Here is a 57,386-nt window from a genome sequence, read left to right as displayed (position 1 = left end):
CGCGTATTTATTGAAGCAACTGCTCCCACTGATCCTGCACAACCCGGATGAAACAGCAGACATTGAGCTGGAAACCGGAGTCCGCCTACCAGGTGGCTCCAGCAACATAGACATATTAGTCACCGGAGTCTCAGCGAAAGGCAGCATCAAGATCGCTATCGAGATGAAATGCTATCGCAACATCAGTTCCTCTGGAGGCCCTCGTGGGGCCCAAGATATTTTTCAGAAGGACGTGTATGAGGATCTGCAAATTCTTGAGCATTACATCGACGCCGGTGTCGCACACCGGGGCGTAGCGCTTGTGATGAATGACATGCCGTCTATCACTGAGCCAAAGGTGAAAAACGGAAAGTACTGGGCGTATGACATTTCAAATGGCTTTACCTTCCCAGGCGGGACTATTAGCGTTCCTATTGGAGGGAAAGAGGTCTGCCTGACGTTGAAGCACTCTTACTCGTTCGAGTGGTCAAAATTTGGCAAGATTTGGTTTACCGAGATCGAGGGCATTGCTCATTCAGATGCAGATCGAGACTTTAGCGGTGCCAATTCAGAATCGGCTGGTATTAAAATAGACGCCTAGCAGGTGCAGTAGAGATCACCGTGTATCCCTCTCTGTATCCCTGACCGTACAATCCGGCCGCAAGCCACGGATTATATAGAACGCACGAGTCTCCCTCGGGCACCAAAATTAAGAAAGGTCTTGCTTAGCAAGGCCTTTTTTTTCGTCTGCTGGAAAGTGCCAACCGAGGTATGCAAGGTGCTGGATGCCGAATGTAGGTGCGCATGCTCTCTGGCCAGCCACGCCAGCGCGTGCCTCGGCAATTCGAGGCACTCGCTATTTTCGAAGACGCGAGAGCAGCACCCAAGGCGTTCGGAGCAACCGCCGCCAACGACTACGCCAATCCTCTACCGCTTCCAGCTATTTGAAAATCAGAAATCTTCATCTGAGACAGGGTCCAACCGGGCCCCTATGCGTTGATCATGTCACACCAAAAGATCAAGCTTTCTAACTCGGAACTCATAGCCTGGTGGCGATTTCCTTCCAGATATATCCGTAGTTGTATTCCAGCCAACGGACGAGCAATTTGTCGAACTGCCTGCGTAACCAATTGTTTTGCCTTGCCGCTCGCCTTTCCTCAATCATGGCGTTGAGGGAATCAGGATCAAAGCCTGTCCATACCGTTGGTAGGGCAGCTGCAATATTGCTGTAGCACACCGGTGCGACTTCGGAATAAAGGATCTCGTAGAGAATGTGGGGATCAACACCTCTGACTTCGCTGGCTATGTAGTCGTAATCAACCGGAAAATCGTTAAAGGGGTCCGAAAGCGCGACTCTAACCTTTGTCAGTTCAGGCTGACTCAAAGTATGTCCCAATGGGAGAACTCCTCTAATTCCTCATCGAGCGATTCTGCAACGGCACCGCCTGCTACACCTCCGACGATGGTTCCGACAATCACTACGGCAAATGCACAGATCGGAGCGCCCGGCCCACAGAGCGCACTGACCCCCAGCCCGGCCAGAATGCCACCCGCCGCACCGCCTCCCACGATGAGGCCCTGACGCGCTGTTTCTTTTACTTTGTTTTCGGCATTAAGTATTTGATAGGTAGCGAGGGCAGCGGTAATCAAAATGCCAAGCTTGCCCATAAGCTGCATTTTTTTGGTCCCATTCGAAAAACTGGTGTCGTCGCGGCCCGCTGCTTCCAATATCGTGTAATGGACCTTGCTCTGCTCCGCGGAAGTCAAAAGATTGTAATCTTTCTTGAAAAGCTGCTTCGAATATTTATCCAGGAGATCTTGAAGCACCCTGCCTTCTGGCTTCTTTTTTTGCACGACAGCCAGACCCTGCGCTGAGGTCACCTTGCGGTGTTCCATCAAGATTTTGTTGCGCATTTCGTTGCTGAATAGCACGCCCTCTCGCGCCGTAATCTTTCCGGCCCTTACATCATCAAGCGTCTGCTGCGACATCCGTTTTATGTTTTTTATATAGTTTGCTCGTATTTTTTCGTCAGAGATCGCGTCCAAAGAAAACCTCAGCGCGGTCCCCTCCATGAGCTCTAAAGCCCTTTCTAGCGGAGAATCCTGTAGAGCGTGCTCACGCTGAACAACGTAGCTGCCAGTGACGAGGTAAGGCTCAGTCATAGGATGTTCCTTATCCTAAAATCTTGTTCAAAAAGCTCTCTGTCAGAGACGAAGAAGCGGTCTGCACCTCATCTTCGAATTTGAGCATCAAGCATGTCTTTCCGGACGTATTCGCAAATTTCACTGCGTTGTCCTTATCGAATACCCCAGATAACGATGAGCCATCCTCAAAGTGCGCTATGCACGATAAGCCCTCATAGCTTTCTTCAGCAGGGATTCGGAAGCCGATCCATCGAGCATGACCGGCTAACGGTTCAGGAGGGACAAATTCGCAGGGCGTATGGCTATCGCCGATAATCACTGTCCCCGATCCGCCAACTACGATGCCGCCGTGGGCGCCGCCGGTGTCGATGGTTGCGGCATTCTTGCCGTTGATAAAAACGGTAGAAGACAATCCTGATGAAAGCGCGCTGCCGCAGGTGCAGGCGTCGCCTTGGCGCGCTGCCGGCAGGCCGTCAAAAAAAACGTCAGAAGAGCCCACCGCAATGGGATTGGTACCGTGTCCAGGTAGCGGACAACTATATGGATCACTCTTACGCGCTGCTGGCTTAGCCACTATGACCTCCTGTCAAAATTCCTCGTAAGCCTCATAACCTACCAGAACAACCAACAGATCAGGAACCGCGGGACGGTATACTGGCGCGAACCCTGCGGTCATTCGTCTATCGGGAAATACCAATAGCTGCCCGGTAAAACTTCACAAAGGTCACCCCATGGAAACCTCTCTGGAAACAGTCGCCCTCTTCTCCCTCAAACTCGCTTACGAGGAAGAAGGCCTGAGCCCGATTCTGCGGGACGACATGGTCATGGGTGATTATCAGAAAGACATTTTCGAGCTGTTGGTGAAACGTGGGGATGTCGCGACCATTCAGTTCAAAATGAATGAATGCCTGGGCTTGGCGATGAATGCCTTGGGCGGTGTCGAGAAGCCGCTGGGACGGGAGTTACACAAGTTGTCAGCCGACTTCCGCCAGGCGCAGTCGCTGGAGCAGCTGGATCAGCCGCTCCTCGCGCTCAAGGGTTATTTGAAAGACATCCTGTGATGAGCTGATCCGTTACAGCAGATGCTTGGAGATATATTTGGAAATCTCCACCATCGATGTCTTTCCGGTGAATTCGAATTTCACTTTCCCCAGCGACGAAAAGTAGATCTCCAGCTCTGAGTCCAGATCGAACGTTCCCGAGGTTTCCACGGAGTACGCGACGATGTTCTTGTATGGCAGCGAGGTGAAATCCTTCTTGCTGCCGGTAATGCCCTGAACGTTGACTGCGATGATCCGTTTGTTGGTAAACACCACGCCGTCACGCATGGCCTTGTAGGCGTCGATCACTTCTTCACCTTCCAGCAACAGGGCGGTCACGCGCTCGGCGTATTCATTGTTTTGCTTGAGTTTGAAGAAGCCTTTGTTGTTGAAGTCGATCATCTGTCCATCCTCTGGTTGAATAAAAAACCCCGCCGATCACTTGCGCACTCTCACCACTCGAATGTTGATCGGAAACCCACCCGCGCCAGTCAGTTGCTCCGATAGCGTGGGCATGCGTAATCCGTTACACAGTGGAAGAAAGTGGCGCGAAGCTACTATTTTGCTATCTTGCCGTCCACCGCCGATGAAGAGGTTCAGAGCACCTCGACGGACATCGTTTTTTTAAAGGAAGTACACCATGCTGGCTCTGTTTTACCTGTTCACCTGGACTGCGGTTTGGCTTTGGGTGGTTTCTGAACGCGGCACCTGGAACTTGATCCTCGCCAACCTGGCGGGTGCCGCCAGCGGTTTCATGGTTGCGCTGACGGTCTCGGAGATTGGCTCAAGCTTTTTCCCGTCCGATATCTCCTCGGCACAGAAATACCACGCTGGCACTCTCCTTCACATGCTCACAACGGCAGGCGCGCTGGCGGGTGTCTGGATGTGGATGGTCAGACGTCCCACCCCGCAGCATCCGGTCGTACGCCATCTGTTGGCAGGCATCTGCGCAATAGCCGCCGGTGTGGCGACAATGATATTTTTAACGGTCATTTTTCGCTGAGCACTGACGTCAGATGCCGGTTTTGTTAGCTTGCCGCCCCATCGTCAACGCTCGCCACGGGCTACGTTGATGTTCGGCTTTTGAAGGGTTAAGGAAAGGATCGAATGGATTTTCTGCGTTTACTGGCATTTGTCGCCACCTGGGGTTTCATGTGGCGCTGGGTCGTGAAGAACCGCGGTAGCTGGAATATTTTCTACGGCAATATCGTTGGCGTAGCAGGCGGCCTCATCGTCGGTTTAGTGGTGCTGTCGATCACGTTCTCGTTGTTTCCGTCGGCGCACACGCCCGAAGCGGCGCAGACGCAAAGCGCAGCGACACAAACCGTCGAGCCGACTTCGTTGTTGCCGGAATCCGAATCAGCGTCGACCGCCGTCGCCCTCGAAAACGCCCCGGCCTTTGCGGCTATCGAACCGGACACCACGCCCTCGCCTGCCGACTCCGCGCTGCTGCCGAACTACGCCAGCCGGGCGCCGAAGTCGATGTCGGAAAAAACCGTGTTCGAGCAAAGCGATGAGCAAGGTCGCAAAGCCCTGACCGCGCTGAGCAAAAAACTCGGACACGACGCTGACAGCGACAAATCGATGCTCGCCTATGTCATGTGCAGCCCGTTTGTCACCAGCACCCTGCGTTTCCCGGCGTCGGCACAATTTGCCGACAGCAAGTCGCTCACCACCCAGCGTTTCAAGGATCAGGTTTACACCTTCAGCAATACCCTGACCGCGCGGAACATGAATGGCGACGATGTCCGCTACCGTTTCGATTGCTCCGTGCAGGAGCAAGCGTCGTCGTCCGAATGGACGCTGTTGAGTCTGAAATTGCAGAAAACCGACTCTTAAGCCTCGCTTAAGGGATCAAGGCGCCGGCTGCGCTATCATCGCCGGCCTGTGCGCCTTGAGTTTTACCCGCCGATGTCTCGACACTTCGCTGATCCCTCCCTGTTGCCTGATGTCTTGGCCGGCCCACTGCTGCGCCGGCTAGAGCCAACGCGCGTGGTTGCGTGGCTGGTCGGCACACGGGCACTGGCGCTGACCTTGCGCCTGCAAGGTGTAGGAGACATTCCCCTCGACGCTGGGAAATGCACGGTGATTCCCGTAGGCCGTCACGGGTTTGTCCATCTGATCGATGTGGCTCTCGACAGCGCCCTGCCCTGCGACACGCGGATCGACTATGACCTGCGGATCGACAACACCGCCGGCATCGCCGATTGGGCGCCGCATCTGCTGTACGGCGAGGCGACGAGCCCGAACTTCGTTCTGCGTTCGCGGATTGATCAACTGCTGCATGGCTCCTGCCGCAAACCCCATCACCCGGCGGTGGACGGTCTGCTCTGCGTCGATCAACTGTTAGCGACGGAAACCGACCCGCAACAACGCCCCGCCCTGTTGATGATGAGCGGTGATCAAGTCTACGCCGACGATGTCGCCGGCCCGATGCTGCGGGCGATTCACGCCTTGATCGAGCGACTCGGCCTGTTCGACGAACACCTCGAAGGTGCCGTGGTCAGCGACAGCGCCAAGCTCTACGAACACCCGGCCAGTTACTACCATCGTGCGGATTTGTTACCGGCGCTGGAGAGCAACGAGACATTGCGCGAGCGATTTTTCGGCGGTGCGCGTAAGCCGATTTTCACCAGCAGCAGCGCCGACAATCACCTGGTGACTTTCGCCGAGGTGATGGCGATGTACCTGCTGGTGTGGTCACCGACAGCCTGGTCATTGATCACTCCGCAAGCTCCCGAACTGACGCCTGAACGCCTCAAGCGCTACACCCTCGAACAGACGCGCATCGACGCTTTCAAGGCTGGCCTGGGCAACGTTGCCCGCGCGCTCGCGCATCTGCCGAGCCTGATGATTTTCGATGATCACGACATCACCGATGACTGGAACCTGTCCGCGCAGTGGGAGGAAACGGCCTACGGTCATCCGTTTTCCAAGCGCATCATCGGCAATGCGCTGATCGCTTATATGTTGTGTCAGGGCTGGGGCAATAATCCCGACGCCTTCAACGATGTCTTGGAGAAAACCCTCGCGCTGAGCGCCAGTGGCGATGATCAGTATCTCGATAGCCCGGTGCAGGATGATCTGATCGATGATCTGCTGCGCTTTCAACAATGGCATTTCGTGCTGCCGACCCGTCCGGCGCTGGTGGTCATCGATACGCGCACCCGGCGCTGGCGCAGCGAAATGGCACTCAAACAACCTTCTGGCCTATTGGATTGGGAGGCTTTGAGCGAACTGCAACAGGAGCTGCTTGATCACCCGTCGGCGATCATCGTTTCCCCGGCACCGATTTTCGGCGTGAAGCTGATTGAGACCGTACAAAAAGTGTTCAGCTGGTGCGGTTTCCCGCTGCTGGTCGACGCGGAAAACTGGATGGCCCATCGTGGCGCCGCCCAAGTGATCCTGAATATTTTCCGACACTCGCGGACACCGGGTAACTACGTGGTGCTGTCCGGCGATGTGCATTATTCCTTCGTCTACGAAGTGCTTATCCGACACCGCAAGGCTGGCCCGAGAATCTGGCAGATCACCAGCAGCGGCATCAAAAACGAATTTCCGAAAACCCTGCTGGAGTGGTTCGACCGCCTCAACCGCTGGCTCTATTCGCCACGCTCACCGTTGAACTGGTTTACCAAACGCCGCCGCATGCGCATCGTGCCGTATATACCTGAGCATGCTGAGGCAGGTGAACGGTTGTGGAATTCGGCGGGGATCGGTCAGGTGTTTTTCAATGAGCAGGGGCAGCCGCGCGAGATCATTCAGCACAATTCGAATGGCAAGGCGAAGACGCGGATGCTGGCGCCGGATCTGGCGGACTATCCGGACTAAGGCCCTACACCGCACATGTGGGAGCGAGCCTGCTCGCGAATGCGGTCGATCATCCGGCACAGATGTCGACTGATGCTCCGCCTTCGCGAGCAGGCTCGCTCCCAAAGGGTTAATCACCAGCAATCAGTGCGTTGTCAGTACCCGTCCCACACCTCTGACAATCATCTCCACCTCCCGCTCATCAATCGTCAACGGTGGCAGCAGCCGTATCGTCTTGCCACGGGTGACGTTGATCAACAGTCCATGATCCCGCGCGGCGATCAGCGTCAGATCACGCACCGGTTGTTTCAACTCGATGCCGATCATCAAGCCCTGACCCCGAATCGCCAGGACGTTAGGATTGTCTGCCAGCTCTGCTCGCAGGCGAGTCAACAGGCGTTCGCCCTGAACCCGGGCGTTATCCAACAACCCCTGCTCTTCGATGATATCCAGCACCGTACAACCGACCCGGCAGGCCAGCGGGTTGCCGCCGAAGGTGCTGCCATGGCTGCCGGGCGTGAACAGATCCGCCGCTCTGCCCCGCGCCAGACAAGCGCCGATCGGCACGCCGTTGCCCAGCCCTTTTGCCAGGGTCATGACATCCGGAACGATGCCTTCATGCTGGAATGCAAACCAACGCCCCGTACGACCTATGCCGGTCTGGATTTCATCGAGCATCAGCAGCCACGCATGACGATTGCACAGTTCGCGCAGGGCTTTCAGGTAACCGGGCGGCGCCAGTTGCACGCCACTTTCGCCCTGGATGGGCTCGACCAGAATCGCCACGATGCGCTCGCCGTGCTTTTGCTGTAGTTGCTCCAGTGCAGCGAGATCGCCGAACGGCACTTTGACGAAATCCCCCGGCAGCTCATTGAAACCCAGCCGCACCGCCGGGCCATCGCTGGCCGACAATGTGCCGAGTGTGCGGCCATGAAAGGCATTGGCCATGACCACCACCAGCGGCTGTCCGACGCCCTTGCGCCAGCCGTACAAACGCGCGAGTTTCAACGCTGTTTCATTGGCCTCGGCACCGGAGTTGTTGAAGAACGCCCGCTGCATACCCGACAGTTCAGTCAGCCGTTCAGCCAGTTGTTGCTGCCAGTCGATGCTGTACAGATTGGAGGTGTGCAACAGCAATCCCGCCTGTTCGCTGATCGCCGAAACGATCCGCGGGTGCGAGTGGCCGACGTTGGTCACCGCCACACCGGCCACCGCATCCAGATACTCGCGACCGGCCTGATCCCACAGGCGAGTGCCCAGGCCCTTGGTGAAACTCAGGGCCAGCGGTTGGTAGGTGTTCATCAGGGCGGCGGTCATGACTTCAAACTCCAGTGAAGGTCGGTGTGCTGGCAGTATGGTTAGCCACCGAAACTGGATAAACTCGGAAAAACTTCATTCATTTAAAAGCAGGACTTGATAATGGACCTGTTCCAGTCGATGAGCGTTTACGTCAAAGTCGTCGAGGGCGGGAGCATGACGGCGGCCGCGTTGCAGTGCGACATGTCGACGACCATGGTCGGCAATCACCTGCGAGCGCTGGAGCAACGGCTCGGTGTGCAGCTGCTGCAGCGCACCACCCGACGGCAGCGGCTCACCGAATTCGGCAGCGTGTATTACCAGCGTTGTCTGGATGTATTGGGGTTGGTGGCGGACTCGGAACGTCTGGCCGAACAAGCTCTCGATGAGCCACGCGGTCTGCTGCGCATCACCGCGCCGCTGACCTTCGGCGTAGAGCGTCTGGCACCGGCCCTCAGCGAATTTTCCCTGCAATACCCGCAGGTGAAAATGGATGTGGTGCTGACCAACAGCCGTCCGGATCTGTTGGAAACCGGCCTTGATGTAGCGTTTCGACTCGGCCACTTCGAAGAGTCCAACCTGATCGCCCGGCCCCTCATCGACTACACCTTGACCATGTGCGCCTCGCCGGAATATGTCGCCCGTCGCGGCATGCCCCACACTCCGGAGGATCTGCAACAACACGACTGCCTGTCGTTCGCCTACCCCGCCGGCGACGATTGGCAATCGGTGGAGAAACGCTGGCGCCTCAGTGGCCCGGACGGAGAAATTCTCGTCGATGTCAGCGGGCCGATGCTGATGAACACTTCTGCTGGTTTGCATCAGGCTGCACGCACCGGCATGGGTATCGTCATGCTGCCGGATGCGCTGGTGGAAGAGGACCTGCGCAGCGGCAAACTGGTGACCGTGGTCCCCGACTTTCAACCGCCCAGCCGCCCTCTGCACTTGCTGTACGCGCCGGATCGCTATCGCTTGCCGAAGCTGCGCCGGTTTGTCGAATTTGCGATGCAGTCGTGGGGCAGATCTTGATGCCGCTTGAAATGCCCGCGCCTGAAATAGCGCACTGCGGGAAAAAACTCGACCGGCAGACCGTTGCTCCGTGACAACGCCGCCCCGCTCCCCTAAATTAGGCGGCCTGAAAAAGTCCTTGGGCTTTCTCACCTCAACTCAAGTTAAAAGTAGTGAAATTTCAATGTCCGATTTCAACACCGCTGAATCCGTAGTCACAGAATCGTCCAAAGCGGAATACGAAAACTCCATCAATCTTTCACAACACCTTCCACAAGCCAAAATCATCAGCGAGATGGTCCTGGATGCCTTCCAGTCGACCCGCGAAAGCGACCAGATCCGCGAGCTGCGCGCCGCGATCCGTCAGGCTCACGACAGCTTCGATGACGACAAGGCTTACGAGCTGATGGGCGAACTCAAGGCGCTGAAAGACGCCGAAGCCGCCGATCTCGCCGCGCTGGAAGACCTGAGCAGCAAGTTCTCCATCGGCCGCATCCTGTCCAGCTTCAAGGACGATCCGGCGTTCCAGGAAATCGTTTACGGCCTGGCCCTCAAAGTGCTGAACCAGACCCATCAGGCGATCAGCAACCCGAGCGGCGGCAAGAGCAAGGCTGCGAAGAAGAAAGAAGTCGAAATCTTCACCATCAGCAAGGACGGCATCAGCGTGACCCTGCCGCTGCGCACCCCGCGTTCGCGCTTGAACGTTGACCGTGAAGCGCTGGAGTTCCTCGGCTTTACCTTCGTCGGGGAAGGCGAAGAAGCAGAACTGGAAAGCGAAGTGTTCGTTGATAACGACGGCACCGAGCAAGCGGTGAACCGCAAGAACATCATCACCGCCCTGCAAAAGCAGACCGCGTTTGACGGCTACAGCATCGCCGCGCAATAACAGCGCAGCATTGAACGAAAAAGCCCCGCACTGGGTTTCAGTGCGGGGCTTTTTGGTTTTCGGCGTCCGGCGGTTACCCGCCTGAATGCAGAGCCGCAATCATGTCGACTTCGATCGCCGCATTCTTTGGCAACTGATACACACCAATGGTGGTGCGGGTGTGTCGACCAGCATCACCTAGCACATGGCTGAACACGTCCGAAGCACCATTGGCCACTTCACTCAAATCGACAAAATCAGGCGTCGACTTCACGTACACGGTCACCCGCAACAACGCCTTGATCTTGTCCAGCGAACCGACCGCATCGACGATCAGCGCCAGGCAACGCATCGCACTGATGCTCGCAGCAGCCTGCGCATCCTTGAGGGTCAACTCCAGCCCAACCCGGCCGGGATACTGAATCTTGCCGTGGATGCGCGGCACCATGCCGCTGATATACAACTCATCGTGATGACGGATCAGCGGCGCGTAATTGCCGCCGGCGGTGTTCTCACCATAAATGTCGTAGTTCAGCTCTTGGGCCAGGGCAATGAAACGCTCGTCGCAGCTCATCCTCTCAGTCATTTCGCCCAGCCTTCTGATCAGTGCATTAAGAAACGCCGGTGGCCAGTTCAGCACCGCTGGAGGCTGGCGCTCTAACCGACATTGTTGGATCCAAATCTAGGTCTTTTAACCAGCATCCGCAACCAGGGATGACAGAAACAAAAAACCCCGCACATCTCTCAATGTGCGGGGTTTTTCTTCAAGCCTGCGAGCCTTACGGCGCGTACGTCAGCAGCAGCTCCGATGGCACCTTGAAGTCCAGGGACATCATGACGCTCAACGCAGTGATGGTGAAGATCGAGAACACGAACAGCTTGCGTGCCCAGACCGTGTCATCCACCGCTTTGTAGCCGGTCCAGGCCATGTACAACCAGTACATGCCCATGGCCGCGGCAACCGCGAGGTAGCTCATGCCAGCGTAACCGCTGAAGGTCAGCATCAAGGTCGCCACGAGGAACGCCAGGATGTAGAGCAGGATGTGCTTCTTGGCCACTTGAATCCCGCGCTTCACTGGCAACACCGGAATCGATGCGGCCAGGTAATCGTTGAAGCGGAAGATCGCGATGGCATAGGAATGCGGCATCTGCCACAGGCTGAACATCACCAGCAACGTCAGCGCGGCCATGTCGAAGCTATTGGTTACGGCAACGTAACCGATCACTGGCGGCATGGCGCCCGACAGACTGCCCACCAGCGTGCCGTGAACCGACTTGCGCTTGAGGTACAGGCTGTAGAAGCCGACGTAGATGATGAAGCCGATTACCGCGAACAGGGCGGCCAACGGGTTGGCCACTTTGTACAACAGTGCCACGCCGAGAACACCAAGGATGGTCGCGTAGACCAGGGCCAGTTTCAGGGAGATCAAGCCCTGCACCAGCACCCGGTTCTTGGTGCGTTCCATCTTCAGGTCGATGTCGCGGTCGATGCAGTTGTTGAACACGCAACCGGAGGCGACAACCAGGGATGTACCGATCATGGCAGCCAGAAACACCGCCAGATCCACATGCCCTTTCGAGGCCAGGAAGAACCCGCCTGCCACAGAAAGCACGTTACCGAAAATGATCCCCGGTTTGGTGATTTGGATAAAGTGCTTGAGCGACATCGGGTCTACCTCACTTCGCCATCATGTACGTGTGGATGCTGAACATGATCCACAACGACAGACCGACCAGCAGCACGATCACGATCGCCGTAAAGACGAAGGCAATCACGTTGTTGCGCTGAGCAATGGAACGGTCCAGGTGCAGGAAGTAATACAGGTGAACGATCACCTGGATTACCGCGAACAGCAGGACGATTGCCAGCGTCGTGGACTTCGGCAAGGTCGGGAACATCACCAGGCCGAACGGGATAACAGTCAGGATCACCGACAGGATGAAGCCAATGGCGTACGACTTGGCGCTGCCGTGGCCAGCATCATGGCTGTCATGGGATTGTACGTTAGCCATTACAGGGTCCCCATCAGGTAAACAACGGTGAATACGCAGATCCACACCACGTCCAGGAAGTGCCAGAACAGGCTCAGGCAGCTCAGACGGGTCTTGTTGGTCGCCGTCAGGCCGTGCTTGTTGACCTGGTACATCATGATGCCCATCCAGATCAGACCCGCAGATACGTGCAGACCGTGGGTACCGACCAGGGTGAAGAACGCGGACAGGAAGCCCGAACGGCTAGGACCGAAGCCCTCGGAGATCAGCAGGTGGAACTCGTTGATCTCCATGGCGATGAAGCCTGCGCCGAGCAGGAAGGTCATGAACAACCAGCCCAGAACCTGCTGCTTTTTACCTTTGTACAACGCCAGCATGGCGAAGCCGTAGGTGATCGAACTGAACAACAGCAGAGCGGTTTCGCCCAGCACGTATGGCAGTTCGAAGATGTCGTGGCCCGACGGGCCACCGGCGACGTTGTTTACCAGTACTGCATACACCGCGAAGATCGACGCAAACAGAATGCAGTCGGTCATCAGGTAGAGCCAGAAACCGTATACGGTCATCTCGCCCGAGTCGTGGTGATGGTCATCGTGCCCATGGTCACCATGGGCGTGTCCAACATTGGTCACTAAATTCGACATGGTTTAAGCCTGTTCCAACGAGGTTTCAACACGGGTGGCACCGGCCGGGATTTTCCCTGCCGCGACCAGACGCTTGTGCTGCTCGGCTTCGATACGCTCGATCGTTTCAACCGGAACCATATAGCCCTGGTCGTCACGTGCAGCGTGGATCACGAAGTAGATGACAGTACCGGCCAGGCTCGCGATTGCCAGCCACCAGATGTGCCAGATCATTGCGAAACCGAAGACGGTCAACAGTGCGCCCATCACTACGCCAGTGGCGGTGTTGTTCGGCATGTGGATCGGCTCGTACTTGGCCGGTTGCTGGTACGCAGTACCGTTTTCCTTGGCTTCAGTGAACGGGTCGATGCAGTCAGCCTTAGGCAGCACGGCAAAGTTGTAGAACGGCGGTGGCGACGAGGTCGACCATTCCAGGGTGTGTGCATTCCACGGGTCACCGTGATCGCAAACGTTCTCTGGCTTGTTGCGGTCACGCACACTGACGTACAGCTGAATCAGTTGGCAGGCGATACCGACAGCGATCATCACCGCACCGAACATGGCAACGTACAGGTACGGTACCCACTCAGGGTTGGTGGTGGCGTTCAGACGACGGGTCATGCCCATGAAGCCCAGTGCATAGAGCGGCATGAACGCGACGAAGAAGCCCGAGATCCAGAACCAGAACGCTGCTTTACCCCAGCCTTCGTGCAGCTTGAAGCCGAACGCTTTCGGGAAGTAGAACGCGAAACCAGCGATGTAACCGAATACCGCACCGCCGATGATCACGTTGTGGAAGTGCGCGATCACGAACAGGCTGTTGTGCAGAACGAAGTCAGCACCCGGGATGGCCAGCAGTACGCCGGTCATGCCGCCGATGGCGAAAGTCACCATGAAGCCCAGAGTCCACAGAACCTGGCTGGTGAAGCGCAGACGGCCCTGGTAGATGGTGAACAGCCAGTTGAATAGCTTCACACCCGTCGGGATGGAAATCAGCATCGTCGCCAGACCGAAGAAGGCGTTGACGCTGGCACCCGAACCCATGGTGAAGAAGTGGTGCAGCCAAACCATGAAGCCCAGTACCGAGATCGCGCCCGAGGCGTAGATCATCGAGTGGTGGCCGAACAGTTTCTTGCCGGTGAACGCCGAGATCACTTCCGAGAAGATGCCGAATGCCGGCAGGATCAGGATGTAAACCTCAGGGTGGCCCCACGCCCAGAACAGGTTGACGTACATCATTGGATTGCCACCAAGTTCATTGGTGAAAATGTGGAAATCCATGTAACGGTCAAGGGTCAGCAGTGCCAGGGTTGCGGTCAGGATCGGGAACGAAGCCACGATCAGAACGTTTGCCCAGGTGCAGGTCCAGGTGAAGATCGGCATGTCCATCAGTTTCATGCCAGGGGTACGCATTTTCAGTACGGTCGCGAGGAAGTTAACCCCCGTTAGCGTCGTACCTAACCCGGATAACTGTAGCGCCCAGATGTAGTAGTCCATACCCACGCCAGGGCTGTATTGCAGACCCGACAGCGGTGGATAGGCAACCCAACCGGTCTTGGCGAATTCGCCGACGCCCAGGGACAGGTTGATCAGCACAACGCCGGACACCAGCAGCCAGAAGCTCAGGGAGTTCAGGAACGGGAACGCAACGTCACGCGCGCCGATCTGCAGCGGCACTGCAAGGTTCATCAGGCCGGTGAAGAATGGCATCGCCATGAAGATGATCATGATCACACCGTGAGCGGTGAAGATCTGGTCATAGTGTTCAGGTGGCAGGTAGCCAGGCGAACCCTCGGTGGCCATGGCCAACTGGGTACGCATCATGATCGCGTCGGCAAAACCGCGCAGCAGCATGACCATGGCAACGATGATGTACATCACGCCGATTTTCTTGTGGTCGACCGAAGTCAGCCACTCGGTCCACAAGTAGGTCCACTTCTTGAAGTAGGTGATTGCAGCGAACAGCGCCAGACCACCGAGGGCGATCATGGCGATGGTCACCATCACGATCGGCTCGTGGAATGGGACTGCTTCCCAACTTAATTTACCAAACATCGTTTACTCCTCTGCCCCGGCAGCTGAATGCGAACTCGAGTCAATTTCCGTGGCCGCCACTTCTTTCTCTTTCTTCTCGTGCTTCAGCGGCTTGCCCGGCTTCATACCTTCGTACTTGTCGACGATGATCTGGAACTGGTTCGGCGTGACCGAGGAGTAGAGCTCGACTGGGTTGTTCTGGCTCGGCTTGGCAAGGGCTGCGTATTCAGCCTGATCAAGCTGTTTAGGTGACTTCTTGACTTCACTTACCCAGGCGTCGAAATCTTCCTGAGTGGTGGAGATAGCTTTGAACTTCATGCCGGTGAAACCCGCGCCGCTGTAGTTGGCGGAGATACCGTCCATTTCAGCGTTACGGTCAGCGATCAGGTGCAGCTTGGTCTGCATGCCCGCCATCGCGTAGATCTGGCCGCCCAGACCCGGGATGAAGAACGAGTTCATCACAGCGTCAGAGGTGATCTTGAAGTTGATTGGCGTGTGCGCCGGGAACACGATCTTGTTGACCGTGGCAATGCCTTGTTCCGGGTAGATGAACAGCCACTTCCAGTCCAGCGCGACCACTTCGATGGTCACAGGCTTGACGTCGGACTGGATCGGACGATACGGGTCCAGTTCGTGGGTCGAAATGTAAGTGATGTAACCCAGGGCAATGATGATCAGGACCGGGATGGTCCAGACTGCCACTTCGATTTTGGTCGAGTGCGACCATTTCGGGGTGTAGACGGCGTTCTTGTTCGACGCGCGGTACTTCCAGGCGAACAGGAAGGTCATGACGATAACCGGCACGACGACCAACAGCATCAGCAGGGTCGCGGTGATGATCAGGTTTCGCTGTTCCAGGCCAACCTGGCCCGTTGGATTGAGCAAGGTCATGTTGCAGCCTCCCAGCAACAACGTGCCGAGCAGCGGCACTAGGCCTAGTAATCTGGGGTACCTGTTTTTACTCATCTCACGACCTCTAAAGCAGCTTGCGCAATGCAGTTGGGTTTTGATCGCCAACACTTCACCCTGCCAAGGGTTGGCATTTTCTTTGGATTGAATAAGGGCCGCCCGTCGCGCGTCAGACGCTCGACAAATCCTGGGACAGCGGTCAGTTCTTATTCGAATTCGTGGTCAAAGGCCTTGTTACAGACCAATTCCATTTGGTGCGGAAAGTTGGAAGGCACCGACACCTGGGTGTCTTGGAAGCCTCACGACTCACTCGACACCCGACTTTCTGCGCAGCGCCTTATTAATGTGTTCCTTAATAAAGGCTGAACAGTGCCGGGAATTCAGTGCGGGCGATTGTAGATAGGTAGCGCCCTATACACCATGTCTTATCCCGAAATAATTTTTATCCGTTCGAGCAACAATCCATCGCCATTTTTGCAAAAGTTCCGCATGTTATCGAAATCGATTCTCAACAAAAACACCAAAAATTGTAGGTGTACCCGCCTCAGTTCAGACAGCTCTGAAGGCCTTTTCCGAGCCCCGGAATAGCGCAAAGCCCGATAACCCAAGGCTTTTGGCCATATGCCGGCGCTTGTTAAAACTGCCTGTTCTGGCACTTGTGTGCAGAAAGCGAAAAACACCGAAACAGACCAATGTTTTTATGTAACAAGAGACCAATCCGGCCCTTCACGGCCCCCTGCGACACGGCGCGTGTGACAACATGTCGCACACTTGCCGCACCCTCCATTGCCGTTCGTCACGGTGTTTTCACAAACGATCTGAAAATGCAAAACGCCCCGATTTGCTGATCCGCAAATCGGGGCGCTTTCTGTATCGGCCAGTCCGCCGAATAGTTGACTCAGTGCAGGGCTTTTCGGTTACGCGAGGTCAGCAGCGGTACCAGGATCACCACCAGCACGAACGCCACGAGCGCCCATTGCGCCAGCGACAGACCGAGGATCGGTGGGTACGGCGTCGAGCAAAACCCATCGACCTGGAAGCCCAGCGGGAAGATCTTCGCCAGTGGCAGATCATCGACAATCGGCTGCAGCACATCGATGCCACAGCTCACCGCCGGGTAGAACTGCGTGTACACGTGATGCCCGGCAACAGCAGCCCCGGCCAGCGCGCAAATCACCACCAGCACTTCAAACACGGTGATGCTGCGGCGGGTGCGCATGGCCGCGCCGATGAACGCGAACAGCGCAATCAACAGCAACGCATAGCGCTGCAGAATGCACAGCGGGCACGGCGCCTCACCCAGCACGATTTGCATATACAGCGCGCCACCGATCAGCGCCAGACAGATGATCCCCAACAGCACCAGAAAGCGCCGCTCACGGCCCAACCGAATCGTTTCCTCGCTCATCGCCTTTCCCTTGTTTGTCCATGGTTCAGCCGGCGTGCGGCTGAAAGTTGTCGCAAGTCTACACCGGGGGAATAAACGATAAAGCGGTTAAGGAACCATTAACCTTTAAACACAATTCCAGATTTCAGACCGCATAACGGCCTTCGCGAGCAGGCTCGCTCCCACATTGGATCTGCGTCGAACACAAATCCTGTGGGAGCGAGCCTGCTCGCGAAGCAGACGATTCGGTCTAAAGGGTTACTCCAAAGCCGAGGCCGGCCCGAAGAACTCATAACGGCTTTGCTTCTCCGGCACGCCCAAGGCTTTCAGATGACGCTTGATCGCGCCCATGAAACCCTTCGGCCCAAGGAAGTACGCATCGACATCACGCTGCGCCGGCAACCATTCGCCCAATTGCTCCACGCTCAGCAGGCCTACCTTGTCCGCCGCCGGGCTGACGCCATCGTCTTCGGCGTAGCAATAGAAACGCTTGAGTTGCGGATGACGCGCCGCCAGTCCATCGACCCAATCGCGGAACGCATGGACGCTGCCATTGCGTGCGCAATGGATAAAGTGCACCGGGCGCTCGGTTTCCAGCGCCGCTTCGAGCATCGCCAACGTTGGGGTGATGCCGACGCCGCCACTGATCAGCACCAGCGGTTTGTCGCTGGCGGTCAGAGTGAACTCGCCCGATGGCGGAAACAGTTGAATGCTCGCACCGACATGCAGTTGATCGTGCAAATGGTTCGAGGCACGACCACCCGGCTCGCGTTTGACGCTGATGCGGTATTGACCTTTATTCGCCAGTGCCGACAGCGAGTAGTTACGGCGGATCTCTTCGCCGTCGAGGATCAGCTTCATGCCGATGTACTGACCCGGCTCAGCGGCCAGAATCGGGCCTTTGTCGGCAGGTTCGAAGTAGAAGGAGATGATTTCCGCGCTCTCCTCGACCTTGGCCGCAACGATGAATTCACGGGCTCCGCGCCAGCCGCCGACGGCCTGCTCTTTATGGTCGTAAATCGCGCTTTCGGCACCGATGAGGATGTCAGCCAGTTGGCCGTACGCCGCGCCCCATGCGCTCATCACCTCCGGCGTGGCGATCTCTTCGCCGAGCACTTCGGAGATGGCGCGCAGCAGGCACGCACCGACGATCGGGTAATGCTCCGGCAGAATCTGCAGGGCCACGTGCTTGTTGATGATCTTCGCCACCAGATCGCCCAACTGATCGAGCTGATCGATGTGCCGCGCATACATCAATACACCGTTGGCCAAGGCACGCGGCTGGTCGCCGCTGGCCTGGTGCGCCTGGTTGAACAACGGACGCACTTCTGGATATTCAGAGAGCATCATGCGGTAGAAGTGCGTGATCAGCGCCTCACCGCCGCTTTCCAGCAGAGGCACGGTGGATTTGACGATGGCACGATCCTGGACGCTAAGCATAAGATTGACTCCTGAGCTTTTTTGAAAAGTTGCCTTAGGGATATCAGTTTCCGTGCCAACTTATTTATCGTTCTAAATCAGTAAGTTGAAAACAATGTAGTCATAACGACTCAAACAGTTCTATAGTCATACCGACTACATCGAGTCCCTTTGACTACCGGATCATGACCGCCAAATCCCTGCTCACCGCCCTGCTGCCCTTGGTTTCCGACCTCTCCCGCGAGTTGCCCGAGGGTGAGCGTTATCGGCGCCTGCTCGAAGCCATGCGCGCACTGTTGCCCTGCGATGCCGCCGCGTTGTTGCGCCTCGATGGCGAATGGCTGGTGCCATTGGCCGTGGACGGTTTGAGCACCGACACCTTGGGCCGGCGCTTCAAAGTCAGCGAACACCCGCGCTTCGAAATTCTCCTGGCCGGCGCCGGGCCGACCCGCTTCGCCGCTGACAGCGATTTGCCCGATCCTTACGACGGCCTGGTCGATGGTCTCGATGAGCATCTTGAAGTGCACGACTGCTTGGGCTGTCCTTTATTTGTCGATGAAAAACTCTGGGGGCTGATCACCCTCGATGCACTCGATCCCGAACGCTTCGAACCGATCGAACTCGACGCTCTGCAAGCCTTCGCCAGCCTTGCGGCGGCCACGGTGAACGCCGCCGAGCGCATCGAACGCTTGGCCACTCGTGCCGAAGACGAACATCAACGCGCAGAGGTTTACCGTCAGGCCAGCGGTCAGCAAAACCGCGAAATGATCGGCCAAAGCAAATCGCTTAAACGCTTGGTGGAAGAAATCAATCTGGTCGGTGGCAGTGATCTCACCGTGTTGATCACCGGTGAAACCGGGGTCGGTAAGGAGCTGGTGGCGCAAGCGATCCACGCTGCTTCACCGCGCGCCGACAAACCGATCATCAGCCTCAACTGCGCCGCGCTGCCGGACACTCTGGTGGAAAGCGAACTGTTCGGCCACGTGCGCGGCGCGTTCACCGGCGCCACCAGCGACCGTCGCGGCAAGTTCGAACTGGCCAATGGCGGCACGCTGTTTCTCGACGAAGTCGGCGAATTGTCGCTGACGGTGCAGGCCAAGTTGCTGCGGGTTTTGCAGAGCGGACAGTTGCAGCGGCTGGGCTCGGACAAGGAACATCAAGTCGATGTGCGCTTGATCGCCGCGACCAACCGCGACCTCGCCGAAGAGGTGCGCAGTGGTCGTTATCGCGCCGACTTTTACCATCGCCTCAGCGTTTACCCGCTGCGCGTGCCGGCGCTGCGTGATCGCGGTCGCGATGTGTTGCTGCTCAGCGGTTTCTTTCTCGAGCAGAACCGCTCGCGCATGGGCCTCAATAGCCTGCGTCTGAACAGCGATGCTCAGGAAGCCCTGCTCGCGTACCCGTGGCCGGGCAACGTGCGCGAGCTGGAACACTTGATCGGGCGCAGCGCGTTGAAGGCGCTGGGCAACTGCAAGGTGCGGCCGAAGATTCTCAGCTTGAGTGCGGCGGATCTTGATTTGCCCCGTGAGGTTGTGGATAACCCGGCTGAACCAATGGCCGGCGCGGTCGCTGCTGCGCCGCTGATTACGGGTGATTTGCGCAGCGCGACCGAGGAATATCAGCGCCGCTTGATCAGCGCCGCGCTGGAACGCAATCAGGATAACTGGGCCAGTGCCGCAAGGGAGTTGGGGCTGGACCGGGCGAACCTTGGGCGGATGGCCAAGCGTTTGGGGATGAAATAAACCATCCGCCGTCGGATTGGCGCCGGAATCCCTAAAGCCTGCCCGCAAGACGTCGATAACCCGGCATCGATACCTGCTGGCGATCCTCGAGATCGCCGCTCACCTTTTTCCACAGAAGGTTTATATGTCTTCCACCAAAGCCCGCGCAGATTCACTTTCGCTTCTGCTGTTTACTTTGCGCAGCGGCAAGTTGATGGCGATCAACCTGCTGAAAGTCAGTGAAATCATTCCCTGCCCGCCGCTGACCAAACTGCCGGAGTCGCACCCGCACGTCAAAGGCATCGCCACGTTGCGCGGGGCTTCGTTGTCGGTGATCGACCTCAGCCGCGCGATCGGCGAACGTCCGCTGGAAGACCCCAACGGCGGCTGCCTGATCGTCACTGACGTCAGCCGTTCCAAACAGGGTCTGCACGTTCAAGCGGTGAGCAAAATCGTCCACTGCCTGACCACCGACATCAAACCACCGCCGTTCGGCTCGGGCGGTTCACGCGCTTACATCACCGGCGTAACCTCGGTGGACGGCACGCTGGTGCAGGTGCTGGATATCGAAAAGGTTATCCACAGCATCGCCCCGGCGCAGATCGAAATGGCCCCCACCGACCTGTCCATGGAAGACGCTGACGTGCTCGGCAACGCACGGATTCTGGTGGTCGATGACAGTCAGGTGGCGCTGCAGCAATCGGTGCACACCCTGCGCAATCTCGGCCTGCAATGCCACACCGCGCGCAGCGCCAAGGAAGCCATCGACTGCCTGCTCGACCTGCAAGGCACCGCGCAGCAGATCAACCTGATCGTCTCCGACATCGAAATGTCCGAGATGGACGGCTATGCCTTCACTCGCACCTTGCGCGAGACCCCGGACTTCGCCCATCTCTACGTGCTGCTGCACACTTCGCTCGACAGCGCGATGAACAGCGAGAAAGCGCGGCTGGCCGGAGCGAATGCGGTGTTGACCAAGTTCTCCTCGCCGGAGCTGACCCAACGTTTGATCGAAGCGGCCAAGCACGTCGCCGCGCACGGGCACTGAGTCTTGGGCGAGACGTACTGCTTTTTGATGCGGCGCGATTTGCTTGGAGTCGTGCCGGATGTGCAATGGCCGTCAGGTATCGCAACCACCATTTACCGCGCAGACCTGGCGCCAGCCGTGCATCAGTTGATGCAACTGGGCCAGCGCGAAGGGGGCGGTCGTGTGCCGTCATTGGAAGACTGGCAGCGGCGCTTTGAAAGCGATCCTGAGTACGATCCGACGCTGTGTTTCATCGCCAGCGATGCCGAGGGGGTGGTCGGCGTGGCGCAGTGCTGGACCAGTGCTTACATCAAGAATCTGGTGGTGCATCCACGCATGCAGGGCCGTGGATTAGGTCGGGCATTGCTGCTCAATGCGTTCAAGGTGTTTCAGCAAAGGCGCGAAGGCTTTGTCGATCTGAAGGTGCTGGAAGACAACCTGCGGGCGCAGCGCCTGTATGAAAGTGCCGGGATGTATGTGGTCCGCCGTGAGATTGTGCCTGACTGATCCGCCGCTTTTCGCGAGCAGGCTAGATCCCACAATTGGAATGCATTTCAAATTGTGGGATCTAGCCTGCTCGCGAAGGGGCCGGCACTGGCAACTTCCCTCCAAGGGCAGACTCCAACCTTGGCCCCCCAAAAACCAAGGATGCCCTACCATGAAAGCCATCACCCTCAGCCTGCTCTGCCTCACCGCCCTCGCCTCCCAAGCCCAAGCCTCCAGCCCCGACGCCTGGGCCGCTTACGACAAAACCGTACTCGCCAGTTGCACAAAAGCCAGCGGCCTGAAAAACGCCAAACCCGTCGGCACACCCGCGCAATTCGATGATCGCGTTGGCTACACCGCCGTTCTGCTGCAAGGCCAATACCCGCAAAAACACATGAAGGGCCAGCAGGGCAGCGAGCTGTGCCTGTACAACAAACAATCGAAAACTGCCTTCGTCACCGAGTGGGACTCGATCCGCCCGACCGCCAAACCTCAGTGAATGGCGCATAACTTGCTTCGACCCGGGCCTGTGCGGTGGTTTTCCGCCACCGGTTCATACCCTGATTGAAGAAAGATCGTTCAATGAATACGACGTTTTCCTGCGTAGGCTGCGGCAAGTGCTGCACCGACCACCATGTCCCGCTGACACTCGCCGAAGCCCGCATGTGGGCGGCGGATGGCGGACAAGTGGTCGTGCTGGTCGAAGCCTTTCTGGGCAACGGTCTGGGCCTGCCGGCGCAGCAACGGGAACATGCCGAACGGCGTTCGGCGGTGGTCCGCAGCGGCCAGACCGATGCTCACGTGGCAATCACCTTCGCGGCTTATAACGTCGGCCCTTGCCGGAATCTTGACGAAGACAAGCTGTGCCGAATCTACGAGCGACGGCCGCTGGTGTGCAGGATTTATCCCGCTGAAATCAATCCGCACATCCCGCTCAATCCCGGCGCCAAGGACTGCCCGCCGGAGTCGTGGGAACAGGGGCCGCTGCTGATTGCCGGTGGCAAACTGGTCGATCAGGAACTGGTTGAGTTGATCCAGCGTTCGCGCCAGGCGGATCGTGATGACATTCAGACCAAGGATGCGATTTGCGCAATGCTCGGGATTCGCACCACAGCGCTCAAGGGTGACGGCTTCACCGCCTATTTGCCGAACATGAGCGCTTTTGCTTCGGTGATCGATCAGGTGACCGCACAACCACTGACCACTGCGCCGAGTGAATGGCTGTTTCACTTGTCCGGCGATGACGTCGCCGGACAAGTGCTGGCAGCTGGAGCGCAGGTGGTGACCGAGCCGGCGCAGACGTACGCGTTTATCTCGCTGCGGGCGGCTTGATCCAAGCTCTCGCGGTGGCTGAAGGCCCTTTCGCGAGCAAGCTCGCTCCCACAGGGGATCGCATTTCAACAGTGGGAGCGAGCCTGCTCGCGAAGAGGCCGGCGCAAGTCGCATCAATCCCGAGTTGCAGCCACCGCCGGGCACTCCAGCTCTACTGTCTCAGATAACGCTCAGTGATCGCCTGATACTGGCCGCTCTGCTTCAACCGTTCGAGGGCCGCATTGAGTTCATCACGCAGTGTGCTATCGGTTTTGCGCAGCGCCATGGCCACGCCTGTGCCCAGCATCGAGTCCTTGAGCGCCGGGCCTGCAAAACCGTAGGCCTCACCCTCGGGTTGACTCAACAAGGCGTAGGTTATTTCGATGGAATCCTGCAGGGTCGCATCGATCTCACCGTTCTGCAGGCTGGTAATCAGTTGCGTGTTGAACTGAAAGCTGCGAATCGTCACACCTGACTCGGCCCAATGCGCTTTGGCGAACGCCTCGCGGCTGGTGCCGGCCAAGACCCCGACCCGCTTGCCTTTGAGCGACAGAGCATTGGGCTGCAGGTTCGTGCCCTTGCGCGCTACCAACCGGCTGCTCAGCGGGTAGAGATTGTCGGTGAAGTCGATGCGTTCCCGGCGCGCCGGGGTGGCCGTCATCGGCATGATCACATCGAAACGATTGTCCTCAAGCGCGCCGACGTTGGTCGCGTAATCCTGATCGACCCAGACACAACGTTTTTGCATTTCGGCGCACAGTGCGTTGCCCAACTCGATGTTCAGACCGACCAGCTCGCCTTTATCGTTGCGACTTTCAAAAGGGGGAACCTGCGGTTCAACGCCAAACCGCAGCGTCGGCTCGACCGCCGACGACACACAACCGGTGGTCAGGGCCAACAACGACAAGGCGGAGAGGATTTTTGTCAGAGACATGGAAGCGACCTTCGTCAAAGCATTCACGGGGCATGAATCTTTGACGAAAGGTCACTTGGATTCCCAGAGGACGGATCGGCTATCTCTGTGGGAATAATCTGCTTCTTGCTGCGACTACTTCAAACAGATCAGCGCTTGCCCATCGAACGACGGGTGCCCGGCGGCGCCATGCCCGGGGTCTTGGTGTGGCCATTCTTGGCGCCGTTCTTGTACCAAGGCTGGTTCGAGCCTTTGGCCGAAGCCAGCTCGCCCGGTTTGAACGGGAATTTGAAAGACGGGATTTCGGCTTTGGTATCGCTGGTGTCGGCCAGTTCAGCCGGGACATCGCTCACGGCGTCGTCAACCGGCGGCAGGGTCGGGGAAGTCATAAAAGCTCCGGAAAGCAAAAAGTCGGGCCCGATCAGTGAGCCGCGAAGGCGCGCAGTATACCTGTGCGCCATGGCTCGGCACCTGAAGATTTGCAGTGCGCGCCGAACGGCTTGCAGAGCAGTCAGTCCATTTCTGGGACTGATCGGTCCCTTTTTGGGACTGATTAACAACGCTGACCGGTAGAGATGTGTTGCCCGATCCGACGTCTTCGCGAGCAGGCTCGCTCCCACAGGTCGGACGCCTTTCAAGGTGGGAGCGAGCCTGCTCGCGAAGAACGATGACGCGGTATCAGGACGAGTTACATTTGCGGATCAACCCGATCCAGCGCCCGGTTCACCGCCAGTTCGGCGAGCATGACAATCTGCTGAATCGCCAGCGCCGTACTGCGTTGCGGGCGGTTGAGCTGATCCGCCAGATCACCGGCCATGACATGGGCTGAAGAGAGGGACTCGCAAGCATGGGCGAGCAGGCTTTCGGTGTCGATGTTCGGGTGGATGAGGAACATCGTGCTGGGTTGGCGCGGTTTTGCGGATTCGGGACGCAGGTAGAAATCGAGGGCGCGATTGATGGCTTCGCGGGTTTTGATCTGATCTTCGGCGCGGAGGGCGTCTTCGAGTGGGGTGGTGGGATCGATGGGTGGATCTGGAACTGGCTTAGTCATTGGAAACCCTATTTTGCAAATGGGAGCCATCCCTTGCCGTTTCTCACGCGGCGAAGTGGGTGGCAGCTATGTGCGGGGTGAGAAACCGGAAAAATAGGAAACCGGCCAGACCGAAGTCTGCCCGCACACAGCTGCCATGGAGCATTTGCAGCAGCGGACAAGCCGCCGGCAATTATGCGGACTGATGGACTGAATCACTAATTTTTCAGGGTTCTCACACCCGATCGCCGAGTTTTCGGCGACAACCCAAGACTAGAGAGCGCACGTCCGACGGACAACCTGAAAACCTTGTGGGAAGGTTCTGGTTATTTGACACAAATTTAAACAGCCAAAAGCCAACCCTCACCCTAGCCCTCTCCCAGAGGGAGAGGGGACTGACCGAGGTGTTTGGGAGAGGTACGCCGACGTGCGATACCGCGTTGAACGCAACAAACGCACAAAACCAAAGCCGAACACCCGCTCTTCACCACTCAATAGGCCGAGTGTCAGCTCGCCTGCTCTTGATCTTGATCTTGATCCACGGGCGACATCGGAAGGCTGAGTGGAGGGATTGATCCGGGCGTGGGAGCGCAGCGACCGTTTGGCGCAGCCAAACACAGCGAGAGGAGGTGCAGCGAAGCAAACCGTAGGCGCTGCGCCCGGATCGATCCCGCAGCGAAGGAACCCCGAGCCCCAGCGAGCGGGCCGCACGTAGGAGCAAGCGTTTTTTTGCTTACTTTTTTTAGGCGTTTGTAAAAAAAGTGAGTCGCCGTCAGGGCGAAACCCTAAGCCGCCGTTACCGCAGCAACGGATATGTACGCAGCGAAACTGACAGCGCTGACAGCTAGCCGTCACCCTACTGACCCGCTGACAGGTTTATAAAGAGAACAACCCTGCCCAAACTCCGTCCGGCGCCCACCCCGCATGCGAATCCAAAAGAACAAAGCCCTGCTCGCCACCCTATTGATCGTCCTCGCAGGCGCAGGTCTGTGGTACGCCCTGAAACCCGCCCCGACCAAACTCGCCACCCCCACCGCCATCCCCGTGCGAGTCATAGCGGTCAGCGCAAAAGACGTCCCCCGCTACACCAGCGGCATCGGCTCCGTACTCTCATTACACAGCGTGGTCGTGCGCCCACAAATCGACGGCATCCTCACCAAAATCCTCGTCAAAGAAGGCCAACTGGTCAAAGCAGGCGACCTGCTGGCCACCATCGACGACCGCTCCATCCGTGCCAGCCTCGACCAGACCCGCGCGCAACTGGGCGAAAGCCAGGCGCAACTGCAAGTCGCTCTGGTCAACCTCAAGCGCTACAAACTGCTCACCGTCGACGACGGCATCTCGAAACAGACCTACGACCAGCAGCAAGCTCTGGTCAACCAACTGAAAGCCACCGCCCAAGGCAACCAGGCCTCGATTGATGCGGCGCAGGTACAACTTTCCTACACGCAGATTCGCTCCCCGGTCACCGGTCGCGTCGGTATTCGCACAGTCGACGAGGGCAACTTCCTGCGCATGACCGACACCGCCGGCCTGTTCACCGTCACTCAGATCGACCCGATCGCCGTCGAGTTCTCGCTGCCGCAGCAAATGCTGCCGACCCTGCAAGGCCTGATCAACGATCCGCAACGCGCACCGGTCAAGGCCTACATCGGCGCCGACACCGACGGCGAAACCGGCAACCTGCTCGGCGAAGGTCACCTGACCCTGATCGACAACCAGATCAACGCCAACACCGGCACCATCCGCGCCAAAGCCGAATTCGCCAACGCCAGCCAGAAGCTCTGGCCCGGCCTGCTGGTCACGGTGAAAATTCAGACGGCCCTCGACAAAGATGCGCTAGTGGTTCCGCCCACCGTCGTACAACGTGGCCTCGATCAGCACTTCGTTTACCGCGTGAACGGCGACAAGGTCGAAGCCGTGCAAGTGCAGATGGTTTACCAAGGCAGCGGCCAGGACATCATCAAAGGCGTGAACGCCGGTGACGTGCTGGTCACCGACGGCCAGTCGCGGCTCAAACCCGGTTCAACGGTGCAGGTCATGACCGAGCCGGCGCAGGTGGTGCAAGCGGAGCCGAAACCATGAAGGCGCACAAAGGCGTCTCGACGTGGTGCATCGATCATCCGGTGGCGACCATTCTGCTGACCATCGCTTTGGTGCTGGTCGGTTTGATTGCCTTCCCGCGTTTACCGATTGCCCCACTGCCGGAAGCGGAATTTCCTACGATCCAGGTCTCCGCGCAGTTGCCCGGCGCCAGCCCCGACACCATGGCTTCATCCGTGGCCACGCCGCTGGAAGTGCAATTCAGCGCCATCCCCGGCATGACCCAGATGACCTCGAGCAGTGCGCTGGGCTCAAGCCTGCTGACCCTGCAATTCACCCTCGATAAAAGCATCGACACCGCCGCGCAAGAAGTCCAGGCGGCGATCAACACCGCCGCCGGCAAACTGCCCAAGGACATGCCGACGCTGCCAACGTGGAAGAAGGTCAACCCGGCCGACAGCCCGGTGCTGATCCTCAGCGTCAGCTCGACGCAAATGCCCGGCACCGAACTCAGTGACCTGGTGGAAACCCTGCTCTCGCGTCAGATCAGTCAGATCGACGGCGTAGGCCAAATCAACATCACCGGTCAGCAACGTCCGGCGATCCGCGTGCAAGCCTCGGCGGACAAACTCGCCGCAATCGGCTTGACCCTCGCCGACATTCGTCTGGCGATCCAGCAGACCAGCCTCAACCTCGCCAAAGGTGCGCTGTACGGCGAATCAAGCATCTCGACGCTGTCGACCAACGACCAGTTGTTCCACCCCGAGGACTACAGCCAGCTCATCGTTTCCTACAAGGATGGCGCCCCGGTTCACCTGCGCGATGTCGCCAAAGTCGTCAACGGTTCGGAAGATGCCTACGTGCAAGCGTGGGCCGGTGATCAACCCGGGGTGAACCTGGTGATCTCGCGCCAACCCGGCGCCAACATCGTTGAAACCGTGGACCGCATTCAAGCCGCCCTGCCCGGCCTCGAAGCGATGCTGCCAGCGTCGGTGCAAGTGAAAACCCTGATCGACCGCACTCAGACCATCCGCGCCTCGCTGCACGAGGTCGAAATCACCCTGTTGATCGCGATCATGCTCGTGGTCGCGGTGATGGCGCTGTTCCTGCGCCAGTTGTCGGCAACCCTGATTGTCTCGGCCGTGCTCGGCGTGTCGCTGATCGCCAGTTTCGCTTTGATGTACATCCTCGGTTTCAGCCTGAACAACCTGACGCTGGTGGCAATCGTGGTGGCCGTGGGGTTTGTGGTCGACGATGCGATTGTGGTGGTGGAGAACATCCACCGACACTTGGAGGCCGGCGACGATATGCGCGAGGCGGCCATCAAAGGCGCGGGCGAGATCGGCTTCACCGTGGTCTCGATCAGTTTCTCGCTGGTGGCGGCGTTTATTCCGCTGCTGTTCATGGGTGGTGTGGTCGGGCGACTGTTCAAGGAATTCGCCCTGACCGCGACGTCGACCATCATGATTTCCGTGGTGGTGTCGCTGACCCTCGCGCCGACGCTGGCAGCGCTGTTCATGCGCAAACCGGTGCATCACGCCCACGACAAACCGGGTTTCAGCGAACGCTTGCTCGGCTGGTACGAACGAGGTCTACGCCGCGCCCTCGCCCATCAGAAATTGATGATCGGCGTGTTCGGCCTGTCGTTGGCGCTGGCCATCGGCGGTTACATCTTTATCCCCAAAGGTTTCTTCCCGGTGCAGGACACCGGTTTCGTCCTCGGCACCACCGAAGCCGCTGCGGATATTTCCTACGGTGACATGGTGAAAAAACACCTGGCGATGGCCGAAATCGTCGCCGCCGACCCGGCCGTGCAGGCGTTTTCCCATTCAGTCGGGGTCTCCGGGAGCAACCAGACCATCGCTAACGGCCGCTTCTGGATCGCCCTGAAAAAACGCGGTGACCGTGACGTCAGCGCCAGCCAGTTTATCGACCGTATCCGTCCGCAACTGATGAAAGTCCCCGGCATCGTCCTCTATCTCCGCGCCGGCCAGGACATCAACCTCAGCTCCGGCCCAAGCCGCGCGCAGTACCAATACGTGCTCAAGAGCAACGACGGCGCGACCCTCGCGACATGGACGCAACGCCTCACGGAAAAACTGCGTAGCAACCCGGCGTTCCGTGACATTTCCAACGACTTGCAACTGGGCGGCAGCATCACCCACATCAGCATCGACCGCAGTGCCGCTGCACGTTTCGGCCTCACCGCAAGCGATGTCGACGAGGCGCTGTACGATGCTTTCGGCCAACGCCAGATCAATGAATTCCAGACCCAGGTCAACCAGTACAACGTGATTCTGGAACTGGACACCAAGCAGCGCGGCAAGGCCGAAAGCCTCAACTATTTCTACCTGCGCTCGCCGCTGAGTGGCGAGATGGTGCCGCTGTCAGCGCTGGCCAAATTCGACGCGCCGACCATTGGCCCGTTGTCGATTGCCCACGACGGCATGTTCCCCGCGGCCAATCTGTCGTTCAACCTCGCGCCCGGCGTGGCGTTGGGCGACGCGGTGATTCTGCTCAATCAGGCCAAGGCCGAGATCGGTATGCCGACCGCAATCAGTGGCAATTTCCAAGGGGCGGCGCAGGCGTTCCAGAGTTCGCTGGCCAGTCAGCCGTGGCTGATTCTCGCGGCGCTGGTGGCGGTGTACATCATTCTCGGTGTGCTTTATGAAAGCTTCGTACACCCGCTGACGATCATTTCGACATTGCCGGCGGCAGGCTTGGGCGCGGTGATCATGCTGTGGATCTGCGGCCAGGACTTTTCGATCATGGCGTTGATTGGCCTGGTGTTGCTGATCGGTATCGTCAAGAAGAACGGCATCCTGATGATCGACTTCGCCCTCGAAGCCCAACGACACCGAGGCCTGTCGCCGCAGGATGCGATTTTCGAGGCGTGCATCACGCGCTTTCGGCCGATCATCATGACCACCCTCGCCGCCCTCCTCGGCGCGCTGCCGCTGATGCTCGGTTACGGCACCGGCGCCGAATTGCGCCAGCCGTTGGGCATCGCGGTGGTCGGCGGTTTGCTGGTCAGCCAGATGCTGACGCTGTTCACCACGCCGGTCATATACTTATGGCTCGAGCGACTTTTCCATAGACCCAAACCTGCGCCCCAGCCGGCGTTGGCGACCACAGACTGAGGCGGGTCATGCGCGTTCTGATTATCGAAGACGAGGAGAAAACCGCGGACTATCTGCACCGCGGTCTGACGGAACAGGGTTACACCGTGGATCGAGCCCGCGACGGCGTCGAAGGTCTGCATCTGGCGCTGGAAAGCGACTACGCGGTGATCGTCCTCGACGTCATGTTGCCGGGCCTCGATGGCTTCGGCGTGCTACGCGCATTGCGTGCGCGCAAGCAAACCCCGGTGATCATGCTCACCGCCCGCGAGCGTGTCGAAGATCGCATCCGAGGCCTGCGTGACGGTGCCGACGATTACCTCGGCAAACCGTTTTCCTTCCTTGAACTGGTCGCGCGCCTGCAAGCGCTGACCCGGCGCAGTGGCGGCCATGAACCGGTGCAAGTGAGCATCGCCGACCTGTGGATAGATTTGATAAGCCGCAAGGCCACCCGCGCCGGCGCGCGTCTGGATCTGACCGCCAAGGAGTTCTCGCTATTGAGCGTATTGGCTCGCCGGCAAGGTGAAATCCTTTCGAAAACCGCCATCGCCGAGATGGTCTGGGACATCAATTTCGACAGCGACGCCAACGTCGTCGAAGTCGCGATCAAACGCCTGCGCGCCAAGCTCGACGGGCCGTTCGACGAGAAACTGCTGCACACCATTCGCGGCATGGGGTATGTGCTGGAGAGCCGTGGTGTCCAGTAACTCGATTGCCCTGCGTCTGAGCGGGATGTTCACGCTGGTGGCGCTGCTGGTGTTTCTGTTGATCGGCGGCGCGCTGTATCAACAAGTCGATAAAGGCTTGGGGTTGCTCCCGGAAGCCGAACTGGATGCGCGTTACAGCGTGCTCGAATCCACGGTTGGCCGCTTCGGCACGCCTGAGCACTGGGTGAAGATCAACAACAAACTCAAGCTGCTCGGTGAAGAAGACAAGCGCATCAGTTTCTGGATCAGCAGTGGTGACCCGCAATATGAATACGGCCAGCTCACGCCGCAGATTCGCGCGATCACCAATGGCCCGCTGGGCATGCACGATCTGCAACTGCCGGATCAGCCGTATCCGCTGAAAGTGCTGGTCAGCGAGTTTCCGGCCAAGGATCAGCGCCCGCCGCTGCGCTTCATGATCGGCATCGATACCGAGACCTTTCATGAGACGCAGCACCATCTGCTGATCGCGCTTATTGGCCTGGCGATAGTCGGTGTGCTGATGGCTTCGGCGCTGGGGTATTGGGTGGCGCGGATTGGCTTGAAGCCGTTGATCAAACTGTCCCATGAAGCGCAACGACTGGCGCCCCCCCTGCGCGCCGGACGCTTGCGTCTGTCGCCGCTGCCACCGGAGCTGGAACAGTTTGTCGATTCGTTCAACTCGACGCTGGAACGGGTCGAACTCGCCTACTCGCGACTGGAATCGTTCAACGCCGACGTCGCCCATGAACTGCGTTCGCCGCTGACCAATCTGATCGGCCAGACCCAAGTGGCGCTGACCCGTGGGCGTTCTGCCGAACACTATTTCGAAGTGCTGCAATCGAATCTGGAAGAACTCGAACGGCTGCGTTCGATCATCAATGACATGCTGTTTCTGGCCAGTGCCGATCAGGGCAACAAGGCGACCAAACTGACCTCGACTTCGTTAGCCGATGAAGTGGCGACGACGTTGGAGTATCTGGATTTCATCCTCGAAGACGCGCAGGTTCAAGTGCAGGTCAGCGGTGATGCGCTGGTGCAGATTGAAGTGGCGCATTTGCGTCGGGCGTTGATCAACCTGCTGAGCAATGCGGTGCAGCACACCGAGCCGGGTCAGGTGATCGAGGTGCGGATTGAGGTTGAAGCGCATCAGGTTAGTATTGGTGTAGCCAACCCCGGCTCGCCGATTGCCAGTGAGCATTTGTCACGGTTGTTCGAGCGGTTTTATCGAGTCGATGCGTCGCGCAGTAATAGCGGCAATAACCATGGCTTGGGGCTGGCGATCGTCAAGGCGATTGCGCTGATGCATGGCGGGGATGTGTTTGTGCGCAGTGATCGGGGGATGAATACTTTCGGGATTCACCTCCCTGTTTAACCCTTGCGCACCGCTCGTTCCCACGCTCCGCGTGGGAATGCAGCCGGGGACGCTCTGCGTCCCTTCCAAAGCCGAACGCGGAGCGTCCGATGAGGCATTCCCACGCAGAGCGTGGGAACGATCTCAAGCCGCGATCTTTGCTTCTGCTGTAACAGTCATTTATGAAAATCACGCTGTTTCCCAACGCCCGGCGACCTTATCTTTGCCCGCACCAAACAGCACTCGCCAAGCGAGAAGGTTTTCAAGATGTCCAACAGTATGGGTATTGCCAGCGCGTTCGTTTTGTCCTCATTGATCCTGTCGCCGATGGCGATGGCTGAAGAATCGCAGTCGTTTGTGGCGCAGAATGTCGCTCGCGCTCAGGCATTCGATCAGCATCAGGCCGAAGTGATGGCCAAGGCCCAAGACGCCTCGCAAGCCCCGCAAGCCGCAACGTCCCAGGCTCAATCGCTGGAAAAAGACAGCTGAGCCGCCCCCCGCTTAACCGATTCCCTCGACGCGGTTGTTTGGCTCTTCCCGTTCAACCGTCGTCATTCCAGGCCGCTGCCTTTCAGCGGCCTTTTTTCGTTGTGGTTTGAAAGCCGTTTGGTTCGTCTGTAACAACAAGAAACATCGAGCGCCTCAACACATAGAGGCGCCAGTTGACCCAAGGAGCTCCATTGCACGTGCGTTACCCAGTCCGTTTCACCCCGCTGTTCATTGCAATTGCCGCAACGATTGCTCCCGCCGCTCACGCTGAAGAACCTGCCAAAGAAGGCTTCGTCGAAGGTTCGAGCCTCAACCTCAACGCCCGCAACTACTACATGAATCGCAACCGCCTGCAGCAAGCGGACGACAACATCGAGTGGGGACAAGGGTTTCTCGGGATCTTTCAGTCGGGTTACACCGAAGGCACGGTCGGTTTCGGCATCGATGCCCACGCCATGCTCGGGTTGAAACTCGACGGCGGTGGCGGTACGGACGGTTCGAGCATCCTGCCGATCAGCGATGGCAACGGCAAAGCACCGGGATCGTTCTCCACCGCCGGCGGCACATTGAAGATGCGCGCCTTCGATACCGAATTGAAGGCCGGTGACCTGTTCCTCACCAACCCGGTGATCGCCGGCGGTGACACGCGCATGCTGCCGCAGACGTTTCGTGGTGTGAGCCTGACCAACCACAGCTTCGATGGCTGGCTGATCGAGGGTGGTCAGGCCAGTTTCACCAAGCCTTACAACCAAAGCGGTCACACACGGATCGGCACTTCCTACGGCACCTTGGCCGACGGTGACGAAAGCCAACACCTGAACTGGGCCGGCGTGGCCTGGAGCGGTGTCGAAGGCTTGACCAGCAGCCTGTATGCCTCCGAGCTGAAGGACATCTGGAACCAGTACTACTACGACCTGGATTACACCTGGCAGTTGAACGATCTGGTCAGCCTCAACCCGGGCCTGCACTTCTATCACACGCAAGACACCGGTGATGCGTTGCTCGGCAATATCGACAACAACACCTACAGCCTGCATTTCACCGTCGGCGTCGGCAACCACAGCGTCACCGCCGCGTATCAGCGGGTCAACGGCAACACACCGTTCGACTACATCAGCCAGGGCGACAGCGTTTACCTCGACAACTCGCAGCAATACTCGGACTTCAACGGCCCGAACGAGCGTTCGTGGAAGCTCAAGTACGCTTACGACTTTGCCGGTGTCGGCATGCCGGGCCTGACCACGGCGCTGTCCTACTCGCGGGGAACGGTGGATCTGACCAAAGTCGATCCTGACAGCAAGGGCTACTCCAACTGGTACAGCGCTGATGGTCGTAACGCCAAGCATTGGGAGCGCGACATCGATTTGCAGTACGTCGTGCAAAGCGGCCAGGCCAAAGATCTCGCGGTACGCCTGCAATGGGCGACCAACCGTGGCGGCAATGGTTACGGCGCGATTGATACCGACACCGATGAATACCGCGTAGTCATCGACTACCCGATCAACGTCTTCTAAGATCGGCGCTGAAACTGTAGGAGCTGCCGCAGGCTGCGATCTTTTTGATTTTTAGAAGCAAGATCAAAAGATCGCAGCCTTCGGCAGCTCCTACGGGAGTGCAACTACGCTTACAAGATCCCTCTAACCGACAATCCCATCATGATCGCGAGCCGCACCCCGCCCGTTACGGGCAAGACCGGACGCCCCGAGCTGCTGCTGATCTGCGGCAGTTTGCTGACCGTGATCGCGATTTTGTGCATCGTCACTTTTCTGCTGATCCGCGAGCACGCCAACGCTCGGCAATCCGCAACCCGCAGTGCCACCACCATCGCCCAGTTGATCGACGCCGACGTGCTGCGCACCGTCGAACTCTACGACCTGACCCTGCAGGGCCTGATCGCCTCAGCCCAGCGCGATGACCTGCAGGACATCTCGCCGCAGATCCGTCATCTGGCGCTGTTTGATCGCTCCACCACCGCGCGTTTCAAGGGCGATATTCTGCTGCTCGACAAGCATGGCGACGTGCTCGCCGACTCTTCTCGCATCGAACCGAAACCGGGCAATTTCGCCGACCGCGATTACTTCCTCGCCCACGCCTTCAACCGCGACATGGGCATGTTCATCAGCCGCCCGTTCAAGACCCGCTGCGACTGCGACGAGGCGAATCAATGGCGCATCAGTTTCAGCCGCAGGATTTCTACGGACACCGGGGAGTTCGCCGGCGTGGCGGTGGCGTCGATGAAACTCGACTACTTCGATCAGCTGTTCAACAGCCTCGACATCGGCAAAGGCAGCACGCTGAACATCATCGACCACGACGGCGTCCTGCTGGCGCAGAAGCCATATCTGCAGAGCGATTCAATCGGCAAGAGCTTCGGCAATCGGCCCAATGTGATACGAATCCTGCGCGACCCCGATGGCAATGGCAGTTTCACCAGCACCTCGAGCATTGACCATCAACAGCGTCTCTATACCTACTCGCGGGTCGGCAATCTGCCGCTGACGGTCATGGTCGCGCTGTCCAGCGATGAGGTGTTTGCCACCTGGCGCCGCACGGCGCTGCTGATCAGCGGTGCCACCGGCGTGCTGTGCGTGGGCTTGCTGTGGCTGACCTGGCTGCTGGCCCGCGAGCTGCGCCGACGCCAGCGTGCCGAGCGCGAGCTGGCGCAATTGGCCGCGACTGATGCGCTGACCGGTGTAGCCAATCGTCGGATGCTGGATCAATCGCTACGTCACGAGTGGTTCCGCGCCCAGCGTTCGGGCAAACCGCTGTCGGTGATGATGGTTGATGCCGATCATTTCAAAGCGTTTAACGACCGGCATGGGCATCAGGCTGGTGATCAGGCGTTGAAGTCGTTGGCCAAGGTCATCACTGACAATGTGCGACGACCGGCGGATTTGGTCGCGCGCTATGGTGGCGAGGAGTTTTCGGTGATTCTGGCCGAGACCGATGGCCAGGGTGCGCAGATGATTGCCGAGCATATTCGTAATGCCGTGGAGCAACTGCCGCGGGTTGACGGGGCGGAGCGGCCGATGACGGTGAGTATTGGCATCGCGACCTGGACGGCGGCGAGTGAGATGACGTTGGAGCAGTTGCTGTTTGCGGCGGACAAGGCGTTGTATCAGGCCAAGGAACGGGGGCGGAATCGGGTGGTGATGGCTGCCTGAGGGTTCTGTGGCGGTTGCACCGGCGCCTTCGCGAGCAGGCTCGCTCCCACAGGGAAATGCATTTGAAATGTGGGAGCGAGCTTGCTCGCGAAGAGGCCGGATCAGGCACTAGAGAAACCACAGGCATAAAAAAAGGCCATCCGGGGATGGCCTTCAAAAAACTAGAGAGGTTTTTTACTTACACCGCCGCAACCGGGCGCATGTAAGAGATTGGTGCGGTGCTGGCGTCTTCGAACGTCACCACTTCCCAAGCATCTGTTTGCTCAATCAACTTGCGCAACAGCTGGTTGTTCAGTGCATGACCGGACTTGAAGCCTTTGAACTCACCAATCAGGCTGTTACCCAGCAGATACAGGTCGCCAATGGCATCGAGGATCTTGTGCTTCACGAATTCGTCTTCATAGCGAAGGCCGTCTTCGTTCAACACGCCATCGGCATCGACCACGATTGCGTTTTCAACGCTGCCGCCGAGTGCGAGGTTGTGCTTGCGCAGGTACTCGATGTCACTCATGAAACCAAAGGTACGGGCGCGGCTGACTTCTTTTACGAACGAAGTGCTGGAAAAATCCACGCTTGCACTTTGGGTGCGGTCCCGGAATACCGGGTGATCGAAATCGATCTCGAAGCTCACCTTGAACCCTTCGAAAGGGACGAAAGTGGCGCGCTTGTCGCCGTCTTCCACTGTCACTTCACGCAGGATGCGGATGAATTTCTTGGCGGCGTCCTGTTCTTCCAGGCCTGCCGATTGAATCAGGAATACGAAGGGTCCAGCGCTGCCATCCATGATCGGGACTTCGGACGCGGAGAGCTCGACGTAGGCGTTATCGATGCCCAGGCCAGCCATGGCCGAGAGCAAGTGCTCTACCGTGTCCACTTTCACGTCGCCATTGATCAGCGTCGTCGACATAGTGGTTTCACCGACGTTTTCCGCGCGGGCAGGAATCTGCACCACAGGGTCGAGGTCAGCGCGACAAAACACAATGCCAGTGTCGACAGGCGCAGGCTTGAGGGTCAGATAGACCTTCTCACCGGAGTGCAGGCCTACACCTGTGGCACGGATAATATTTTTCAGTGTGCGTTGTTTAATCATGGCTTGGGCCGCTTCAGCGCAAATTGCGAACTGGTATCAACAAAGGCTGGCGATGATAGCAGACCATGCCTTTGCTGAACACCAATCACCTTCATAGCCCTGATACATTCCATCAATCGGCCTGACGACGCAGGAATGCCGGGATGTCCAGGTAATCCAGATCATCTTGCGGATTCATCTTCGCGGCAGCCGCAGCACCGGCCTGAGCCTGGTTGCGCATGACGGTCGGACGGTCCAGATCACGGTAATTCACCGCTGGCGCTTCCTGACGGGCCGCAGCCGGTTGTTGCACCTGAGCGGAAGCCATGGAAGTGTGAACGGTGTTGTCGATGACCTTCACAGGCTTCTCGATTTTCGCGCCCAGACCCGTGGCAACCACGGTCACGTGCAGCTCGTCGCGCATGTCCGGATCGATAACGGTACCGACCTTGACCATCGCGTGCTCGGAAGCGAAGGCTTCGATGATCGAACCCACGTCGGAGTACTCACCCAGGGACAGGTCAGGACCGGCAGTGATGTTCACCAGGATGCCGCGTGCGCCTTGCAGGTTCACGTCTTCCAGCAACGGGTTGCGGATTGCCGCTTCAGTGGCTTCACGTGCACGGTTCGGACCGCTGGCGCAGCCAGTGCCCATCATCGCCATGCCCATTTCGCTCATCACGGTACGCACGTCGGCGAAGTCGACGTTGATCATGCCCGGACGCTTGATGATGTCGGAGATACCGCGAACGGCACCGGCCAGTACATCGTCTGCCTTGGCGAAAGCCGACAGCAGGCTGGCGTCTTTACCGAGGATGGTCAGCAGCTTCTCGTTCGGAATGGTGATCAACGAGTCGACGCTTTCCGAGAGCATGCGGATGCCTTCGTCGGCGATCTGCATACGCTTGCGGCCTTCGAACGGGAACGGACGAGTCACGACCGCAACGGTCAGAATGCCCATTTCCTTGGCCACTTCGGCGATGATCGGCGCAGCACCAGTACCGGTGCCGCCGCCCATGCCAGTGGTGATGAACACCATGTTGGTGCCCTGCAGGACTTCGGCAATGCGCTCACGGTCTTCGAGAGCGGCCTGACGACCTACTTCAGGGTTGGCGCCGGCGCCCAGACCTTTGGTCACACCGGTACCCAGTTGCAGAATGGTGCGCGCACCGATGTTTTTCAGCGCTTGAGCATCAGTGTTGGCGCAGATGAATTCAACGCCTTCGATGTTGCTCTTGACCATGTGGTTGACAGCGTTGCCGCCGCCACCGCCGACACCGATAACTTTGATTACCGGGCTTGCGGGGATGTTGTCTACGAGTTCGAACATTTTCCCTCTCCTTACATTCTCTAGTTTTTTCGCCTACTGCATGTTTGTTGCGGTGCATCTACTGCTACTGCTTGCCGCTCGAAGCTTGACGCTTCCAGCTGCTTTTAAAAGTTGCCTTGAACCCACTTCTTCAACCGGTCCAGCAACGGCGCCTGTGGCTCTTCGTTGCTGTAGCTGTCGCGGCTGCCGATGCCCGAGAACGAGATCCCGTCGGACTGCTTTTGCAGGCCGTACATCAACAAGCCAACGCCAGTGGAATAAATCGGGTTGCGCACTACGTCGTCGAGACCTTTGACGCCGTGCGGCACGCCCAGACGAACCGGCATGTGGAAGATTTCTTCGGCCAGTTCAGTGGCGCCTTCCATCTTCGAGGTACCGCCGGTGAGGACGATGCCGGCCGGGATCAGGTCTTCGTAGCCGCTGCGACGCAGCTCGGCCTGAATCAGCGTGAACAGTTCGTCATAACGCGGCTCGACCACTTCGGCCAGGGCCTGACGCGACAGTTCGCGCGGTGGACGGTCGCCGACGCTTGGCACCTTGATGGTTTCACCGGCACCGGCCAGTTTGGCCAGGGCGCAGGCGTAACGGATCTTGATTTCTTCGGCGTACTGGGTCGGGGTGCGCAACGCCATGGCGATGTCGTTGGTCACCTGATCACCGGCAATCGGGATCACCGCGGTGTGGCGGATCGCGCCTTCGGTGAAGATCGCGATGTCGGTGGTGCCGCCGCCGATGTCGACCAGGCACACGCCCAGCTCTTTCTCGTCATCGGTCAGCACCGAGTAGGCCGAGGCCAGTTGCTCGAGGATGATGTCGTCGATTTCCAGACCGCAGCGACGCACGCATTTTTCAATGTTCTGTGCGGCGTTGACGGCGCAGGTGACCACGTGAACCTTGGCTTCCAGACGCACGCCGGACATGCCCAGTGGCTCGCGAACGCCTTCCTGGTTATCGATCACGTAATCCTGCGGCAGGGTGTGCAGCACGCGCTGGTCAGCCGGGATCGCCACAGCCTGGGCGGCGTCGAGCACACGCTCAAGGTCGGCCGAGCTGACTTCGCGATCACGGATCGCGACGATGCCGTGGGAGTTCAGGCTGCGGATGTGATTGCCCGCCACGCCGACGAACGCCGAGTGAATGCGGCAGCCCGCCATCAGTTGGGCTTCTTCGATCGCGCGCTGGATCGATTGCACGGTGGACTCGATGTTGACCACCACGCCCTTCTTCAGGCCACGGGACGGATGGGTACCGATCCCGACGATTTCCAGCGAGCCGTCGTCGGAGACCTCGCCGACCAGCGCCACCACCTTGGAGGTGCCGATATCGAGACCGACGATCATTTTGCCGCTTTGCACGTTTGCCATGGGTCCTGCCTCTTCTTAATTCTTTGCGACAGCGGGTTGGGCTGTCGTCGGCGCTACAGGTTCCCGCCAGCCAACAGCGAGGCCGTTGGCGTAGCGCAGATCGATGCGCGCAATGTTCGTAATCTGGTCTTTAAGCGTCTTGTCATAGATGGCGATAAAGCGGCGCATCTTTTCCACCAGGTTGCCGCGTCCCAACAGCAACTCGATGCCGGGGCCGGAACTGCCGGCACCGGTGGTCAGGAACCAGCTCCCGCGTTCACGCAATTCCAGGCGCGCAATCGAGAAGCCCAACGGCCGCAGCATCTGGCTCAGCACCTGATACTGCTGCATCACTTGCTGCTGGGCCCGCTGTGGACCGAACAGCTGTGGCAAGTGTTCGTAGTTCGCCAGTTCCTTGGGCGTAAACGCCTGGCCCTGGTTGTTCAGCAATGACTCGTCGCCCCACCGCGCTACCGGCAATTGCTCTTCGAGGCGGATCACCACTTGGTCCGGCCACACGCGACGGACTTCGGCGTGGGCGATCCATGGCATCTGCTCGAGCTCGGTGCGCATGCTGGCCAGGTCGATGGTGAAGAAGCTCGACGCCACATACGGGGCGATCCGCTGCTGCACCGCTTGCTGGCTGATGTAGCTCAGGTCGCCCTGCACGGCGATCTTGGTGATCGGCCGGTCGGCGTACGGCAGCAAACGCGTTGCACCTTCGTATGTGCCAAAGCCCAGCACGACCAGCAGCACCGGCCAGAACAGACTTTTCACGAAGCCGAAATTGGCTTTCGGCAGGCGCGCAGACATCGGCTCTTTCGCCACCATACGGCTGGCACCCCGTGGCACCGGCTTGCGGCCGGGTGCGGGAGGCTGATGTCTGAGCTGAGCGCCTTGCATCGTCTTAACCTCTAGCGTCTTCAACACTGGCGGCCAGAATGGCCAGAACCAGTTGCTGGAAATCCAGACCGGCCGCACGGGCCGCCATCGGCACCAGACTGTGATCGGTCATGCCCGGAGCGGTGTTGACTTCGAGGAACCAGAACTGCCCGTCGGCGTCCTGCATCACGTCCGCCCTGCCCCAACCGGCGATACCCAACGCCTCACTGGCCTTGGCCGTGAGATCCATGAGTTCTTTTTCCTTGGCGGCATCCAGCCCGCACGGAATGCGGTACTGGGTATCGTTGGCGATGTACTTGGCGTCGTAGTCGTAGAACGTGTGCGGTGTACCCAAGGCGATTGGAGGCAACACCTGGTCACGCAGGGTGGCGATGGTGAACTCCGGACCTTGAATCCATTGCTCAACCAACACTTGCGAATCGTAGGTACTGGCCGCTTTCCATGCGTCGATCAACTCGGACGCAGAACTCACTTTGGCCATCCCGATACTTGAACCTTCATGGGCCGGTTTGACGATCAAAGGGAAGCCCAGTTCCGTCGCTGCGGAAATACAATCGGCTTCGCTGCACAGCACGGCGTGGCGCGGCGTCGGAATCCCGAGGCTGTGCCAGACCTGCTTGGTGCGCAGTTTGTCCATCGCCAGTGCCGAAGCCAGAATGCCGCTGCCGGTGTACGGAATGCCCGCCACTTCGAGCAGGCCCTGCATGGAGCCGTCTTCACCGCCACGGCCGTGAAGAATGATGAACGCGCGGTCGATCTTTTCGCTGAGCAGACGTTGCAGAATGTCATCGCCAACGTCGATGCCGAACGCGTCCACGCCAGCGCTTTGCAGGGCGTCGAGTACGGCGTTACCGGATTTCAGTGAAACCTCACGCTCGGCACTCAGACCGCCAAAGAGCACGGCAACGCGGCCGAAGTCTTTCGGCGCGATCGTGGAGAACAGCTTGGCGTAGGCAGCAGTCATTTCAACTTCCCCTCGACCGACGCCGCCACGGCGCCAGCGAACAATTCACTTTTCAACAGCTTCGGCGCGAGACCGCCGATATCACCCGCGCCCTGGCACAGCAGGATGTCGCCGGCACGCAACAGCGGCTTGACCAGCGGCGCCAGATCGACGCCACGCTCGATGTAGATCGGATCGAGCTGACCGCGCTGGCGAATGCTGTTGCACAGCTTGCGGCTGTCGGCACCGGGGATCGGCTCTTCACCGGCCGGATAGACTTCCATCAACAGCAGCACGTTGGCGTCGGCCAGTACATTGACGAAGTCGTCGTACAGATCGCGGGTGCGGCTGTAACGGTGCGGCTGGTAGACCATCACCAGACGGCGCTCCGGCCAGCCACCGCGCACGGCTTTAATCACTGCAGCGACTTCGGTCGGGTGGTGACCGTAGTCGTCGACCAGCATCACGTTGCCGCCGTCTACCGGCAGTTCGCCGTAGACCTGGAAGCGTCGACCAACGCCCTGGAAACCCGACAGGCCCTGAACGATGGCTTCATCGCTGACGCCTTCGTCACTGGCGATGCAGATGGTCGCCAGCGAGTTGAGGACGTTGTGGTTGCCCGGCATGTTCACGGACACATCCAGCGGCTCGCGGTCAGGACGCAGCACGGTGAAGAAGGTCTGCATGCCTTGCTGACGCACATTGATCGCGCGCACGTCAGCGTCTTCGCTGAAGCCGTAGGTCACGGTCGGACGTTTCACCAGCGGCAGGATTTCGCGCACCACTGGATCGTCCAGGCACATCACCGCCAAACCGTAGAACGGCAGGTTGTGCAGGAACTCGACGAAGGTTTTCTTCAGTTTGTTGAAGTCACCGTCGTAGGTCGCCATGTGGTCGGCGTCGATGTTGGTGACCACGGCCACCAGCGGTTGCAGGTGCAGGAAGCTTGCATCGCTTTCGTCGGCTTCGGCGATCAGATAGCGGCTGGTGCCGAGCTGGGCATTGGTGCCCGCCGCATTCAGACGACCACCGATGACGAACGTCGGATCCAGACCACCGGCGGCGAACACCGAAGCGATCAGGCTGGTAGTGGTGGTTTTGCCATGCGTACCGGCGACGGCGATGCCGTGGCGGTAGCGCATCAGCTCGGCGAGCATTTCGGCACGCGGCACCACTGGAATACGACGCTCAAGCGCAGTCGCGACTTCCGGGTTGGAAGTGTTCACAGCGCTCGACACCACCAGCACATCGGCGGTCGAAGCGTTCTCGGCACGGTGGCCGATATAGATGTGTGCGCCGAACGATTCAAGACGTTCGGTAACCGGCGAAGCCTTCAGGTCGGAACCGGACACTTCATAGCCCAGGTTCAACAACACTTCGGCGATACCGCACATGCCCACGCCGCCGATACCGACGAAGTGGATGCGACGGATGCGGCGCATTTCCGGTTGCGGCATGGCTTTCTGATTCTCAACCATGGGCCACCTCCAGACAGGTATCGACCACGCTACGGGTGGCATCGGGTTTCGCCAGACGGCGGGCCGCTTGGGCCATATCTTCGAGTCGTTGCGGTTGCATCAAGACCTCTGTCAGGCGCGCGGCAAGGTCCGCGGCACCAGTCGTTCTTTGCGGCATCAGGAAGGCAGCGCCTTCACGGGCCAAATAATCGGCGTTGCGGGTCTGGTGATCGTCGATCGCGTGGGGCAAAGGCACCAGCATCGAGGGCAGACCGGCGGCAGCCAGCTCACTGATGGTCAACGCGCCTGCGCGGCACACCACCAGGTCAGCCCAACCATAGGCTTGGGCCATGTCTTTGATGAACGGCTGCACCTGCGCATCGACGCCGGCGGCGCGGTAGCGCTCTGCAGTCACTTCATCGTGGTTTTTGCCGGCCTGATGAAACACTTCCGGGCGCAAATCGGCAGCGACTTGGGCCAGGGCTTCAGGCAGCAATTTGTTCAACGGTTCTGCGCCCAGGCTTCCGCCAAGGATCAGCAAACGCGCTTTGCGACCGGCCAGGGCAGGTCGCGATGTGTCGAGGAACAGCTCGCTGCGCACCGGGTTTCCGGTGGTACGGCGGGTGTCCGACAGAGTAAAGGTGTCGGGGAACGCTTCACACACTCGGGCGGCGAACGGCACCAGCAACCGATTGGCGGTGCCGGCCACGGCGTTCTGCTCGTGAACGATCACCGGCACGCCGGCCAGTTTCGCGGCGAGGCCACCGGGGCCAGTCACATAACCACCGAAGCCAACCACACACACCGGCTGCAAGCGACGAATGATCGCCCGAGCCTGCCACACCGATTTGAGCAGCATGAACGGCGCCTTGAGCAGCGACAGTTTGCCCTTGCCGCGCAGGCCCGTGGCGTTGATGCGGTGCAGTTCAAGGCCTGCGGCCGGCACCAATTCGTTTTCGATTCCGCGTGGCGTGCCGAGCCAGTGCACGGTGTAGCCGCGCGCCTGAAACTCGCGGGCACAGGCCAGCGCCGGGAACACGTGGCCGCCGGTTCCGCCGGCCATGATCAATACGTTAGCGCCCATGATTCGGCTCCTCAGCGAAGTCGCTCTCATGGAATTCCATCTCTTCACTGCCCAGGTGGGTTCGACTCTCCCACTCGATGCGCAATAACAAGCCGAGGCAGGCACAGCAGATCACCAGCGAGCTGCCGCCGTAACTGAGGAACGGCAAGGTCAGACCTTTGGTTGGCAGCAGACCGACGTTCACACCGATGTTGATCAGGAACTGACCAATCCACAGGAACGACAGACCGTAAGCCACATAAGCGGCGAAGAACTGTTTGGCTTTTTCCGCCCACAAGCCGATGTACATGCCGCGAATACACACGAACACGAACAGCGCCACGGTGCACAGCGAACCCACTGCGCCGAGCTCTTCAGCCAGTACCGAGAACACGAAGTCGGTGTGCGCTTCCGGCAGGTAGAACTGCTTCTGCACGCTGTTGCCCAGACCGACGCCCAGCCATTCACCGCGACCGAACGCGATCAAGGCTTGCGACAGCTGATAACCGGCGCCGAACTGGTCGGCCCACGGGTCAGCGAAGTTGGTCAGGCGCGCCATTCGATAAGGCTGCATCTGAATCAGCAAGACCACGGCCCCGACCGCCAACACCACCATCAGCGAAAAGCGGAACAGCCCGACCCCGCCAAGGAACAGCATCGCCGCCGCGGCGCCCATCATTACGACGGTGGCGCCGAAGTCCGGCTCCATCAGCAACAGGCCCGCCATCGGCAGCAGCACGATGAACGGCTTGAAGAAGCCCATCCAGCTCTCGCGCACTTCCTTCTGACGCCGCACCAGATAACCGGCGAGGTAGATCACCACGAAGACCTTGGCGATTTCCGATGGCTGCACGTTGAAGAAGCTGAAACCGATCCAGCGCATCGAACCGTTCACTTCGCGCCCGATGCCCGGGATGATCACCATCACCAGCAAGCCGAACGCACCGATCAGCATCAGCCAGCCCAGACGCTGCCAGGTGGCGATCGGGATCATCATGGTGACGATGCACGCGCCCAGCCCCAGCACCACATAAATAAGATGGCGAATCATGTAATACAGCGGGCTGCCCGACTGCGCGGCTGCCACTTCAGTGGACGCCGAGGCGATCATGATCAAACCGAGACCAAGCAGCGCCAGGCAACCGGCGAGCATTGGGAAATCGAGGTCGATGCCGCGCCCGGTGATGATCGGCGACGGATACGGTTTGATGATATTGCGCAGGCTCATGCCAGTTCCTCCACAGCGCGGACGAACTGGTGACCACGGTCTTCGTAATTTTTGAACATGTCGAAACTGGCGCAGGCCGGCGACAGCAGTACCACGTCACCCGGTTGTGCAGCGGCGCGGCATTGCGCAACGGCGTCAATCAGCGAGGTCGCGCGAATCAGCGGCACGGCATCGCCGATGGCCTCGCCGATCTTGTCGGAGTCACGCCCCATCAGGATCACGGCGCGGCAGTTGGCCGCCACCGGACCACGCAGATCGTTGAACTCGGCACCCTTGCCATCACCGCCGGCGATCAGAATGACCTTGCCGTCGATGTCCGCACCCAAGCCTTCGATGGCGGCCAGGGCGGCGCCAACGTTGGTGGCTTTCGAATCGTTGTAATACGCAACGCCGTCGAGATCACGCACCCACTGGCAACGGTGTTCGAGACCGGCAAAGTTACGCAGCGCCGCGAGCATCGCATCGAACGGCAGGCCCACGGCATGACCGAGCGCCAGCGCCGCGAGGGCGTTGGACTGGTTATGTGCGCCGCGAATCTTCAGCTCACGCACGGGCATCAGGTTCTGGAATTCGAAGGCGAGGTATTTCTCGCCGCCTTCTTCACGGATACCGAACGCCTTGAAATCCGGCTTGGTCAGGCCGAAGGTCCAGCATGGCTGGCCTTCGCCCATCAACGGACGGCTCAGCGCATCCTGACGGTTGACCACGAATTGCTTCGCGCCACGGAAGATCCGGTGCTTGGCCAAGTGGTACGCCGGCAGACCGCTGTAGCGATCCATGTGGTCTTCGCTGATGTTCAGCACGGTAGCCACTTCGGCGTTGAGCTGATCGGTGGTTTCCAGTTGGAAGCTCGACAGCTCCATCACGTACAACTCGACGTCGTCGCTGAGCAGATCCAGCGCCGGGGTGCCGAGGTTGCCGCCGACGGCGACGCGTTTGCCGGCCGCAGCCGCCATCTCGCCAACCAGCGTGGTGACGGTGCTTTTCGCGTTGGAACCGCTGATGGCCACGATCGGCGCCTGCGCGTTACGCGCGAACAGCTCGATGTCGCCGGACAGTTTCACGCCACGGGCCGCAGCGGCTTGCAGGGCCGGGGTCGCCAGCGCCAGGCCGGGGCTCACGTAGAGCTCGTCGGCACGGCAGAGGAATTCGACGTCCAGCTCGCCACAACGCACTTCCACGTGCGGATAGTCACGCTTGAGCGTGGCCAGTTCCGGTGGATTTTCCCGCGTATCGGCGACGGCAAACGACGTGCCCCGGTTCGCCAGGAAGCGAACCAGGGACATGCCGCTCTTGCCGAGGCCGACAACGATGCGGAAGTGGTCAGAAGCGATCAGAGACACTCGTTCTACCTCAGCTTCAGGGTGGCAAGGCCGACCAATACGAGAATCACGGTGATGATCCAGAAACGGACGATCACGCGCGGCTCGGGCCAGCCCTTGAGTTCAAAATGGTGGTGGATCGGTGCCATGCGGAACACACGGCGACCGGTCAGCTTAAAGGACGCAACCTGAATGACGACTGACAGGGTTTCCATCACGAACACGCCGCCCATGATGAACAGGACGATTTCCTGACGAACGATCACCGCGATGGTGCCCAGTGCCGCGCCAAGTGCTAGGGCACCGACGTCGCCCATGAACACTTGCGCCGGATAGGTGTTGAACCACAGGAAGCCCAGACCCGCACCGATCAGCGCGCCGCAGAACACGATCAGCTCGCCCGCGCCCGGCACATACGGGATCAGCAGGTATTCAGCGAATTTCACGTTACCCGACAGGTAGCAGAAGATGCCGAGACCGCCGCCGACCATCACGGTGGGCATGATCGCCAGACCGTCGAGGCCGTCAGTCAGGTTGACCGCGTTGCTCGAACCGACGATCACAAAGTAGGTCAGCACGATGAAACCGAGGCCCAGCGGAATGCTGTAGTCCTTGAGCATCGGCAGGATCAGCGTGGTTTCCACCGGGGTGGATGCGGTCATATAAAGGAAGATCGCCGCGCCGAGGCCGAACACCGATTGCCAGAAGTACTTCCAGCGGCTCGGCAAGCCACGGGAATTCTTCTCGATGACTTTGCGGTAATCGTCGACCCAACCGATGGCGCCGAACAGCAGGGTCACCAGCAACACAGTCCAGACGTAGCGGTTGCTCAGGTCAGCCCAGAGCAACGTACTGACGCCAATCGAAGACAGAATCAGTGCGCCGCCCATGGTCGGCGTACCGGATTTCGACAGGTGCGATTGCGGGCCGTCGTTACGTACGGATTGCCCGATCTGACGGTTCTGCAGGGTGCGGATCATCCACGGGCCATAGCACAGCGACAAAACCAGCGCGGTCAGCACACCGAGGATCCCGCGCAGGGTCAGGTACTGAAAGACCGCGAAGCCTTTGTAGAACTGTTGCAGATACTCCGCTAGCAGCAGCAGCATTAATGTTTCTCCAGACTGGGCCCGCACAGAGCCGCAACGATGTTTTCCATCGCTGCACTGCGCGAACCCTTGATCAAAATGGTGGTGTTTGTGTCCTGCTCGGCGTTGAGGGCCTGGATCAGTTCGGCTTGCGTGCCGAAGTGATGCGCCTGTTCACCGAATGCGTTCACGGCGTGAACCATGTTTGGCCCAACGGCATAAAGCGCGGAAACCTTGCCCCGGGCGTACTCGCCCACGTCGCGGTGCCCCTGCTCCGCCCAATCGCCCAACTCGCCGATATCTCCGAGCACCAGGACGGTGCGGCCGGAAAAGCCGGCGAGTATATCAACGGCCGCGCACATCGAGGTGGGGTTTGCGTTGTAAGTGTCATCGATCACGCGCATGCCGTTCTGCGCCAGTTGCGCGACGGTGCGACCCTTGACCGGCTGCACGGCGCCAAGCCCGGTGGCGATGCCGAACAGCGACACGCCCAAAGCGTGTGCGGCAGCGGCGGCGGCCATGGAGTTGGCGACGTTATGCGTGCCGAGCAGGTTCAGTTGAACGCGCTCGACACCTTCAGGTGTGTGCAGATTGAAGGCTGGGCAACCACGGGCATCGGTGGTCAGGTCGCTGGCGTAGAAATCCGCCTGCGTGTTGCTCAGGGCGAACGTCAGCACTTTGCGCGCGCCCGCGCGGGTCTTCCAGATCCCAAAGGCCTTGTCATCGAGGTTGAGCACGGCGATGCCATCCGCCGCCAGCCCGTCGATGATTTCGCCTTTGGCTTCGACGATTTTTTCCGGCCCGCCAAACTCACCAACGTGCGCGGTGCCGGCATTGTTCAGGATCGCCACGTGCGGCTTGGTCAGGCCGACGGTGTACGCGATTTCACCCAGACGCGAAGCGCCCAGTTCAATGACCGCCGAAGTGTGTTCCGGGGCCAGTTCGAGCAGGGTCAGCGGTGCGCCGAGGTCATTGTTCAGATTGCCACGGGTCGCCAGCACGGGACCGCGCGTGCGCAGGATGCTCGCGAGCATTTCCTTGACGGTGGTCTTGCCGCTGGAACCGGTGATCGCGGCGACTGGCTGAGTGAATGCAGCGCGGTTCAGCGCGCCCAACTGGCCGAGGGCCTGACGGGTGTCCTTGACCAGCAATTGCGGCAAGGTGCTGTCGGCCACTTCACGCTCGACCAGTGCAGCCACGGCGCCTTTGGCGGCGACGTCGTTCAGGTAGTCGTGACCGTCGAAACGCGGGCCGGTCAAGGCAATAAACAGTTGCCCAGGCTGGATCGCACGGCTGTCGATGCTGACGCCGTCGAAGCTGGCATCGGCGGCGATCAAACGAGCGTCGAGCGCGTTGGTCAGTTCGCTGAGTTTCAGGGCCTTAAGCATGGGCTACCTCCCAAGCGGTCAAGGCGTGATCGGCCTCGACCAGATCAGAGAAGGCATGACGCACGCCATTGATTTCCTGATAGTCCTCGTGACCTTTACCGGCCAGGACAATCACGTCTTCGGCGGACGCGCCGGCAACCAGTTGCGCAATCGCCTGGCCACGGCCAGCCACGAAGGTGACTTTATCCACAGCCGTGAAACCGGCGCGGATGTCATCGAAAATCACCGCTGGGTCTTCGGTGCGCGGGTTGTCGTCGGTGACCAGCACCTGATCGGCCAGACGCTCGACCACTTCGGCCATCAACGGACGCTTGCCGCGATCACGGTCACCGCCGCAGCCGAACAGGCACAGCAGTTGGCCTTTGACGTGCGGGCGCAACGCGGTCAGCACTTTTTCCAGCGCGTCCGGAGTGTGGGCGTAATCGACCACCACCAACGGCTGCGTGCCGCCACCGAGACGCTGCATGCGACCGGCCGGGCCTTCGAGTTTCGGCAGCACTTTGAGAATTTCGTCGAGCGCGTAATCCAGACCGAGCAAGGCGCCGACCGCAGCCAGAACGTTGCTCAGGTTGAAACGGCCAAGCAGCGTGCTGCGCAGATGATGTTCGCCCTGCGGCGTGACCAGCGTGGCACGCACGCCGTGGTCGTCGAACTGCGCTTCGCGGCAATAGAGATAGGCGCTGCTGTCGAGCAAGCTGTAGGTGATCAGCCGCGACTCACGTTTTTCAGCGGCCAGTTGCCGGCCGAAATCGTCGTCGAGGTTGACCACGCGGCACTTCAGATCATTCCAGGCGAACAGCTTGGCCTTGGCCTCGGCGTACGCTTCCATGGTGCCGTGATAATCCAGATGATCGCGGGACAGGTTGGTCATCACCGCGACGTCAAACGCCAGTGCGGTGACGCGACCTTGATCGAGACCGTGGGACGAGACTTCCATGGCCACGGCTTTGGCGCCGGCCTTTTTCAGGTCGCCCAACGTCGCTTGCACGGCGATTGGATTCGGCGTGGTGTGCAGACCGCTTTCCAATGCGCCATAGAAGCCGGAACCGAGGGTGCCGACGATGCCGCAATGCTGGCCGAGCAGATCCAGCGCCTGCGCGACCAACTGGGTCACGCTGGTCTTGCCGTTGGTGCCGGTCACGCCGATCAGATTCAGGTGATGACTTGGCTCGCCGTAAAACCGTCCGGCAATGTCCGACAGCTGTGCAGCGAGACCTTTGACCGGAATCAGCGGCACGTCGGTGATCGGCAGCACGGTGGCGCCTTCCACTTCATAAGCCACGGCTGCCGCGCCACGTTGCAGGGCGTCGGCAATGTGCGCACGGCCATCGAATTTGCCGCCAGGCACGGCGAGGAACAGATCGCCTGCGCGTACGTTGCGGCTGTCCAGCGCCAATTCACGGATCAACAGATCGTGGCCGGCGTGGGGGAATATCTTGTTCAGACTTAATGACATCAGCCGCGCCCTCCATTGGCTTTCAGCGGAATCACGGGAGTGGCGTTGGCCTGCTGGGTGTTCGGCAGGTTGTCCGGAGTCACGTTCATTAGACGCAGGGTGCCGGACATCACACGGCTGAACACCGGCGCGGAAACCAGACCACCGAAGTAACCGGCCTTGGACGGCTCATCGATCACCACAACGATTGCGTAACGCGGATCGCTCATCGGGCCGAAACCGGCGAACAGCGAACGGTAAGAATTTTCCGCGTAGCCCTTGGTGCCGACCGAGGTCTTACGCGCAGTACCGGACTTGCCTGCTACGTGATACGCCGGCACCTGCGCACGGAACACGCCGCGCGGCGCTTCGATCACTTGCTGCAGCATGCCTTGCATGGTTTTTGCGACAGCTTCCGGCAGGACTTGCGTGGTCTGCGGCATCTTGTCGGTTTTGATCAGGGTCAGCGGTGCGAGACGGCCGTTGTTGGCCAGCGCCGAGAAGGCGTGAACCAGCTGGATCGCGGTCACGGAAATACCGTAGCCGTACGACAGCGTGGCGGTTTCAGCCTTGCGCCACTCGCGGTAGTTCGGCAGGTTGCCGACACGCTCGCCCGGGAAGCCGAGGCCGGTGTCCTGGCCGAGACCGACTTTCTGCGCGAGACGGAAAATCGTTTCGCCGCCGATATCGAAGGCGACCTTACTCATGCCGACGTTACTGGAATTGATCAGAATCCCGGTCAGGTCGAGCACCGGACCTTCAGTTTTGGAAACGTCCTTGATCGTGTATTTGCCGATCTGCAGAGAACCCGGATACACCTCGACGGTGTCGCTCGGTTTCCAGCGACCGGTTTCGATCGCGGCGCTCATCGAAATGGCTTTCATGGTCGAACCCGGTTCGAACACGTCGATCATCGCGCGGTTACGCATCATCGCCGGTTGCAGGTTGCGACGGTTGTTCGGGTTGTAGGTCGGCTGGTTGACCATCGCGAGAATCTCGCCGGTCTTGACGTCCATGATCACCAGACTGCCGGCCTTGGCGCCGTTCTCGATGATCGCGTTACGCAGTTCGCGGTTGGCCAGGTATTGCAGACGCAGGTCAATGGACAACGCCAAGGGCTTGCCGGCCTTGGCGTTTTTGGTGACTTGAACATCCTTGATCAGGCGACCGCGCCGATCCTTGATGACTTGGCGTTTGCCCGGAACACCGGCGAGCCATTCGTCGTAGGCGAGTTCGACGCCCTCGCGACCGTGGTCATCGATATCGGTAAAACCGACCATGTGCGCGGTGACTTCACCGGCAGGATAGAAGCGGCGGAATTCTTCGATACCGTAGACGCCCGGCACTTTCAGATCGAGCACAGCCTGGCCTTGCTCGGGGGTCAACCCGCGCACCAGATAAATGAATTCTTTGTTGGCCTGAGCTTCGAGGCGTTCGGTCAGGGCTTTCGGATCCTGCCCGAGAGCGGCAGCGAGTGCGGGCCACTTCTCTTTGGCCGTCTGCATTTCCTTGGCGTTGGCCCACAGCGTGGTCACCGGGGTACTTACGGCCAAAGGCTCGCCGTTACGGTCAGTGATCAGACCACGGTGAGCCGGAATCGGAATGTGACGCAGGCTGCGCGCATCGCCCTGACCCTTGAGGAAGTCACGATCAACCACTTGCAGGTCAATGATGCGCCAGCAGATCGCCGCGACCATCACGCCGAGCAGCGCGACCATCAGGCGGAAGCGCCATGGGAACAGTGCGCCTTCGAGTTTCATCATGGCGCCACCATCTTCACGTCAGCCGCGCCAGGGATGTGCATTTTCAATTGTTCGGTGGCCAGCACTTCGATACGGCTGTGCGCAGTCCAGGTACTCTGCTCGAGAATCAGACGGCCCCACTCGGCCTGCGCCTTGTCGCGCACGCTGAGTTCGTTATAAAGGGTGTTGAGCAACTGCCGGTTCCAGTGCGCGCTGTACGACACGGCGATGGCCGAGACGAGCACGCCGATGAACAGCAGCAGCATCAGAAAGCTGCCGCCGGGCAGTGGCTTGGCGAAAAGCTTGCTCAACGCAATTTCTCCGCGACGCGCATGACGGCGCTACGGGAACGTGGGTTGGCTTTGAGTTCGGCGTCGGAGGCCGTCTGCGCTTTGCCATGGACTTTGATTTTCGGTTCGAACGCAACGTGGCGAACCGGCAGGTTTCGCGGCAGGTTGTCGGCTTCGCCTTTCACCAGCTTGCGCATGAACAGTTTGACGATGCGATCTTCCAGCGAATGGAAGCTGATGACGACCAGACGACCGCCGACTTCCAGAGCATCCAGTGCCGCTTCGAGGCCGGCTTCCAGATCGCCCAGTTCGTTGTTGACGTGGATGCGCAAACCCTGGAATGCACGGGTCGCCGGGTTCTTGCCTTTTTCCCACGCTGGGTTAGCGACTTTCAACACTTCTGCCAGATCGGCAGTGCGCTCGAACGGCTTGATATCGCGACGTTCGGCGACAGCGCGAGCCATGCGACCGGAGAAACGTTCTTCGCCGTATTCCTTGAACACCCGGGCGATTTCCTCAGCCGGCGCGGTGTTGACGAATTCGGCAGCGCTGATACCCCGGGACGGGTCCATGCGCATGTCCAGTGGGCCGTCATTGAGGAAACTGAAGCCGCGCTCAGCGTCGTCGAGCTGCGGCGAAGACACGCCCAGGTCGAGCAGAATGCCGCTGACCTTGCCGCTCAGACCTTGCTCCGCAACCACTGAACCGAGCTCGGCAAAGCTGCGCTGCACAACGACAAAGCGGCCGTCTTCGGCCGCTAGCGTTTGCCCGGTGGCAATCGCTTGAGGGTCTTTGTCGAATCCGATGAGCCGACCGTCGGTGCCGAGCTGGCTGAGGATCAACCGACTGTGTCCGCCGCGCCCGAACGTGCCGTCCAGATAGCAGCCATCAGGACGTACGGCGAGAGCCTCGACGGCTTCGTCAAGCAGTACGGTGATGTGGTTAAAGCCGCTATCAATAGTCACAGGATCAAATCACGCAGTTCATCAGGCATCGCGCCCGGTTGTTGAATGGCAGCAAGGTCAGCGGCAGACACCGCGTTCCATGCATCCTCGTCCCACAATTGGAACTTGTTCAGTTGGCCTACCAGCATCGCGCGCTTATCCAGCTTGGCGTAGTCGCGCAGACGCGGTGGAACCAGAAAACGGCCACTGCCATCGAGCTCGAGGTCGACGGCGTTGCCGATCAATAAACGCTGCAAGCGACGGTTCTCTTCACGAAGCGAAGGGAGTGCACGCAACTTGGTTTCAATAATTTCCCACTCGTCGAGCGGATAGACACACAGACACGGATCAACGGCATCAATGGTGACGATCAATTGGCCGGAACTGCGCGAATCGAGCTCGTCACGGTACCGGCTCGGCATAGCGAGACGGCCCTTTGCGTCGAGACTGATAGCGTTAGCTCCGCGAAACACGTCTGCGTTTCTCCCATTTTTATCGTTTTGAGCTCAAAAAACCCACTTCATGCCACTTTCCGCCACTTGCGCACACTATAGGAATGCGCCCACCACACCGTCAAGGCGCGGATTAAAGGAAAACCCTTACAGAACGGAGATTTAGGAGCATAAAAGGAGGCGTAACGACAATCTGGCGCAGACTTTGGACCCATAACTTGATGCAGCACTGAAAGCTGCGCTCGAAAGTTAAAGTAATTTGTTAAGAGTAAGATTTTTTCGGTATTACAAAAGCGCTTCTGCTGTTGATTGAAGCAAGGTGGGAAATGGCTATTACTGCGTTTGCCGCTGCCGAACTTTCAGAGCAGGCCTGCTGATATTACACAGCCCTGTCGCCTTTGATTCAAGCAGGGAAAGAAAAAGGTGGAGAGTCGATCTGTAAGCCGGGTTCTGTCTTGAACAGTCATTCGTCTACGATGGCCATCACTGGACATCTTTAGCAACCTACCCGGTCCCAGCGCGGGCCACGCCTTGGGACCCTATTTGGTCTTGCTCCAAGTGGGGTTTACCTAGCCACGAACTGTTGCCAGACGTGCGGTGCGCTCTTACCGCACCTTTTCACCCTTACCGGCGCCGAAGCGCTTAGGCGGTTATTTTCTGTGGCACTTTCCGTAGGCTCACGCCTCCCAGGCATTACCTGGCACTTCGCCCTATGGAGCCCGGACTTTCCTCCCCCCCCTAATTTTCATAGAGGGCAGCGACTGTCCGATCGACTCTCCGCCGCGAAGGTTAACGGCAGAGCGCCCGAAGAACAAGCGGAAATAGCCGGGAAACCGCTCTGCGCGACGGGTTACTCGCCCTTCTGTTGTTCCAGTGCGACCTGATACAGCACGTTTTTGCGCTCGCCGGTGATTTGCGCTGCGAGGGCGGCGGCGCGTTTGAGCGGCATTTCTTCAAGCAACAGATTCAGCACGCGCATGGCTTCACTGCTGACAGCGTCCTCGGACTCCGGCGCCGTCCAACCCGCCACCAGCACCACGCATTCGCCGCGCTGCTGATTGCTGTCGGATTCAACGAACGCGCGCAGCTCGGACAGCGGCAAACCCTTGAGCGTCTCGAAAGTCTTGGTGATCTCACGAGCCAACAATGCCTGACGCTCGCCGCCGAATACCGCTTCCATATCCTGCAGGCATTCGAGGATGCGGTGCGGGGCTTCATAGAAGATCAGCGTACGCGGTTCTTCTTTAACGGCTTCCAGTCGCGCTTTGCGCCCAACCGATTTGGCCGGCAAGAAACCTTCGAAGATGAAACGATCGGACGGCAGCCCCGCCGCCGACAGCGCCGCAATCAGCGCACACGCCCCCGGTACCGGGACGACATTGATCCCGGCCGCACGCGCCTGTCGCACCAGGTGGTAACCCGGGTCGGAAATCAGCGGCGTACCAGCATCAGAGATCAGCGCAACGTTGTCGCCCGCCAGCAGACGGGTGATAAAGCGGCTACCTTCATCTCGTTCGTTATGTTCGTGACAGGCCGCCAGCGGCGTGCCAATGCCGAAGTGCTGCATCAGGCGCGCCGAGTGACGGGTGTCTTCAGCGGCAATCAACGCTACTTCACGGAGGATCTTCAATGCCCGGGCGCTGATGTCGTCCAGGTTGCCGATGGGCGTCGCCACCACATAAAGCGAGCCAACAGCGGAATTCAGGGAACCTGGAGCAGTCAAAGCGCACACCTCGTGATCGGTAAAAGCGGCCATTGTAGCGCGACACGAGGCTTGCGACGCGCTTCGAGCCACCTCGGTTTTCTCCGTGGTTTTGCACCACCGCAACATTTACTACAGCTAAATTGCCCGTTTCACGCCACTAACATCGCGCCCCGGCCAGTGCTTGGGTACAATTCGACGCTAATTTGATCGAGTATCAGGAACACTTACATGATCGCTTGCCTGCGGCTGTTCACTGCCCTCTGCCTCGCTGCCCTGTTGGCGGCTTGCGCCAGCTCCCCCTCCTCCAGCCTTGGCGAACTTCCACGGACTCCGGATGCCAGCATCGAGCAACTGCTCGAACAGGCTACCCAGGCGAAAACCCCGGAAAAAGCCGCCCTGTTGCGCCTGAGCGCGGCGGATCTGGCTTATCGCCAAGGCAATGCCGGACAGTCCGCGCAGATCCTGCAACAAGTGCCGATGGAGCAACTCAAGCCAGGCCAGCAGATTTTCGCCAGCACCCTGAATGCTGAACTGGCGATGACCCGCAACCAGCCGAAAGCCGCACTGACTGCCCTGAGCCATCCGAGCCTGCAGCACCTGGGCGAGATGCCGGAAGAACAGCAAGTGCGCACCGGCACTGTTCACGCCCGCGCCCTTGAGGCCGACGGCCAGACTCTGGCGGCCGCCCGCGAGCGCGTGTTCATCGCACCGATGCTGCAAGGCGAGGCCGCGAGCAAGAACCACGAAGCGATCTGGACTCTGATTGCCTCGCTGCCAACCGATCAACTGCAACCCAACACCACTGACGATCTCGGTGGCTGGATGGGCCTGGCACTGGCCGTGAAATCCGCCGGCACCCTGGAACAGCAGCAAGCGGCAATCGACACGTGGCGCGCACAGAATCCAAAGCACCCAGCTGCGATCAACCTGCCGCTGCCACTGACCAAACTCAAAGAGCTGGCCAGCCAGCCGCTGAGCAAGATCGCCCTGCTGCTGCCACAGGACGGTCCACTGGCCGCTGTCGGCAAAGCGCTGCGTGAAGGTTTCATGGCTGCGCACTACCAGGCTCAACAGGCCGGGCAAAAGCCGCCAGCGATCGAGTTCTACGACAGCTCGAAGCTGACCTCGATGGACGAGTTCTACCGCAAGGCTCAGGCTGATGGCGTGCAACTGGTCGTCGGCCCGCTGGAAAAACCACTGGTCAAACAGCTGAGCACTCGCCCGCAACTGCCGATCACCACCCTCGCGCTGAACTACAGCGAAGGCGATCAAGGCCCGGCGCAGCTGTTCCAGTTTGGTCTGGCCGCTGAAGACGAAGCCCGCGAAGTCTCGCGCCGCGCCCGTGCCGATGGCCTGCACCGCGCCGCGATCATGGTGCCGAAAGGCGAATGGGGCGACCGCGTGCTGCGTGCGTTCAGCCAGGATTGGCAGGCTAACGGTGGCAGCATCGTAGCGACCGAACGCGTTGATCAGCCGGTGCAACTGGCTCAGCAGATCGCCGACATGTTCCAGTTGCGTCAGAGCGAAGCCCGCGCCAAGAGCCTGCAGAACGCTGCCGGCACCAACGTAGCGGCCCAGCCTTCGCGCCGTCAGGACATCGAGTTCATTTTCCTCGCGGCAACGCCGCAACAGGCACAGCAGATCAAACCGACGCTGAACTTCCAGTACGCCGGTGACGTTCCTGTCTATGCGACTTCGCACGTTTACAGCGCCAGCGGCGACGTGAACCAGTACAACGACATGAACGGCATCCGCTTCTGCGAAACCCCATGGTTGCTGGACAACAGCGATCCACTGCGCCAGCAAGTGGTCGCGCAGTGGCCGCAAGCCGCCG

Annotated in this window: 52 protein-coding genes, 1 other RNA gene and 1 pseudogene (2 of these 54 only partly in view); 20 read left to right on the top strand and 34 right to left on the bottom strand. The window is 59.3% G+C overall.

Translation table 11 applies throughout. The annotated features are described in order from the left end of the window. On the top strand, positions 1-580 hold the 3' portion of the coding sequence (locus ACQ4OE_RS13445; protein ID WP_430946906.1) for a hypothetical protein. It extends 137 nt beyond the left edge of the window; only the last 580 of its 717 coding nucleotides appear in the window; the start codon falls outside the window, past its left edge; its stop codon occupies positions 578-580. Between the two features lie 438 nt (positions 581-1,018). On the opposite strand, the gene ACQ4OE_RS13440 is transcribed toward ACQ4OE_RS13445, so the two are convergent. From ACQ4OE_RS13440 to ACQ4OE_RS13430, 3 genes are read right to left on the bottom strand one after another with little or no spacing between them, the layout of a single operon-like run. Next, positions 1,019-1,375 carry a DUF7079 family protein gene (locus tag ACQ4OE_RS13440; protein WP_430946905.1) on the bottom strand — a complete coding sequence of 119 codons (357 nt, stop codon included), beginning with the start codon at positions 1,373-1,375 and terminating at the stop codon, positions 1,019-1,021. Next, positions 1,360-2,142 carry a hypothetical protein gene (locus tag ACQ4OE_RS13435; RefSeq protein ID WP_430946904.1) on the bottom strand — a complete coding sequence of 261 codons (783 nt, stop codon included), beginning with the start codon at positions 2,140-2,142 and terminating at the stop codon, positions 1,360-1,362. The genes ACQ4OE_RS13440 and ACQ4OE_RS13435 overlap by 16 nt, the downstream gene beginning before the upstream one ends. 10 nt (positions 2,143-2,152) lie before the next feature. Further along, a complete protein-coding gene (locus tag ACQ4OE_RS13430; protein ID WP_430946903.1) occupies positions 2,153-2,698 on the bottom strand; it encodes a PAAR domain-containing protein in 546 nt (181 codons plus the stop codon). Positions 2,699-2,855: 157 nt separating this feature from the next. Between ACQ4OE_RS13430 and ACQ4OE_RS13425 the strand changes: the two genes are divergently transcribed. After that, complete coding sequence (locus ACQ4OE_RS13425; RefSeq protein ID WP_430946902.1) at positions 2,856-3,185, top strand: hypothetical protein; 330 nt, start codon at positions 2,856-2,858, stop codon at positions 3,183-3,185. Between the two features lie 12 nt (positions 3,186-3,197). On the opposite strand, the gene ACQ4OE_RS13420 is transcribed toward ACQ4OE_RS13425, so the two are convergent. After that, positions 3,198-3,566: a PH domain-containing protein gene (locus ACQ4OE_RS13420; RefSeq protein WP_122589976.1), complete on the bottom strand. Its 369-nt coding sequence runs from the start codon at positions 3,564-3,566 to the stop codon at positions 3,198-3,200. A 238-nt stretch (positions 3,567-3,804) separates the two neighbouring features. On the opposite strand from ACQ4OE_RS13420, the gene ACQ4OE_RS13415 reads away from it, so the two are divergent. The 3 genes from ACQ4OE_RS13415 to ACQ4OE_RS13405 all read left to right on the top strand — a co-directional run bounded on the left by ACQ4OE_RS13415 (position 3,805) and on the right by ACQ4OE_RS13405 (position 6,995). Beyond that, the gene (locus ACQ4OE_RS13415; RefSeq protein ID WP_240999129.1) at positions 3,805-4,167 is read left to right on the top strand and encodes a hypothetical protein; all 363 of its coding nucleotides are present in this window, start codon (positions 3,805-3,807) and stop codon (positions 4,165-4,167) included. A gap of 104 nt (positions 4,168-4,271) precedes the next feature. Then, on the top strand, positions 4,272-5,003 hold the full coding sequence (locus ACQ4OE_RS13410; RefSeq protein WP_430946901.1) for a hypothetical protein: 732 nt from the start codon (positions 4,272-4,274) through the stop codon (positions 5,001-5,003). A 72-nt stretch (positions 5,004-5,075) separates the two neighbouring features. Continuing rightward, positions 5,076-6,995 (top strand): alkaline phosphatase D family protein, encoded by a 1,920-nt coding sequence (locus ACQ4OE_RS13405; RefSeq protein ID WP_430946900.1) that lies wholly within the window; start codon positions 5,076-5,078, stop codon positions 6,993-6,995. Between the two features lie 123 nt (positions 6,996-7,118). Here ACQ4OE_RS13405 and ACQ4OE_RS13400 read toward each other — a convergent pair whose 3' ends face one another. Further along, the gene (locus ACQ4OE_RS13400; protein ID WP_430946899.1) at positions 7,119-8,291 is read right to left on the bottom strand and encodes an acetylornithine transaminase; all 1,173 of its coding nucleotides are present in this window, start codon (positions 8,289-8,291) and stop codon (positions 7,119-7,121) included. Between the two features lie 102 nt (positions 8,292-8,393). Here ACQ4OE_RS13400 and ACQ4OE_RS13395 point away from each other — a divergent pair, with 102 nt between their 5' ends. Then, positions 8,394-9,299 (top strand): LysR family transcriptional regulator, encoded by a 906-nt coding sequence (locus ACQ4OE_RS13395; RefSeq protein ID WP_430946898.1) that lies wholly within the window; start codon positions 8,394-8,396, stop codon positions 9,297-9,299. A gap of 163 nt (positions 9,300-9,462) precedes the next feature. Continuing rightward, the gene (locus ACQ4OE_RS13390) at positions 9,463-10,164 is read left to right on the top strand and encodes a hypothetical protein (protein ID WP_158958294.1); all 702 of its coding nucleotides are present in this window, start codon (positions 9,463-9,465) and stop codon (positions 10,162-10,164) included. A 73-nt stretch (positions 10,165-10,237) separates the two neighbouring features. Here the strand turns inward: ACQ4OE_RS13390 and ACQ4OE_RS13385 are convergent, their stop codons facing one another. From ACQ4OE_RS13385 to hmpA, 8 genes are all read right to left on the bottom strand, one after another. Further along, positions 10,238-10,729, bottom strand: coding sequence for a RidA family protein (locus ACQ4OE_RS13385; RefSeq protein WP_430946897.1), 492 nt, complete (start codon positions 10,727-10,729; stop codon positions 10,238-10,240). Positions 10,730-10,922: 193 nt separating this feature from the next. After that, positions 10,923-11,810, bottom strand: coding sequence for a heme o synthase (gene cyoE, locus ACQ4OE_RS13380; RefSeq protein ID WP_090286075.1), 888 nt, complete (start codon positions 11,808-11,810; stop codon positions 10,923-10,925). 10 nt (positions 11,811-11,820) lie between these two features. Then, on the bottom strand, positions 11,821-12,156 hold the full coding sequence (cyoD, locus tag ACQ4OE_RS13375) for a cytochrome o ubiquinol oxidase subunit IV (RefSeq protein WP_122589989.1): 336 nt from the start codon (positions 12,154-12,156) through the stop codon (positions 11,821-11,823). Next, positions 12,156-12,779, bottom strand: coding sequence for a cytochrome o ubiquinol oxidase subunit III (gene cyoC / locus ACQ4OE_RS13370; RefSeq protein ID WP_003227982.1), 624 nt, complete (start codon positions 12,777-12,779; stop codon positions 12,156-12,158). The genes cyoD and cyoC overlap by 1 nt, the downstream gene beginning before the upstream one ends. A 3-nt stretch (positions 12,780-12,782) precedes the next feature. Beyond that, positions 12,783-14,813: a cytochrome o ubiquinol oxidase subunit I gene (gene cyoB, locus ACQ4OE_RS13365; protein WP_122589991.1), complete on the bottom strand. Its 2,031-nt coding sequence runs from the start codon at positions 14,811-14,813 to the stop codon at positions 12,783-12,785. A 3-nt stretch (positions 14,814-14,816) separates the two neighbouring features. Next, positions 14,817-15,758, bottom strand: a complete 942-nt coding sequence (gene cyoA / locus ACQ4OE_RS13360) for a ubiquinol oxidase subunit II (protein WP_007916947.1) — start codon at positions 15,756-15,758, stop codon at positions 14,817-14,819. A gap of 841 nt (positions 15,759-16,599) precedes the next feature. Next, positions 16,600-17,109 carry a disulfide bond formation protein B gene (locus tag ACQ4OE_RS13355; protein WP_430946896.1) on the bottom strand — a complete coding sequence of 170 codons (510 nt, stop codon included), beginning with the start codon at positions 17,107-17,109 and terminating at the stop codon, positions 16,600-16,602. 237 nt (positions 17,110-17,346) lie between these two features. After that, the gene (gene hmpA / locus ACQ4OE_RS13350; RefSeq protein WP_430946895.1) at positions 17,347-18,528 is read right to left on the bottom strand and encodes an NO-inducible flavohemoprotein; all 1,182 of its coding nucleotides are present in this window, start codon (positions 18,526-18,528) and stop codon (positions 17,347-17,349) included. Between the two features lie 164 nt (positions 18,529-18,692). On the opposite strand from hmpA, the gene norR reads away from it, so the two are divergent. The 5 genes from norR (at position 18,693) to ACQ4OE_RS13325 (ending at position 23,073) form a co-directional block, all read left to right on the top strand. Beyond that, positions 18,693-20,249: a nitric oxide reductase transcriptional regulator NorR gene (gene norR / locus ACQ4OE_RS13345; protein WP_430946894.1), complete on the top strand. Its 1,557-nt coding sequence runs from the start codon at positions 18,693-18,695 to the stop codon at positions 20,247-20,249. A 124-nt stretch (positions 20,250-20,373) separates the two neighbouring features. Then, the gene (locus ACQ4OE_RS13340) at positions 20,374-21,276 is read left to right on the top strand and encodes a chemotaxis protein (protein ID WP_122589998.1); all 903 of its coding nucleotides are present in this window, start codon (positions 20,374-20,376) and stop codon (positions 21,274-21,276) included. Between the two features lie 27 nt (positions 21,277-21,303). Beyond that, positions 21,304-21,762 (top strand): GNAT family N-acetyltransferase, encoded by a 459-nt coding sequence (locus tag ACQ4OE_RS13335; protein ID WP_430946893.1) that lies wholly within the window; start codon positions 21,304-21,306, stop codon positions 21,760-21,762. Between the two features lie 151 nt (positions 21,763-21,913). Further along, on the top strand, positions 21,914-22,240 hold the full coding sequence (locus tag ACQ4OE_RS13330; protein ID WP_430946892.1) for a hypothetical protein: 327 nt from the start codon (positions 21,914-21,916) through the stop codon (positions 22,238-22,240). A gap of 83 nt (positions 22,241-22,323) precedes the next feature. Beyond that, on the top strand, positions 22,324-23,073 hold the full coding sequence (locus tag ACQ4OE_RS13325; protein WP_430946891.1) for a YkgJ family cysteine cluster protein: 750 nt from the start codon (positions 22,324-22,326) through the stop codon (positions 23,071-23,073). Between the two features lie 160 nt (positions 23,074-23,233). On the opposite strand, the pseudogene ACQ4OE_RS13320 reads toward ACQ4OE_RS13325, so the two are convergent. The 3 genes and pseudogenes from ACQ4OE_RS13320 to ACQ4OE_RS13310 form a co-directional block, all read right to left on the bottom strand. Then, positions 23,234-23,986: pseudogene (locus ACQ4OE_RS13320) on the bottom strand (transporter substrate-binding domain-containing protein); the annotation flags it as partial. Between the two features lie 128 nt (positions 23,987-24,114). Continuing rightward, a complete protein-coding gene (locus ACQ4OE_RS13315; RefSeq protein ID WP_122590006.1) occupies positions 24,115-24,354 on the bottom strand; it encodes a hypothetical protein in 240 nt (79 codons plus the stop codon). Positions 24,355-24,653: 299 nt separating this feature from the next. Continuing rightward, entirely contained in the window at positions 24,654-25,016 is a 363-nt protein-coding gene (locus ACQ4OE_RS13310; protein ID WP_430946890.1) for a DUF6124 family protein, read from the bottom strand. 903 nt (positions 25,017-25,919) lie between these two features. Between ACQ4OE_RS13310 and ACQ4OE_RS13305 the strand changes: the two genes are divergently transcribed. The 7 genes from ACQ4OE_RS13305 (at position 25,920) to ACQ4OE_RS13275 (ending at position 35,850) form a co-directional block, all read left to right on the top strand. Further along, entirely contained in the window at positions 25,920-27,080 is a 1,161-nt protein-coding gene (locus ACQ4OE_RS13305; RefSeq protein ID WP_430946889.1) for an efflux RND transporter periplasmic adaptor subunit, read from the top strand. Continuing rightward, complete coding sequence (locus ACQ4OE_RS13300) at positions 27,077-30,178, top strand: multidrug efflux RND transporter permease subunit (RefSeq protein ID WP_426619175.1); 3,102 nt, start codon at positions 27,077-27,079, stop codon at positions 30,176-30,178. The genes ACQ4OE_RS13305 and ACQ4OE_RS13300 overlap by 4 nt, the downstream gene beginning before the upstream one ends. Before the next feature lie 8 nt (positions 30,179-30,186). Beyond that, a complete protein-coding gene (locus tag ACQ4OE_RS13295; protein WP_430946888.1) occupies positions 30,187-30,864 on the top strand; it encodes a heavy metal response regulator transcription factor in 678 nt (225 codons plus the stop codon). After that, complete coding sequence (locus tag ACQ4OE_RS13290) at positions 30,854-32,218, top strand: heavy metal sensor histidine kinase (RefSeq protein WP_430946887.1); 1,365 nt, start codon at positions 30,854-30,856, stop codon at positions 32,216-32,218. Before ACQ4OE_RS13295 ends, ACQ4OE_RS13290 begins: the two co-directional genes overlap by 11 nt. A gap of 246 nt (positions 32,219-32,464) precedes the next feature. Next, positions 32,465-32,686 (top strand): hypothetical protein, encoded by a 222-nt coding sequence (locus ACQ4OE_RS13285; RefSeq protein WP_430946886.1) that lies wholly within the window; start codon positions 32,465-32,467, stop codon positions 32,684-32,686. A 197-nt stretch (positions 32,687-32,883) separates the two neighbouring features. Next, on the top strand, positions 32,884-34,200 hold the full coding sequence (locus ACQ4OE_RS13280) for an OprD family porin (protein ID WP_430946885.1): 1,317 nt from the start codon (positions 32,884-32,886) through the stop codon (positions 34,198-34,200). 141 nt (positions 34,201-34,341) lie between these two features. Further along, positions 34,342-35,850, top strand: a complete 1,509-nt coding sequence (locus ACQ4OE_RS13275; protein WP_430946884.1) for a sensor domain-containing diguanylate cyclase — start codon at positions 34,342-34,344, stop codon at positions 35,848-35,850. 178 nt (positions 35,851-36,028) lie between these two features. Here ACQ4OE_RS13275 and lpxC read toward each other — a convergent pair whose 3' ends face one another. From lpxC to rsmI, 18 genes are all read right to left on the bottom strand, one after another. Next, positions 36,029-36,940: a UDP-3-O-acyl-N-acetylglucosamine deacetylase gene (lpxC, locus tag ACQ4OE_RS13270; RefSeq protein WP_007916984.1), complete on the bottom strand. Its 912-nt coding sequence runs from the start codon at positions 36,938-36,940 to the stop codon at positions 36,029-36,031. Between the two features lie 112 nt (positions 36,941-37,052). Beyond that, entirely contained in the window at positions 37,053-38,249 is a 1,197-nt protein-coding gene (ftsZ, locus tag ACQ4OE_RS13265) for a cell division protein FtsZ (protein ID WP_007916986.1), read from the bottom strand. Between the two features lie 104 nt (positions 38,250-38,353). Next, the gene (gene ftsA / locus ACQ4OE_RS13260) at positions 38,354-39,613 is read right to left on the bottom strand and encodes a cell division protein FtsA (protein WP_008082764.1); all 1,260 of its coding nucleotides are present in this window, start codon (positions 39,611-39,613) and stop codon (positions 38,354-38,356) included. A gap of 15 nt (positions 39,614-39,628) precedes the next feature. Next, positions 39,629-40,495, bottom strand: coding sequence for a cell division protein FtsQ/DivIB (locus ACQ4OE_RS13255; protein ID WP_122590022.1), 867 nt, complete (start codon positions 40,493-40,495; stop codon positions 39,629-39,631). A gap of 4 nt (positions 40,496-40,499) precedes the next feature. Further along, complete coding sequence (locus ACQ4OE_RS13250) at positions 40,500-41,459, bottom strand: D-alanine--D-alanine ligase (protein ID WP_122590023.1); 960 nt, start codon at positions 41,457-41,459, stop codon at positions 40,500-40,502. After that, on the bottom strand, positions 41,456-42,916 hold the full coding sequence (gene murC, locus ACQ4OE_RS13245; RefSeq protein ID WP_430946883.1) for a UDP-N-acetylmuramate--L-alanine ligase: 1,461 nt from the start codon (positions 42,914-42,916) through the stop codon (positions 41,456-41,458). The genes ACQ4OE_RS13250 and murC overlap by 4 nt, the downstream gene beginning before the upstream one ends. Continuing rightward, the gene (gene murG / locus ACQ4OE_RS13240; RefSeq protein WP_064120497.1) at positions 42,909-43,979 is read right to left on the bottom strand and encodes an undecaprenyldiphospho-muramoylpentapeptide beta-N-acetylglucosaminyltransferase; all 1,071 of its coding nucleotides are present in this window, start codon (positions 43,977-43,979) and stop codon (positions 42,909-42,911) included. The genes murC and murG overlap by 8 nt, the downstream gene beginning before the upstream one ends. Then, positions 43,969-45,186, bottom strand: a complete 1,218-nt coding sequence (gene ftsW, locus ACQ4OE_RS13235; RefSeq protein WP_007916996.1) for a putative lipid II flippase FtsW — start codon at positions 45,184-45,186, stop codon at positions 43,969-43,971. The genes murG and ftsW overlap by 11 nt, the downstream gene beginning before the upstream one ends. Continuing rightward, positions 45,183-46,529 carry a UDP-N-acetylmuramoyl-L-alanine--D-glutamate ligase gene (murD, locus tag ACQ4OE_RS13230; RefSeq protein ID WP_430946882.1) on the bottom strand — a complete coding sequence of 449 codons (1,347 nt, stop codon included), beginning with the start codon at positions 46,527-46,529 and terminating at the stop codon, positions 45,183-45,185. The genes ftsW and murD overlap by 4 nt, the downstream gene beginning before the upstream one ends. 5 nt (positions 46,530-46,534) lie before the next feature. Then, positions 46,535-47,617: a phospho-N-acetylmuramoyl-pentapeptide-transferase gene (mraY, locus tag ACQ4OE_RS13225; protein ID WP_008082775.1), complete on the bottom strand. Its 1,083-nt coding sequence runs from the start codon at positions 47,615-47,617 to the stop codon at positions 46,535-46,537. Next, entirely contained in the window at positions 47,617-48,984 is a 1,368-nt protein-coding gene (locus ACQ4OE_RS13220; protein ID WP_430946881.1) for a UDP-N-acetylmuramoyl-tripeptide--D-alanyl-D-alanine ligase, read from the bottom strand. The genes mraY and ACQ4OE_RS13220 overlap by 1 nt, the downstream gene beginning before the upstream one ends. After that, on the bottom strand, positions 48,977-50,440 hold the full coding sequence (locus ACQ4OE_RS13215; RefSeq protein WP_430946880.1) for a UDP-N-acetylmuramoyl-L-alanyl-D-glutamate--2,6-diaminopimelate ligase: 1,464 nt from the start codon (positions 50,438-50,440) through the stop codon (positions 48,977-48,979). The genes ACQ4OE_RS13220 and ACQ4OE_RS13215 overlap by 8 nt, the downstream gene beginning before the upstream one ends. Next, positions 50,440-52,179 (bottom strand): peptidoglycan D,D-transpeptidase FtsI family protein, encoded by a 1,740-nt coding sequence (locus ACQ4OE_RS13210; protein ID WP_205932961.1) that lies wholly within the window; start codon positions 52,177-52,179, stop codon positions 50,440-50,442. The genes ACQ4OE_RS13215 and ACQ4OE_RS13210 overlap by 1 nt, the downstream gene beginning before the upstream one ends. Then, complete coding sequence (gene ftsL, locus ACQ4OE_RS13205; protein ID WP_007917008.1) at positions 52,179-52,472, bottom strand: cell division protein FtsL; 294 nt, start codon at positions 52,470-52,472, stop codon at positions 52,179-52,181. The genes ACQ4OE_RS13210 and ftsL overlap by 1 nt, the downstream gene beginning before the upstream one ends. Next, the gene (gene rsmH / locus ACQ4OE_RS13200) at positions 52,469-53,416 is read right to left on the bottom strand and encodes a 16S rRNA (cytosine(1402)-N(4))-methyltransferase RsmH (protein ID WP_007917010.1); all 948 of its coding nucleotides are present in this window, start codon (positions 53,414-53,416) and stop codon (positions 52,469-52,471) included. The genes ftsL and rsmH overlap by 4 nt, the downstream gene beginning before the upstream one ends. Continuing rightward, the gene (gene mraZ, locus ACQ4OE_RS13195) at positions 53,413-53,868 is read right to left on the bottom strand and encodes a division/cell wall cluster transcriptional repressor MraZ (protein WP_122590036.1); all 456 of its coding nucleotides are present in this window, start codon (positions 53,866-53,868) and stop codon (positions 53,413-53,415) included. Before mraZ ends, rsmH begins: the two co-directional genes overlap by 4 nt. Before the next feature lie 402 nt (positions 53,869-54,270). Beyond that, an RNA gene (gene rnpB / locus ACQ4OE_RS13190) (RNase P RNA component class A) lies at positions 54,271-54,624 on the bottom strand. Between the two features lie 73 nt (positions 54,625-54,697). Then, positions 54,698-55,603, bottom strand: a complete 906-nt coding sequence (rsmI, locus tag ACQ4OE_RS13185; protein ID WP_430946879.1) for a 16S rRNA (cytidine(1402)-2'-O)-methyltransferase — start codon at positions 55,601-55,603, stop codon at positions 54,698-54,700. 177 nt (positions 55,604-55,780) lie between these two features. Between rsmI and ACQ4OE_RS13180 the strand changes: the two genes are divergently transcribed. After that, positions 55,781-57,386: the 5' portion of a penicillin-binding protein activator gene (locus ACQ4OE_RS13180; RefSeq protein WP_122590039.1), read on the top strand. The gene runs 206 nt beyond the window's last position; only the first 1,606 of its 1,812 coding nucleotides appear in the window; its start codon is at positions 55,781-55,783; its stop codon lies beyond the right edge, outside the window.

This window comes from Pseudomonas sp. WC2, from assembly GCF_050586545.1.
Taxonomy (GTDB): Bacteria; Pseudomonadota; Gammaproteobacteria; order Pseudomonadales; family Pseudomonadaceae; genus Aquipseudomonas.
The sequence above is the reverse complement of the archived record's forward strand: the minus strand, read 5'-3'. Positions and strand labels throughout refer to the sequence as shown.

What these genes read in the sequence shown, in the direction of transcription:
- ACQ4OE_RS13435 (WP_430946904.1), bottom strand. Translation starts at nt 2,142, where the DNA reads ATGACTGAGCCTTACCTCGTCACTGGCAGCTACGTTGTTCAGCGTGAG.
- ACQ4OE_RS13425 (WP_430946902.1), top strand. Translation starts at nt 2,856, where the DNA reads ATGGAAACCTCTCTGGAAACAGTCGCCCTCTTCTCCCTCAAACTCGCT.
- ACQ4OE_RS13420 (WP_122589976.1), bottom strand. Translation starts at nt 3,566, where the DNA reads ATGATCGACTTCAACAACAAAGGCTTCTTCAAACTCAAGCAAAACAAT.
- ACQ4OE_RS13415 (WP_240999129.1), top strand. Translation starts at nt 3,805, where the DNA reads ATGCTGGCTCTGTTTTACCTGTTCACCTGGACTGCGGTTTGGCTTTGG.
- ACQ4OE_RS13410 (WP_430946901.1), top strand. Translation starts at nt 4,272, where the DNA reads ATGGATTTTCTGCGTTTACTGGCATTTGTCGCCACCTGGGGTTTCATG.
- ACQ4OE_RS13405 (WP_430946900.1), top strand. Translation starts at nt 5,076, where the DNA reads ATGTCTCGACACTTCGCTGATCCCTCCCTGTTGCCTGATGTCTTGGCC.
- ACQ4OE_RS13400 (WP_430946899.1), bottom strand. Translation starts at nt 8,291, where the DNA reads ATGACCGCCGCCCTGATGAACACCTACCAACCGCTGGCCCTGAGTTTC.
- ACQ4OE_RS13395 (WP_430946898.1), top strand. Translation starts at nt 8,394, where the DNA reads ATGGACCTGTTCCAGTCGATGAGCGTTTACGTCAAAGTCGTCGAGGGC.
- ACQ4OE_RS13390 (WP_158958294.1), top strand. Translation starts at nt 9,463, where the DNA reads ATGTCCGATTTCAACACCGCTGAATCCGTAGTCACAGAATCGTCCAAA.
- ACQ4OE_RS13385 (WP_430946897.1), bottom strand. Translation starts at nt 10,729, where the DNA reads ATGACTGAGAGGATGAGCTGCGACGAGCGTTTCATTGCCCTGGCCCAA.
- cyoE (WP_090286075.1), bottom strand. Translation starts at nt 11,810, where the DNA reads ATGTCGCTCAAGCACTTTATCCAAATCACCAAACCGGGGATCATTTTC.
- cyoD (WP_122589989.1), bottom strand. Translation starts at nt 12,156, where the DNA reads ATGGCTAACGTACAATCCCATGACAGCCATGATGCTGGCCACGGCAGC.
- cyoC (WP_003227982.1), bottom strand. Translation starts at nt 12,779, where the DNA reads ATGTCGAATTTAGTGACCAATGTTGGACACGCCCATGGTGACCATGGG.
- cyoB (WP_122589991.1), bottom strand. Translation starts at nt 14,813, where the DNA reads ATGTTTGGTAAATTAAGTTGGGAAGCAGTCCCATTCCACGAGCCGATC.
- cyoA (WP_007916947.1), bottom strand. Translation starts at nt 15,758, where the DNA reads ATGAGTAAAAACAGGTACCCCAGATTACTAGGCCTAGTGCCGCTGCTC.
- ACQ4OE_RS13355 (WP_430946896.1), bottom strand. Translation starts at nt 17,109, where the DNA reads ATGAGCGAGGAAACGATTCGGTTGGGCCGTGAGCGGCGCTTTCTGGTG.
- hmpA (WP_430946895.1), bottom strand. Translation starts at nt 18,528, where the DNA reads ATGCTTAGCGTCCAGGATCGTGCCATCGTCAAATCCACCGTGCCTCTG.
- norR (WP_430946894.1), top strand. Translation starts at nt 18,693, where the DNA reads ATGACCGCCAAATCCCTGCTCACCGCCCTGCTGCCCTTGGTTTCCGAC.
- ACQ4OE_RS13340 (WP_122589998.1), top strand. Translation starts at nt 20,374, where the DNA reads ATGTCTTCCACCAAAGCCCGCGCAGATTCACTTTCGCTTCTGCTGTTT.
- ACQ4OE_RS13335 (WP_430946893.1), top strand. Translation starts at nt 21,304, where the DNA reads ATGCGGCGCGATTTGCTTGGAGTCGTGCCGGATGTGCAATGGCCGTCA.
- ACQ4OE_RS13330 (WP_430946892.1), top strand. Translation starts at nt 21,914, where the DNA reads ATGAAAGCCATCACCCTCAGCCTGCTCTGCCTCACCGCCCTCGCCTCC.
- ACQ4OE_RS13325 (WP_430946891.1), top strand. Translation starts at nt 22,324, where the DNA reads ATGAATACGACGTTTTCCTGCGTAGGCTGCGGCAAGTGCTGCACCGAC.
- ACQ4OE_RS13315 (WP_122590006.1), bottom strand. Translation starts at nt 24,354, where the DNA reads ATGACTTCCCCGACCCTGCCGCCGGTTGACGACGCCGTGAGCGATGTC.
- ACQ4OE_RS13310 (WP_430946890.1), bottom strand. Translation starts at nt 25,016, where the DNA reads ATGACTAAGCCAGTTCCAGATCCACCCATCGATCCCACCACCCCACTC.
- ACQ4OE_RS13305 (WP_430946889.1), top strand. Translation starts at nt 25,920, where the DNA reads ATGCGAATCCAAAAGAACAAAGCCCTGCTCGCCACCCTATTGATCGTC.
- ACQ4OE_RS13300 (WP_426619175.1), top strand. Translation starts at nt 27,077, where the DNA reads ATGAAGGCGCACAAAGGCGTCTCGACGTGGTGCATCGATCATCCGGTG.
- ACQ4OE_RS13295 (WP_430946888.1), top strand. Translation starts at nt 30,187, where the DNA reads ATGCGCGTTCTGATTATCGAAGACGAGGAGAAAACCGCGGACTATCTG.
- ACQ4OE_RS13285 (WP_430946886.1), top strand. Translation starts at nt 32,465, where the DNA reads ATGTCCAACAGTATGGGTATTGCCAGCGCGTTCGTTTTGTCCTCATTG.
- ACQ4OE_RS13275 (WP_430946884.1), top strand. Translation starts at nt 34,342, where the DNA reads ATGATCGCGAGCCGCACCCCGCCCGTTACGGGCAAGACCGGACGCCCC.
- lpxC (WP_007916984.1), bottom strand. Translation starts at nt 36,940, where the DNA reads ATGATTAAACAACGCACACTGAAAAATATTATCCGTGCCACAGGTGTA.
- ftsZ (WP_007916986.1), bottom strand. Translation starts at nt 38,249, where the DNA reads ATGTTCGAACTCGTAGACAACATCCCCGCAAGCCCGGTAATCAAAGTT.
- ftsA (WP_008082764.1), bottom strand. Translation starts at nt 39,613, where the DNA reads ATGGCAAACGTGCAAAGCGGCAAAATGATCGTCGGTCTCGATATCGGC.
- ACQ4OE_RS13255 (WP_122590022.1), bottom strand. Translation starts at nt 40,495, where the DNA reads ATGCAAGGCGCTCAGCTCAGACATCAGCCTCCCGCACCCGGCCGCAAG.
- ACQ4OE_RS13250 (WP_122590023.1), bottom strand. Translation starts at nt 41,459, where the DNA reads ATGACTGCTGCCTACGCCAAGCTGTTCTCCACGATCGCGCCGAAAGAC.
- murC (WP_430946883.1), bottom strand. Translation starts at nt 42,916, where the DNA reads ATGGTTGAGAATCAGAAAGCCATGCCGCAACCGGAAATGCGCCGCATC.
- murG (WP_064120497.1), bottom strand. Translation starts at nt 43,979, where the DNA reads ATGGGCGCTAACGTATTGATCATGGCCGGCGGAACCGGCGGCCACGTG.
- ftsW (WP_007916996.1), bottom strand. Translation starts at nt 45,186, where the DNA reads ATGAGCCTGCGCAATATCATCAAACCGTATCCGTCGCCGATCATCACC.
- mraY (WP_008082775.1), bottom strand. Translation starts at nt 47,617, where the DNA reads ATGCTGCTGCTGCTAGCGGAGTATCTGCAACAGTTCTACAAAGGCTTC.
- ACQ4OE_RS13220 (WP_430946881.1), bottom strand. Translation starts at nt 48,984, where the DNA reads ATGCTTAAGGCCCTGAAACTCAGCGAACTGACCAACGCGCTCGACGCT.
- ACQ4OE_RS13215 (WP_430946880.1), bottom strand. Translation starts at nt 50,440, where the DNA reads ATGTCATTAAGTCTGAACAAGATATTCCCCCACGCCGGCCACGATCTG.
- ACQ4OE_RS13210 (WP_205932961.1), bottom strand. Translation starts at nt 52,179, where the DNA reads ATGAAACTCGAAGGCGCACTGTTCCCATGGCGCTTCCGCCTGATGGTC.
- rsmI (WP_430946879.1), bottom strand. Translation starts at nt 55,603, where the DNA reads ATGGCCGCTTTTACCGATCACGAGGTGTGCGCTTTGACTGCTCCAGGT.